The sequence below is a fragment of the Marinibacterium profundimaris genome (assembly GCF_002210095.1).
GTDB lineage: Bacteria > Pseudomonadota > Alphaproteobacteria > Rhodobacterales > Rhodobacteraceae > Marinibacterium > Marinibacterium profundimaris.
The window spans coordinates 1-54,026 of record NZ_AQQR01000026.1; the positions used below are offsets into that span (position 1 = coordinate 1).

Consider the following 54,026-nt stretch of genomic DNA (forward strand, 5'->3'; position numbering starts at 1 on the left):
CTGCCGGATATGTCTCAGGTTAAAGGTCTGAGGCTCTAGGCGCGCCGCCGACGCCCGCGCCGTTCCCGCGTGGGGCCGTTGTCGTCGCCGGTCCCGTCGCTGTCCGAGGAGAACCCGCCCAGCGTCCCAGCGATGGTCTCAAGCGAGGGCGTCTCGCCCTTCTCGGTGGTGTCCAGCGCCTCGCGCATGGCGCGCAGGTGGTCGGGCGTGGTGCCGCAGCAGCCGCCGATCACGCTGGCGCCGCAATCGCGCGCCAGCATGGCGTATTTCGCCATCAGCTCGGGCGTGCCGTCGTAATGGATGTGGCCGTCGACATATTTCGGGATCCCGGCGTTGCCCTTGGCGATCACCGGCACCGGCGGGTTCTGCGAGGTGAAGCCCAGCACCGTGCGCAACAGGTCCGAGGCACCGACGCCGCAATTGGCACCGAAGGCCTGCGGGGCGGGATCGAAATCCGAAATCAGCGCAACCATCGCCTCGGATGTCACGCCCATCATGGTGCGCCCGGCGGTGTCGAAGCTCATCGTGCCGCACCAGGGCATGCCGACCAGCGCAAAGGCCTCGGCCGCGGCGCGGAATTCCTCGGGGGCCGAGATCGTCTCGACCCAGAGCACGTCGACGCCGCCCTCCTTCAGCCCGTCGGCCTGTTCGTGGAACATCTCGACCGCCAGCTCGTGCGACAGGTCTCCGACCGGCTGCATGATGTCGCCCGTGGGGCCGACCGAGCCGGCCACGATCACCTTGCGGTCCTGCTTGTCGGCCAGGTTGCGGCCCAGCTCGGCGCCGGCGATGTTCAGCTCGCGCACGCGCTTCTGCGCGTCGTGCAGCTTCAGCCGCGAGGCGTTGCCGCCGAAGGTGTTGGTCAGGAACAGGTCGGATCCGGCATCCACGGCGCCCTTGTAGAGCGCGGTGATCTTGGCCGGTTCGTCGATGTTCCACAGTTCCGGCGCCTCGCCCGAGGAGAGCCCCATGTTGAAGAGGTTCGTGCCCGTGGCGCCATCGGCCAGCAGAACACCCTTGGAGGCGAGGAGATCGGAGAAGGTCGTGGACATGCAAAACACCCATGGAAGCCGTCGGTCGATTTGGGCATTTCACGAACCCGACATGACCGCAAATCGATAATGCTCATCTAGATGATGAGGTTCGGCTCATGTTAGTGGCCGGTCCGGCGGCCGCGTTCCGTGGAACCGGCTGAGCCATATGGGCTTTGCGAAGCCGGAAGGGGCGCGGCGGCGGGGCACCGGATGCTCTGCCTGAAGGTCCGCCTGCGCGGGGATGTCGCCGGGACAGGGCGGGCCTTGGGTGAAGGCCTGGGCAACGGAGTCAGGTCACGGGGCCTTGTGAACAGGGCAGGGGGCGCCTGTGGCGGCGCACCCGTTTGGTGAGGGCCGTGAGATCGGGTCACGGCGGGGATCCGTCAGCGCGGCCTCCAGGTCGGTTCGGATCCGGTCCGGGTCAGTCGACCTCTTTCATGATCTCGGCCTTGGCGACGGGCAGCAGCTCGGCCATCTTGGCGCGGATCGTGTCGGCATCGGCCTTGTCGCCCAGGTCGGCGGCCAGCTTGCGCACGACATCCTCGTGGCCGGCTTCCTCGAAATCGGCGATCACGACCGACTTGGCATATTCCAGCGCATCGTCGCCGGTCTTGCCCAGCAGCTCGGCCGCCCAGAGACCGGTCAGCTTGTTGCGGCGGGCCACGGCCCGGAAAATCATTTCCTCGTCATGGGCAAACTTGGCTTCGAATGCGTGTTCGCGATCATCGAAGGTGCTCATTTGGCGCTCCTCTGGCAGGGCATTAGGTTAACGGTGGTATGCCGGTCCGCCTTTCGGGGATCAAGCCTTTCCGGTTCGCTTGCGACCATCGGGCCCTTCGCGTATGAGAGCGCATGATTGCGCGGGGCCTGCCCCGCTTCCCTCGTTTCCCGAAAGGCCGGACATGGCGCGTCGCAAGAAGATTTACGAAGGCAAGGCGAAGATTCTCTATGAAGGCCCCGAACCGGGGACGCTTGTCCAGTATTTCAAGGATGACGCCACCGCGTTCAACGCCCAGAAGAAGGACGTGATCGAAGGCAAGGGGGTCCTGAACAACCGCCTGAGCGAATTCTTCATGACCGGCCTGAATCAGATCGGCGTGCCGACCCACTTCCTGAAGCGGCTGAACATGCGCGAACAGCTGGTGCGCTCGTGCGAGATCATCCCGCTGGAGATCATCGTGCGCAACTATGCCGCCGGTTCGATGACGCAACGCCTTGGCATCGCCGAGGGGACGCAGCTGCCGCGCCCGATCGTCGAATATTGCTACAAGGACGATGCGCTTGGCGATCCGCTGGTCACCGAGGAACATATCGCCGCCTTCGGCTGGGCCACCCAGCAGGACATGGACGACGTGCTGAGCCTGGCGCTGCGGGTCAACGATTTCATGTCCGGCGTGATGCTGGCGGTGGGCATCCGGCTGGTGGATTTCAAGATCGAGGTCGGGCGCGTCTATGACGGCGATTTCCAGCGCCTGGTGGTCGCCGACGAGATCTCGCCCGACAGCTGCCGGCTGTGGGACATCGAGACCGGGCAGAAGCTGGACAAGGACGTGTTCCGCCGCGACCTGGGCAACCTGAGCGATGCCTATTCCGAAGTCGCCCGGCGCCTTGGCGTGATGCCGAAGAATTCGGGCACGACGAAGCCCACGCTTATCAACTGAGCTTGCAAGAAGAGGATCGGCCGATGAAGGCGCGTGTCACCGTGATGCTGAAGGAAGGTGTCCTGGATCCGCAGGGCGAGGCGATCCGCCAGGCGCTGGGTTCTCTTGGCTTCGACGGGGTCACCGGGGCCCGGCAGGGCAAGGTGATCGAACTGGATGTCGCGCCCGGCACGGACGAGGCGCAGATCGGCGAGATGTGCGAAAAGCTGCTCGCCAACACGGTCATCGAAAGCTACCGGATCGAGGTTCTGTGATGAAGGCCGCGGTTGTCGTCTTTCCCGGATCGAACTGTGACCGCGACCTGGCCGTGGCGTTCCGCGACGCGGGCGCCGAGGTCGAGATGGTCTGGCACAAGGACACCGCGCTGCCCGAGGGTGTGGACGTCGTCGGCGTGCCCGGCGGGTTCTCGTTCGGGGATTACCTGCGCTGCGGCGCCATCGCGGCCAATTCGCCGATCTGCAAGGCCGTCGCCGGCCACGCGGAACGCGGCGGCTACGTGCTGGGCATCTGCAACGGCTTCCAGGTCCTGGCCGAGACGAAGCTGCTGCCCGGCGCCCTGCTGCGCAACGTGAACCAGCATTACATCTGCCGGAACGTGGGGCTTGAGGTCGTGACCTCGAACTCGGCCTATACCGAGGGCTACAATGCGGGGCAGGAGATCACGATCCCGATCGCGCATCACGACGGCAACTACTTTGCCGATGCCGACACGCTCGACCGGCTGGAGGGCGAGGACCTGGTGGCCTTCCGCTACACCGACAACCCGAACGGGTCGCAGCGCGACATCGCCGGGATCCTGTCGCCCAACCGCCGGGTTCTGGGCATGATGCCGCACCCCGAGCGCGCGGCCGACGCGGCGCTGGGTGGCGCGGACGGGGCGGCGCTCTTCCGCGCATTGACCGGGATGCTGGAAAGCGCCTGACTTGAGCCCGGGACAGCGCCCGCGTACCTTGTTCGCATGACGAACGAGGCCGATCCCGACCGCAATGGCAACCGCTGGGCGCGTCCGGGCCACATCACGTGGCGCGTGCGCGCGGTGCTGCTGGGCCTGTTCGCGCTGGCCGTTGTGACCGTCTGGGTCACCAATTCCCTTCTGACGGAACGCTTCACCTCGGCCACGCGCAACCGGGCCGAGCTGCGGCTGGCCCTGTATTCGGGCAACCTGCTGTCAGAGCTGCGGCGCAACGCGATCGTGCCGCAGCTTCTGTCGCGTGATCCGGCGCTGATCGGGGCGCTGAATTCGTCGGATTACACCAATTCCTCGCAGCGCCTGATCTCGTTCAAGGACGAGATCGGCGTCGCCTCGCTGCAGCTGCTGGACCGCGACGGGCGGATCGTTGCCGCCACCGACCGCGAGCAGCTGGGCACGCAGCTGCGCAATGCCTCGTATTTCGTGGACGCGATGCGGGCGGATGCGACGATCTTCTCCACCATCCCGCGCGAGGCGGGGGGCTACCGGTTCCTGTACTCCCGCAGGGTCGAGAGCGGCACCAACGTCATGGGCGTGATCCTTGTCGAGGTCGACCTGCGCAAGTTCGAACGCGCTTGGGCCGGGATCTCGGACGCGGTGATCGTGACCGACAGCGCGGGCACCATCGTGCTGGCCACCGAAAGCCGCTGGTGGGGCCTGTCGGAAGAAGAGGCGATGTCGCGCGAGCCGCCACAGAGCGCGATCGAGCGCGCGATCCGGGCCACGGCCGACTGGATCCCGATGGCGCCCGAGACCTACGTGCTGGGCGAGGGGGTGATGCGGATGGAAACCCGCATCCCGTTCCGCGGGTGGCGTATGGCGTCGTTTACCACCTATGCCTCGGTCCGCGAGAAGGTGAACGGGGTGCTGGCGCTTGAGATCATGGGCTTTGCGATCCTGCTGTCGCTGGTCTTCTACGCGCTGAGCCGGCGCACCGCCTTCCGGATGATGCTGTTCCAGAGGGAATCGGTGGAGCTTCGCGCGCTGAACACGCGGCTGCAGCGCGAGATCGCCGAGAGGGAACGCGTGCAGGAAACGCTTGCGGTGACCGAGCAGACGCTGGCGCAAAGTTCGAAACTGGCCGCCCTGGGCGAGATGTCGGCGGCGGTGAGCCACGAGCTGAACCAGCCTCTGGCGGCGATGAAGACCTATCTGGCGGGCGCGCGGCTGCTGCTGAACCGCAACCGGCCCGAGGAGGCGCTGGCCGCCTTCAAGCGGATCGACGGGCTGATCGAGCGCATGGGCGCCATCACCCGGCAGCTGAAATCCTATGCCCGCAAGGGGGGCGACGCGCTGTCGCCGGTGAACCTGATCGAGGCGCTGGCCTCGTCCCTGTCGATGATGGAACCGCAGCTGCGCCAGCGCCAGGTGCGCATCACCCAGGTGCTGCCCGGAGAGCCGGTCATCGTGCTGGCCGACCGCGTGCGGATCGAGCAGGTGATGATCAACCTCTTGCGCAATGCCATCGACGCCACCAAATCCGTGGATGATCCGGAGATCGAGATCCTGCTGGCCAAGGGCGAGACCGCGCGCCTGTCGGTGCGCGACAATGGCCACGGGATCGCCGACCCGGACCAGCTGTTCGAGCCCTTCTACACCACCAAGCAGCCGGGCGACGGGGTGGGGCTGGGCCTTGCGATCTCGTCCGGGATCGTGGGCGACCTGGGCGGACGCCTGACGGCACGGAACGGACAATCCGGCGGGGCCGTCTTCGACGTGCAACTGCCGATATACGAACCGACGCGCGACGCCGCGGAATGAGCTGAACAAGAACAAGAAAGGGATCCCGCTATGGCACAGGCCATGAAGATCGCGATCATCGACGACGAACAGGACATGCGCCAGTCGATCAGCCAGTGGCTGGCGCTGTCGGGCTATGACACCGAAACCTTTTCCAGCGCCGAGGACGCGCTGAAAAGCCTGAACCCGGATTACCCGGGGATCGTGATTTCGGACATCAAGATGCCGGGCATGGACGGGATGCAGTTCCTGAAAAAGCTGATGGGCACCGACAGCACGCTGCCGGTCATCATGATCACCGGCCATGGCGATGTGCCCATGGCGGTCGAGGCGATGCGGGTCGGCGCCTTCGACTTTCTCGAAAAGCCCTTCAACCCCGACCGCATGTCGGAGCTGGCCAAGCGCGCCACCCGGGCCCGTCGGCTGACGCTGGACAACCGCGCCCTGCGGCGCGAGCTGTCGGATGGCACGCAGCTGATGTCGAAGCTGATCGGCAATTCGCCGGTGATGGAGCGGCTGCGCGAGGATATCCTGGATCTCGGCCAGTCCGACGGTCACGTGCTGATCGAGGGCGAGACCGGGACCGGCAAGACGCTGATCGCCCACGCGCTGCATGCGGTGGCGAGCCGCGCGGCGAAGAAATTCGTGCTGGTCAGCTGTGCCGCCTACGAGGACGAGGCGCTGGCCAAGCGGCTTTTCGGGCCGATGCAGCCCGAGGACGAACACCTGCCGGCGATCGAACAGGCGCGCGGCGGGACGCTGGTGCTGGAAGGGATCGAAAGCATCGGCCCCACGGTGCAGGGCAAGCTGCTGGCGACGATCAACCAGCAGGGCGAACCGGCCGAGACGCGGATCATCGCGATCTCCAACATGCAGGAGGCCGGGCGCACCTGCGAGGATGCGCTGCGCCCCGACCTGTTCTTCCGGCTGGCCGCGCTGCGCATCATCGTGCCGCCGCTGCGCCAGCGGGGCGAGGACATCCTGCAGCTTTTCACCCATTTCACCGAGGGCTTCGCCGACGAATACGGCTGCGACGCGCCCAAGGTCTCGGCCCAGGAGGCGGCGCAGTTCCTGCAGGCGCCCTGGCCGGGCAACGTGCGCCAGCTGATCAACGTGGCGGAACGCGCCGTGCTGCAATCGCGGCGGGGAACGGGGACGATCTCGTCGCTGCTGATGTCGGACCACGAGGAGATGCAGCCGGTGGTGACGACCGAGGGCAAGCCTCTGAAGGAATATGTCGAGGCGTTCGAGCGGATGCTGATCGACAACACGATGCGGCGTCACAAGGGCTCGATTTCCGCGGTGATGGACGAGCTTTGCCTGCCGCGGCGGACGCTGAACGAGAAGATGGCGAAATACGGGTTGCAGCGGGCCGATTACCTCGGCTGAACCCCGGGCGCGGGGGAGGGACCCGGGCAGCCCGCGATCGTCTCCCGCCCACCCACCCCGACAATCGCGGGCTGCCCTTTGCGAGGGGCGGCGACCGATGCGCTCTTTTCCGGCGCCGCAAACCCCGGTTTTCGCGGTATTCGCCCCCGATTTACGGCGAATTCTGCGTAAATGTCGCGGTCCGATGCGTGATTTCCTTGAAGGGAGCACGTTTTCTGCATTGTCATTGCGGCCGTCCGGGTCGTAAGATGACCTGACGGATTGTGCCCTGCTGGGCGGTGGCGCATCCGCACCATTGAGATTCGCTGCCCGAGCCCTGCCGCGCGCCCACGCCGGCAGGAGGACCGGGCAGGCCGATACCGGCTCTCCAGAGAGCCAGCGAACCGTCCGAAACCGGGCACTCCCCGGCACTCGGGCAAAGAATGGGCAGGCGGCCGATGGGCCGACCTGTCGGAGAAGAACCGCGATGACGCGCGCGCGACAGCCGAGAGGACAGGCCACTGGGCATCCCACTGGGACACCTGCCCGGCGCCGCGCCGTGTACACCATCGCCCTGACAAGACAGACCGATCCGCGCGCCGTTCCACCGAGAACTGCGCGCCTTTCGGTGTGCACCAAGGATATATGGCAAAGAAGATGCTCATCGACGCCACCCACGCGGAGGAAACCCGCGTCGTGGTGGTGGAAGGAAACAAGGTCGAGGAATTCGATTTTGAATCCGAAAACAAGCGCCAGCTCGCTGGAAACATCTATCTCGCAAAGGTAACGCGGGTCGAACCGTCGCTTCAGGCGGCCTTCGTCGATTACGGCGGAAACCGGCATGGCTTCCTCGCCTTTGCCGAGATCCATCCGGATTACTACCAGATCCCGGTCGCCGACCGCGAGGCGCTGATGGAAGAAGAGCGCGCCTACGCCGAGTCGATGCGCGCCCGTGACGAAGAGGAGGACAAGAAGAAGTCCTCCCGCTCGCGCAGCTCGAGCTCGCGGTCGAAATCCAGCTCTTCGACCAGGGCGGCCCGGACCAAGTCCAATGACCCGGTAGAGACCAAGGAGGTCGAAACCGGCGAAATCAGCGGCATGGAGACGATCGATCTCGGCACGGACGAGGAAACCACGGAAACCGAGGCCAGCACGCTGGTCGAGGATACCGGGACCGAAACGACCGCGACCGAAGGCACCGAGGCCGACTCGCAAGAGACGGACGAGGGGGCAGACGCACCCGTCGCGACGGCCGAGGCCGCGCAGGACGAGACCGCCGACAACAGCTCGGACGAGGGTGACGCCGAGGTCGACAGCGCCGAGGACGACAGCGCGGACGACGACGGCGACCAGGACGGCGACGACGAGTCCGACAAGGACGATGACACGGATACCCGTGACGACGCCTCCGCGCGCGACGACACCATCGAATCCGTCGCCGAGGAAGACGACAGCGAGGACATCCGTCCGCCGCGCAAGCCGCGTCCGCGCCGCTACAAGATCCAGGAAGTCATCAAGGTCCGCCAGATCCTTCTGGTGCAGGTCGTCAAGGAAGAGCGCGGCAACAAGGGCGCCGCGCTGACCACTTATCTGTCGCTCGCCGGTCGCTACTGCGTGCTGATGCCCAACACCGCCCGTGGCGGCGGCATCTCGCGCAAGATCACCAGCGCCGCCGACCGCAAGAAGCTCAAGGAAATCGCGACCGAGATCGATGTGCCCACCGGCGCGGGCCTGATCATCCGGACCGCCGGCGCCAAGCGCACCAAGACCGAGATCAAGCGCGATTACGAATACCTGCAGCGGCTCTGGGAACAGATCCGCGAGCTGACGCTGAAATCCATCGCGCCGGCCAAGATCTACGAAGAGGGCGACCTGATCAAACGCTCGATCCGCGACCTGTATTCTCGCGAGATCGACGAGGTCCTGGTCGAGGGCGAGCGCGGCTACCGCGTGGCCAAGGACTTCATGAAGATGATCATGCCGTCCCACGCCAAGAACGTGAAACGCTACGACGAGACCATGCCGCTCTTCGCCCGCTACCAGGTCGAAAGCTACCTGGGCGGCATGTTCAACCCGACGGTGCAGCTGAAATCCGGCGGCTACATCGTGATCGGCGTGACCGAGGCGCTCGTGGCCATCGACGTCAACTCCGGCCGGGCCACCAAGGAAGGTTCGATCGAGGAAACCGCGCTGAAGACCAACCTGGAGGCCGCCGACGAGGTGGCCCGCCAGCTGCGCCTGCGTGACCTGGCCGGGCTGATCGTCATCGACTTCATCGACATGGACGAGCGCAAGAACAACGCCGCCGTCGAGAAGCGGATGAAGGACCGGCTCAAGACCGACCGCGCGCGCATCCAGGTGGGGCGCATCTCGGGCTTCGGCCTGATGGAGATGTCGCGCCAGCGCCTGCGCCCGGGCATGATCGAGGCGACGACACAGCCGTGCCCGGCCTGCCACGGCACCGGCCTGATCCGGTCGGACGACAACATGGCGCTGTCGATCCTGCGCCAGGTCGAAGAGGAAGGCGTGCGCCGCCGCTCGCGCGAGGTGCTGGTGAAATGCCCGGTGGGCATCGCCAACTTCCTGATGAACCAGAAGCGCGAACATGTCGCCCAGATCGAACAGCGCTACGGCCTGTCCGTGCGCCTGGAAGGCGATCCGCATCTGGTAAGCCCGGATTTCTCGCTCGAACGCTTCAAGACCGCGACGCGTGCCGTCCCCGTGGCGACCGCCCCGGTGGTTTCGGCCGACAGTTCGATCATGGACATGATCGACGCGGACGCCGAGGACGAGACGGAAGAGGACAGCGTCGAGACCCCGGTCGAGGACGAAGCGCCCGCGCCCGTTGAGAAATCCGAAACGCCCGAGAGCGACGAGGACACGCCGAAGCCGAAGAAGCGGCGCCGGCGGCGTCGGCGGAAGTCGAGCAAGTCCTCGGGCAGCGGCTCGGGCGAGAACGGGTCCGAGAACGGTTCGGACAATGGCTCGGACAACGGCTCCGACACCGGGTCGGACGAAGGCGGCGACAAGGCCAAGAGCAGCCCCGGGACAAGCGGATCGGATGCGGCCACCGCGTCCGAAGCCGACAGCTCGGGCGAGACCCCGGCCGAGGCGCCTGTGACAGCGGCCGAGACCCCCGTGGCGGACACGCCCGAGGAAGCGCCGGCAGCCGAGCTTGCAACCGCCGACGGCACCGCCGAAGAGGCCGCTCCGGCCGAACTGGACCTGCCTGTCGCGCCGGATGACGAAGTTGCGCCGCAGCCGGCCTTTGCCCCCGAGGGCGAGGCCGAGCCGATGGCCGCCGCGCCCGTTGAGGAGCCCGTCGCGCCCGAACTGGACGCGGTGAGCGAGCTTGAGGCGCCGGTGCCGGCAGACGAAGCCCCGGTCCTGGAAGCCGTGGCCGAGGCCCCGGCAGAGGCGGTCGTCAGCGAGGACGCGCCGGTCGAAGGGACCGCCACCGAGGAGGCCCCGACCGAGACGGCCGCCACCGAGCAGGCTCCGTCCGCGACGGTATCGGACGACACGCGCGAAGAGCCCGCCGAAAAGGAACCGGAATCCGTCGCGGCCGAGGCCACGGCAGAGCCCGATCCTGAACAACCGCCGAAGCCCAAGCGGCGCGGCTGGTGGTCCATGGGATCGTGATAAAGACAGCGTGAATGAAACAGGGCGCGGCTTCGGCCGCGCCTTTTTCGTTTGGGAGACCTTTCTGGGGTCCTTTCGGCGGAGCGTTCGGCCGGCCCCGAGCCGGGCGCGCGGCCTAGCCGCCCTTGCGCACCAGGTAGATCTGCATCTCGTCCCGGTCTTCCTGCCCCAGCAGGCCATGCCCGGCCTCCCGGCAGAAATGCGGCACGTCGATCACCGCCGCCGGATCATCGGCCCAGATCTGCAGCACCGCGCCCTCGGGCAGCGCCTGCAGCCGCTTGCGGGCCTTGAGGACGGGCAGGGGGCACAGCAGGCCCCGGGCGTCGAGCGTTTCGCTGATCTCGGTCATGTCCCTTCAGATAGGCCCGGGCAGCGCCGCTGTCCACGGGGATGTGACCTCTCGGCGCGTGACTGCCTGCGCGGAATGCCCTAAGCGAAAGTCATGTTCGGACTGGATATCATCGACGCGGCCCTTCTGCCGGCCATGGCCATCGCCCTTTTCGCGGGGCTTATCAGCTTTCTGTCGCCCTGCGTGCTGCCCATCGTGCCGCCGTACCTCGCCTATATGAGCGGGGTTTCGGTGAATGAGCTGAGCTCGGACCAGCGCGAGCGGAACCCGGCGCTGCTGCCGGCGGTGTTTTTTGTTCTGGGCCTGTCGACGGTGTTCCTGTTCCTGGGCTTCGCGGCCTCGGCCATCGGGTCGGTCTTTCTGGCCTACCAGGGCTGGTTCAACACCATCGCGGGCCTTCTGGTGATGGGGTTCGGCGCGCATTTCGTCGGCGTCTACCGGATCGGCTTTCTTGACCGCGAGGCGCGGATCGACGTCGGCGACCGGGGCGGGTCGTCCTTCGGGGCCTATGTGCTGGGCCTGGCCTTCGCCTTCGGCTGGACCCCCTGCATCGGTCCGCAGCTGGGCGCGATCCTGTCGCTGGCGGCGTCCGAGGCCTCTGTCACGCGGGGCACCGCGCTGCTGGCGGTCTATGCCATGGGCCTTGGCGTGCCCTTCCTGCTGGTCGCGGCCTACCTGCCGCGCCTTGGCGGGCTGATGGGCTGGATGAAGCGCCACATGGAACAGATCGAGCGTGTCATGGGCCTGTTGCTCTGGACCGTCGGCCTGCTGATGCTGACGGGCGGCTTCTCGCGCTTCTCCTACTGGCTGCTGGAGACCTTCCCGGGCCTTGCGATGCTGGGCTGACACGGCTGACTGGTCGGCCTTAATCCGACCATGATCCCACCACGATAGGCTGCTAGGGTAGGGTCAAAGAGGTCCCAGATGAGCAGTCCCCCTACCCATGCGGTCAGGCGCCGCCGGGTGTTCTATATTCCGGGCTACGATCCGATCCCTCCGCGCAAGTACCGCGAAATCTATCGGCGGGAGGGCGCGGAGCAGGCGGCTGTGTCCGGCTATGAGCTGTCGATCGCGCCGCGCAGCGCAGGCGAGGGGCGCTATGGCTGGAGCGTTACGGGCCGGATGGACGGCGCCGAGGTGCAGGCGGAGATCGACGTGCTGGTCTGGTCCGATATCGTCAGGGCCTCGATGTCGAGGTCGATCCCGGCGACCTACGGCCAGCTGGCGCGGACCGCCTGGAGCTATATCGGCAGCGGCGCCTTCTTCCGACTGATGCGCCTGCGCAAGGGGCCGATGATCGCCGCGCTTTATCCGGTGGGGATGTTGATGCTTTACCTCGCGGTGGCGGGGCTGGCGGGCTGGGCCGTGGGCGCGACCCTGGCCGGGCTGGCCGGTGGCTGGGGCGTGGCTTTGGGCTGGCTGCCGGGGCTGGCCGTGGCGGCGCTGGTGCTGCGGGGGGCGCGGGCGCTGGATGGCCGGACCTTCGTCTTCTACCTGATGCACGATTTCGCCTATTCCGCGCAGCGTGACGGGGCGATCCCCGGGCCGCTGTCGGACCGGCTGGCCGCGTTCGGGGACCTGGTGGCCGGGGCGCTGGCAGAGGAGGTGGACGAGGTTTTGGTGGTCGGCCATTCCTCGGGCGCGCATCTGGCGGTGACGATGCTGGCCGACCTGATCCGCGAGGGGCGCGTGCCCGCGGAGGGACCGGCGCTGGCGCTGCTGTCGCTGGGGCAGGTGGTGCCGATGGTCTCCTTCCTGCCCCGGGCGGACCGGCTGAGGGGCGATCTGCGCTATCTCAGCCAGCGGGAGGAACTCACATGGGTCGATGTGACGGCGCCAGGCGATGGCTGCGCCTTTGCGCTTTGCGACCCGGTGGCGGTCAGCGGCGTGGCGCCCGGGCGCAAGCGCTGGCCTTTGGTGGTGTCGGCCGCCTTCACGCAGACCCTGTCGCCGGCCCAATGGGCGGCGCTGCGCTGGCGCTTTCACCGGCTGCATTTCCAGTACCTGCATTCCTTCGACCGGCCCGGCGATTACGATTACTTCCGGATTACCGCCGGTCCGCTGACCCTCGCCGACCGCTACGCGGGACGTGCGCCCTCGGCCTCGCGGATCGAAACGCCGATCTCGCGCTATACCTCGGTGGCGCCATGATCCCGCCCAAGCCCGCCGCGCGGCCCGACCGGGTGTCGCTCTTGCGGTATGCGCGGCTGTTCCGGCGCGATATCCTTTCGGCCCAGCCCGAGCGGCTTTACCGCGCCTGGATGGCGGAGTTCCGGACGCCCTTCTTCCGGTCGTTCCTGGTCAACCAGCCGGAGCTTGTGGCCGAGATCCTCAAGGCGCGGCCGATGGATTTCCCGAAATCGAACCGCGTGGGCGAGGGGCTGCGGCCGCTGCTGGGCAACTCGGTCTTCCTGACCAACGGCGCGACATGGGAGCGGCAGAGACGCATCATCGACCCGGCCTTCGAAGGCGGGCGGCTGAAGGATACCTTTCCCGCGATGCTTGCGGCGGCGGAGCGGGCCGAGGCGGCGCTGGCGGACAAGGCGGACGGCAGCCCGGTCGAGATCGAGGAGATCACCAGCCATGCCGCGGCCGACGTGATCTTCCGCACGCTCTTCTCGATCCCGATCGATCACGCGGTGGCGGCGCAGGTCTTCGAGGAATTCCGCGCCTACCAGCGCAGCCAGCCGATCCTGAACCTTGCGGCTTTCGTGCCCGTCCCGCGCTGGGTGCCGCGCTTCTTCTCGCGTCAGTCGCGGGCCACGGCGCGGTCGATCCGGGCTCTGATCACCGGGCTGACCGAGGCGCGGCAGGCCGAGATCGCGGCGGGCCGCGCGCCGGACGACCTCGCGACCAAGATCATGACGACGGTGGATCCCGAGACCGGCGAGGGGTTCGATACGGCCGAAATGGTGGACCAGGTGGCGATCTTCTTCCTCGCGGGGCACGAAACCAGTGCCTCGGCCCTGGGCTGGGCGCTCTATCTGCTGGCGCTCTTCCCCGACTGGCAGGAAAAGGTGGCACAGGAGGCGCGGGGCATCGAGACCTGGGAGTTCGCCGCGGTGTCGCGGTCGCGGGTGACGCGGGACGTGTTCCGCGAGGCGCTGCGTCTGTATCCGCCGGTGCCGATGATGGTGCGCGAGGCGACGGGCTGTGAGCGGTTCAGGGACCGGGAGGTGCCGAAAGGGGCGCAGCTGGTGCTGAGCCCCTGGCATCTGCACCGGCACAATCGGCTCTGGGAGGATCCCGATGGGTTCGATCCGGCGCGCTGGCGGACGGAGAACGGACGGCAATGCGGGCGCGAAGCCTTCATCCCGTTTTCCGCCGGCGCGCGGGTCTGTACCGGGGCAGGGTTCGCGATGATCGAGGGTGTGCTGATCCTCGCCCGCTTGATGGCGCGGTTCGAGGTCAGGCCGGTGGCGGACAAGGTTCCGGTGCCGGTGGCGCATCTGACGGTGCGGTCGCGGGACGGGATCTGGCTGGAGGTCAGGGAGCGGGGAGAGTAAAACTTTCCCTGAAAGTTTTGGCAAAAGTTTCAGAGAAACTTTTGGTGTGCCCGGCCTGGTCAGAGCCAGATTCGGACCGGGTCGTTGTTGCAGAAGATGACAACCTGGTCTCCGTTGAGCACGGCGTGATAGCCCCGGCGGCGCAGTTCCTGTTCAAAGGCGGCCCGGCCGACAACCCTTTCCAGGTCCCGAAGCGAACGGCGCACGACCTGGCCCTGGCGCGCGGCCTTGGCATCGAAGATCCGTTGCATCCAGAGATCGGGCGGAAGGTGATGCGGCATGGTGTTCATGCCGGCAGAGTGCAAGATCGAGGTTAACGGGCCCTTAACCGCCGCAGCACGAACAGCCGGATCGCCGAGGCGAGGCCGGTGTCCAGGTCGCGCTCGGCGTCGATCTCGGCTGCCAGCGCGTTGAGCGGGCGGCCCTCCTCGGCGGCGATCTCGCGGAAGGCGGCCCAGAACTCGTCTTCGAGCGAGACGCTGGTGCGGTGCCCGCGCAATGTCAGCGACCGCTTCTTCGGCGGGCTCATTCGTCGGACTTGTGGCCGTCGAGGCGCCGGCTGGCGCGCTCGGCTTCGGCCTTTGCGCGGTCCTTCTCGGCCCTGGTCCGGCCGAATTTCACCGCGTTCTGGTCGGCGCGGGCCTTTGCATCGGCCCGCGCCTTGTCTTTCCGGACCCTGTTCAGGTTGACCGGCTTGCTCACGCCTTGGGCCCGATCATGTCCTCCGGGCGCACGACGCGGTCGAAGGTTTCCTCGTCGACGAAGCCGAGTGCGATCGCTTCTTCCTTCAGCGTGGTGCCGTTCTTGTGCGCCGTCTTGGCCACCTTGGTCGCGTTGTCGTAGCCGATGGTGGGGGCCAGCGCCGTCACCAGCATCAGGCTTTCCTTCATCAGCTTCTCGATCCGCGCCTCGTTGGCCTGGATCCCCGACACCATGTTGTCGGTGAAGGCCGAGGCACTGTCGCCCAGCAGCTGCATGGATTGCAGCACGTTGTAGCTCATCATCGGGTTGTAGACGTTCAGCTCGAAATGGCCCTGGCTTCCGGCAAAGCCCACGGCGGCGTCGTTGCCCATCACATGGGCGCAGACCATGGTCAGCGCCTCGGCCTGTGTCGGGTTCACCTTGCCGGGCATGATCGAGGAGCCGGGTTCGTTTTCCGGCAGGATCAGCTCGCCCAGTCCCGAGCGGGGGCCGGAGCCCAGCAGGCGGATGTCGTTGGCGATCTTGAAGAGCGAGGCGGCCACCGTCTTCAGCGCGCCGGAGAACATCACCATCGCGTCATGGGCGGCCAGCGCCTCGAACTTGTTGGGGGCGGTGACGAAGGGCAGGTCGGTGATCTCGGCCATGTTCCTGGCGACCATCTCGGCCCAGCCGGGTTTCGTGTTCAGCCCGGTGCCGACGGCGGTGCCGCCCTGCGCCAGCTCGTAGATATCGCCGAGGCAGGCTTCGACCCGTTCGATCCCCTTGGCGACCTGGTGGGCGTAGCCGCCGAATTCCTGGCCCAGCGTCAGCGGCGTCGCATCCTGGGTGTGAGTGCGGCCGATCTTGATGATGTCCTTGAATTCATCCGACTTGGCGGCCAGCGCGGCATGCAGTTTCTTCAGTCCCGGCAGCAGCACGTCGCGCGCCTGCATGGCGATACCCACGTGCATCGCCGTGGGGAAGGTGTCGTTCGACGACTGCCCCATGTTGCAATGGTCGTTGGGGTGCACCGGGCTTTTCGAGCCCATCTCGCCGCCCAGCATCTCGATCGCGCGGTTCGAGATCACCTCGTTCGCGTTCATGTTCGACTGGGTGCCGGAGCCGGTCTGCCAGACGACAAGCGGGAAGTTGTCGTCGAACTTCCCGTCGATCACCTCTCCGGCGGCGGCGACGATGGCCTCGCCGACTTGCCTGTCGATCGTTCCCAGCTCCAGGTTGGCCTGGGCACAGGCCTTCTTGACCACGCCGAGGGCGCGGATGATCGGCACCGGCTGCTTCTCCCATCCGATCGGGAAGTTCATGATCGACCGCTGGGTCTGTGCGCCCCAGTACTTGTCGGTCGGAACTTCCAGCGGGCCAAAGCTATCGGTTTCGGTGCGGGTCTCGGACATCGGGCGCTCCCTTCGCGTGAACACGTTACTGGCGGTTTAGCGGCGCATCGGCCCATAGGCAATCTGACACTTCCGCCGCAGCGGGCCACCGGCGGCCGGGACGGCGGGGCCGGCAAGCGGATGGGTGTCCGAAGAAACCCCTTGAGTTCGCCCCGGGGAGAACAGACACTTATATAAGTGGAGACCCCGCCACGCGACCTGAGAGGAGAAACACGGATGCAGCTTTGGATCGCCCCCCTGGCGTCGGCCCGGCGCCTGGCCGCAGCCATGGCCCTGGCGGCCTGCGGCGCATCGGCTGCGATGGCGGCCGAGGTTTCGGATTTCGTGGGCTCCTACACCGGAGAGGCCGAGATTGCCGCGGGCGAGGATATTCACCAGCGCGACCTGTCGGTCGAGATCACGGAGACCAAGGAAGGCTTCCGGGTGGACTGGACCACGATCACCTACCGCGCCGACGGCCGGGTGAAGGAAGCGGCCTATTCGATCAATTTCGTGCCCAGCGACCGCGACGACGTCTTTGCCGCGGCGATGCGCAAGAACATGTTCGGCCATGACGTGCAGATGGACCCGATGAAGGGCGAGCCCTACGTCTGGGCCCGCATCATCGACGACACGATGACGGTCTTCTCGCTTTTCGTGGATGACGAAGGCGGCTACGAGATCCAGGAATTCAACCGGACGCTGGCCGATAGCGGGCTGGAGCTCGATTTCCTCAGCGTCCGCAACGGCGCGGTCAAGCGCCGGGTGGATACGTTTCTGGAGCGCCAGTAGTCGCGTACTGATCCGGTGGGTGCCCCGGCCGGCGGGTTCTGCCGGGCCGGCCCTGTGTCGGCTGACGCTAGGGTTGCAAGCCGTTCCGCGACATTCCCGGCGACGGACCCGCAGATCCAGCCGCAGGTTACTTGCGGAACTTGTCCAGCGAGACGACCTCGGCATCCGATCCGCGCGTCGGTTGGGGATCGGGCGTGTCGTCGGGATCGGCGGGTCGCGGCGGATCGGTCTCTTCATCCTCGGTGGATTCAAAGCGCAGGCCGAATTCGACAGACGGATCCACGAAGGTCTTAATCGCGTCGTAGGGAATGTACAGCGGCTCGGGCTGGTCGCCGAAGTTCAGCGTCACGGCAAAGCCGTCCTCGGCCACGTCGAGATTCTCGAACCAATGCTGCATCACCACCGTCATTTCGGACGGGTAGCGATCCGAAAGCCAGTCCGCCAGCAGGGCGTCGGGGTGGGTCGTGTCGAAGGTGATGAAGAAATGATGCGCGCCCGGAAGCCCGTTTTCCTGCACGTCGAGCAGCACGGCCTTGATCAGCCCGCGCATCGCCGTATGCATCAGATTTCCGTAGTCGATCTTGCGTGACATGGCACAATTCCTTGGGGCCTTGGCAACAGAATAGGGGATTCGGACGGAAACGAAAGACGCCCCGTGCGTTTATCGTTCACACCAGATTCAACGTCAGCGCAAGCGCCGCGCAAAGCGCCAGTGTCTGCACCATCCCCCAGCGCAGCCCGAACATCAGCCCCGCGGCACAGGCCGTAAGCGCCAGGGCAACGGGATCGAGGCTGCCTGTGTCGGGCCAGGGCAGGTCCACGGGGCCAAGCGGGATGCTGCCGACGCGGGCAAAGAGCACGTGAAGGGCGAACCAGATCGACAGGTTCAGGATCACGCCCACCACGGCCGCGGTCACGCCCGACAGCGCCCCGGTCAGTCGCGGCCGGGTTCCGAGACGGTCCAGAAAGGGACCGGCGAGGAAGATCCAGAGGAAACAGGGCACGAAGGTTGCCCAGAGCGACACGATCCCGGCGGCAATCGCCAGCCCGGCGCCGCCCGACAGATAGCCCGCCAGCATCGCCACGAACTCGGTCACCAGGATCAGCGGCCCGGGTGTCGTCTCGGCCAGGCCGAGGGCGTCGATCATCTGGGTCGTGGTGATCCAGCCGTATTGCTCCACCACCGTCTGGGTCATGTAGGCCAGCACGGCGTAAGCCCCGCCAAAGGTGACCACGGCAAGCCAGGCGAAGAACCAGCTGACCTCGGCCAGCAGCGGCGGGCCGAAGAGGCTCAGCGCCGCCAGCGGCGCCAGCCAGAGCGTGCCCCAGAGCGCCGCGGTGCGGACCGGGCGGGCCAGGGGCGCCGGCGTGGCGGGGGCGGGCCCGGGGGCGGCATCGCGCGCCTTCAGGTAGCCCCAGAGCCCGGCGGCGGCGATGATGACCGGATAGGGCAGTTTCAGCGCGAAGATCGCCAGGAAGGCCAGCCCGGCCACCACCCAGGCTCCTCGCGATTTCAGCGCGCGCATCGCCACGCCCCGCAGCGCCTGCAGCACGATGACGATCACCGCCGCCTTCACCCCGGTAAAGGCCGCCTGCACCGGCCCCAGCTGCCCGTAGGCGGCATAAAGCGCCACCAGAACGCCGATCACGATCGCCCCGGGGATCACGAAAAGCCCGCCCGCGATCAGCCCGCCCGGCACGCCCCGCAATCGCCAGCCCGCATAGGTCGCCAGCTGCATCGCCTCTGGCCCCGGCAGCAGCATGCACAGCGACAGGGCGCGCAGGTAGCTGTCCTCGTCGAGCCAGGGCCGGTCCTCGACCAGCTCCTTGTGCATCAGCGCGATCTGCGCCGCGGGCCCGCCGAAGGACAGGATCCCGATGCGCCCGAAGACGCGGAACAGCTCGGCATGGGAGGGCGGCGCGCGGTGGGCCGCGGGAGAGGACGGGGTGGTCTCGGGCATGATGTCTCCGCTCGAGGCCCCGGGCTGGTGGAGAAAGGGGATGGCTGGGGCAGTCGGGCGGAGATGAGCCCGGCGGCGGAGCGCCTGTCAAGGCTTGCCCGGCCGGGTGCGGTTGCCGTGTCGCAGCAGGCGCGCCGTGGGAGAGGGGTGAAGCAGCGTGAGGGGCACATGGCCCTCGCAGAGGCCGTTCCCGCGCGATCGATGCATCGGCCCCTGCACGGGCCTGCCGACCGCTGCGCACATTGTGCAGCCAGCGCGAACCACGTGGCCGATGGCGCTTAAATCATGGGAAGGAGGAAATGCAGGCTTCTGCGTGATCCACCAGATGTTCCGCAATATCAGAGCGATAGAGTTTCCAGTGTGAGCGAGAACATTCGCGAACAGGTCGGAAACAAACCAGCACCTTGTAAAGCGCGTTGTGGGGAGAGGAGGCAAAAAGGAAGCCCCGGCGCGCTGGGGAACGCGACCGGGGCCATCGAGGTAGTAGATGAGGTACATCTGTACACCAAGAATACCGGATCCGAGGTGGCGCGTCACCCCATTTTGACCAGGCATTGGGGGATCTCGGCATGAGCAACCGTCTGCCCGCCATCGCGGCCGATCTGGCTGACCTGCACAGCGAGATCCAGACCCACAACGTGGCAGCTGCCGAGAAAGCCATTGCGGCCGGCAGGTTGCTGACCGAGGCCAAGGCGCTTGCGGGTCATGGCACTTGGCTGCCGTTCCTCGCCGAAGCGGGGATCCCTGATCGGACCGCGCAGAACTACATGCGTCTGTGGAGGTCGGGACTAAATGCGCCACTGGTGGCGGATTTGGGAGGGATACGGGCTGCCCTGTCCTTCCTCGCCAAATGGCGGATGCCGGGTCTAGAGGAAGCGCTCTACATCAGTATCGGCGACAAGCGGCCGGTGGACTGTGCTACGGTGAACTTCGCGTTCGTCTGGCGGGATGTTCACCTGCCCGATCTCGTGTCGATCGCGGCTGTCATTGGCAACGATGCCTTGGTGACCCAGCGGCCGATGCCTCCGGGGGTCGATATCGAGGGCCATCAACCGGTTGATGCCGTGCTTACATGGTTGGAGGCGCACGGCTTCTTACCGATCGGCGATTGGCACATCGAGATCGAGGACATCCGAATGTCCATGCCGGTGATCGCTTCGATCCTTCGCGACATCTACGCCCATCCGGGGCAAATCGGGCGCGAGCCTGTCATTGCGAGGGACTGGCACTCGAAGCTCCTCTACGTCCGCGACGAGCGAGACAGCAAGGGCGGGGGCGCCTGATGGGACGCGACAAGAAGAACGAACAGCGCAAGGAGGCCGTCACCGTCCTGCGGCTGGACGTGATGCGCACCCCGGCATGGCGGGCTCTGTCACTACCGGCACAAGCCCTCTACCCGTGGATCAAGCTGGAATGGCGCGGGGCCAAGTTCAACAACAACGGCAAACTGCGCCTGTCCGTCCGTCAAGCTGCGGACTGTATGGGCTGCAACATCAAGACCGCCATGCGGGCTTTCCAAGACCTGCAGGCCAAGGGCTTCATCATCCAGACCGAAGGGGCCAGCCTAGGCATGGAAGGCATGGGCAAAGCCCCTGCGTACGAGCTGACAGAGATTGTGTCTGCCGGTGGCCGAGGCCCTGGCAAGCAGTTGTTCTTGAATTGGTCCGAGGGACATGACTTTCCGGTCAAGATGACGCCGACGCGCGCCCGTCCAAAAACAAAACCCTGTTCCGCGAAAGGGAACACTGTTGTTCCATTTAAGGGAACGAACCGATGATGGCCTGTTCCGTTAAAGGGAACGCCCTGTTCCCCGAGAAGGAACGAAATGGCCGGTTTTGCCCCTCACCCTGTTCCGCGAAAGGGAACATCCTAGTAAGCCATGGGGTGGTGGTCGGGGACGCGGCGGCACTTGGTCAGAGATACACCCGTGCCCTGCTGAGTGCTGAGCAGTCTGGCCGACCGGGAGCCATCCCACAGCGGGAGGGCGGACAGACTGCGTGCCTGCCGCCCGTGACCTGCGCTGAAGCATGGGTCCTTCCCAGCCCCTGCCCATTGCGGGGACGGAAGCCCCCGATATTTCGCTCGCTTTCAAATTTTGCAAGGGGATGAGGCAGCATGAGGATTTTGCAGCGAATGCCGGACGACGAGGACGGCACCCCGGTCCACATGATCGGCAGCGCCGACCTGCGCGAGCTCCTGGACATCTCGTCGGGCAAGCTGACCGACCTGGTGCAGCGCGATATCGCGATCCGGCACGCCCGCGATAGCTACGATCTGGTTCAGTCCACGCGGAATTACGTCCAGCACCTGCGCGGCGTGGCGAGCGGCCGGGGAGGCGAGGAAGCGACCCTGAACCTGACCGAGGAGCGGGCACGGCTGGCCCGTGAACAGGCGGACGGCGTGGCGCTGAAGAACGCCAAGGCGCGCGGCGAGCTGGTCGAGGCGGCCGAGGTCGAGCGGGCGTGGGCGGACACCTTGCGCCATGTCCGGTCCCGGATCTTGGCAGTGCCATCGCGCATCCGGGAAAAGCTCGGGCACCTGCCGGCCGAGGATATCGCCGCCATCGATCGCGAGCTGCGCGACACGCTGGCCGAGCTGGGGGGCGAGCATGGAGATTGAGGAGATTCGCCGCGCCGCCCTGCGAGCCCTGGTGCCGCCGCCGCGGCTTCAGCTGTCCGACTGGATCGAAGCTGAGATCAGCCTGCCGGACGGGGTGAGCGCCCAGCCTGGACCGGTGCGCCTGTGGCCCTTCCAACGAGAAATTGCCGACGCGATTGGCGATCCGCTGATCGAGCGTGTGACCCTTATCAAGCCGGTGCGCGTGGGCTTCACGACCATGCTGACCTCGGCTGTGGCGAGCTTCGTGGCCAACGACCCGTCCCAAATTCTCTGCCTGTTGCCGACCGAGGCTGACGCGCGGGATTACGTGGTGTCCGATGTCGAGCCCATCTTCGCAGCGTCCGACGCTGTCTCGGCCGCCATGTCCGAGGATGGAGAGGACGCCGGCCGCAACACGTTGCTGTCCCGGCGCTTCCCTGGTGGCTCGCTGAAGGTGGTCGCGGCAAAGGCGCCGCGCAACCTGCGCCGCCACAATGTCCGGGTCCTGTTCATCGACGAGGCCGACGGCATGGAGACCACGGCGGAAGGTTCGCCGATCGTCCTGGCCGAGCGCCGCACATTTTCGTTTCCAGATCGCAAGATCGTCATGGGAAGCACGCCAGTCTTCGAAGAGACGAGCCACGTCCTGCGGGCCTACGCCAAGTCTGACGCGCGGGTTTTCGAGGTGCCGTGCCCGAGCTGCGGGGCCTTTACCGAAATCGAGTGGGGCCACATCGTCTGGGACGAGGGCCAGCCCGGCACCGCCCGCTTCCGGTGCCCGCACTGCGAAGACGAGATCGAGGAGCGGCACAAAGCGGCGATGGTGGCGCAAGGCGCATGGCGCGCAACCCGGCCGGAGGTGGAAGGGCACGCCGGCTTCCGGCTGAATGCCCTGGTCAGCCTTCACGCCAACGCGGCCTGGGGCAAGCTGGCGGCCGAGTTCATCGAATCCAAGGATGATCCGACCACGCTGCAGACCTTCGTGAACACGATCCTGGGGCAAGGTTGGCGCGGGGAGGGCGACGAGCTGGACGATTCCGAGCTCGCGAGCCGAGCCGAACCCTTCGCGCTCGACAACCTGCCCGAGGAGGTGCTGGCCATCTCCGCCGGCGCAGACGTTCAGCACGACCGGATCGAAGTCACCTTGGTTGGCTGGTCACGCGAGGACGTGGCGTTCGTGCTGGGGCATGTCGTGGTCTGGGGGCAATGGGACGACGCGGAGACCTGGCAGGAGCTCGACGAGGTGCTGCGGATGCGCTGGAAGCATCCCCTGGGCGGCACGCTTGGGATCGACGCCACGGTGATCGACGCCGGTGACGGCAGCACCATGGGTGCCGTCATGGACTTCTGCGGACCACGGGGGCGGCGAAAGGTGCTCGCTGGGAAAGGGGTGGCTGGGACGCGACCGATGATCGAACCGTCGAAGAGCAAGAGAAAGGGCCATGCGCGGCTATGGCTGGTCGGCGTGGATGGGATCAAGACGACGCTGTTCAACCGGATCGCCCGCGTCGGTTCCGTGCGCTTCTCCGAAAGCCTGCCGCCGTCCTGGTATGAACAGCTTGCCTCGGAGCGCCTCGTCGTGCGCTACGTCCGTGGCCAGCCGGTGCGGCGCTTCGAGCGCATCCCGGGGCGCCGGGCCGAAACGCTGGATTGCACCGTCTATGCTTGGGCCGCGCGCCAGGTGGTGCACGTGAACTGGGACGAGCGCGCCGGGCAGCTCCGCAGCGGGGCGGCTGACCGGCCAAAGGCGAAGAACGTCATCCGGTCAGCTTGGATGGCCAGATGAACTCCGACGCTCACCAAGTCAGGAAAGAGGAACGACCATGAATCTGATCGAATTCGCCAAGACGGCAAAAGACGACGTTTCGCCGGAAGACTTCGTCGCCAAAATGAAGGAAATTCTTCCCCTCGATGAGGTCAAGAATCTGACCGAGGAAGAGGGGCTGATGTTCTTCAGCGCGGTTTCGTGGCTCCACGACCTCGGCTTGTTGCTGATTGAGTTCAACGAGCAAGACGGGGAGATGCCGTCGCCGGATGGCCAGCGCATGGCCCCCTGTATCCCCGGGACCCACGGGCCTTTCATCGACACTGTGCTGACGCGCGGACGGGACGAACCGGACTTCTCGCCCCTGGTCAATTTCGGGCTCGAATAGGCTTGGGTCACCAGTATGCGTTTCAATTGACGATGCTGGTAGACGGGCGCGCGAAATCATCGTTATCGTCGGCATACTGACGATATGAATTTGCTAGTGGGAAACGAAGTATGAGCGAAATTAAAGAGGGCGATGTGGTGGTGCTGAAATCCGGCGGAAAGTTGATGACCTTGGGAGACACTCCATTCAATAAGGGGCAGCATCGCACATGCTATTGGTTTGACGGTGCGGAATTGAAAACCGCGGAGATTCATATCTCGGCGCTCAAACTGGCCTCTGAGTAACTCCTGACAGGTCAATCCCCCTCTTGGGGGATTGACCGCTTCAAGCTCGCGACGCCAAGGCGTTGCGTAGCGGGCCCAAGTACGGGCTATTTTTTCAACCTCACCCCGGCGCCGCCGCCGTTCTCCGGGATGAACTCGACCCCGGCGGCCTCGAGGGCGGCGCGGATCGCGGCCTGCGCAGTACCAGGGCCGTTTGCGTCAGTTTCTGCGCGCGTCACGGTGTTTCGATGAACCCCAGCCTTTTCGGCGAGATCTCGAACTGTCCAGTTTAGCAGGCCCCGGGCGGCTCTGATTTGTGCACTTGTCACCATGGCGCCTTTCTGTTTATGGTGCATTTGTCACCATACCACACCAGGAGACCCTTACAATGACCAAAGACCCCGCCTGCGGGAACAGCCCCGCTTTGCCTTCGATCAAGGACTGTCAGCACGCCGCCGTGACTCTGGCAGGGACGCTCGACGCAATCGAACTGATGCTTATGGAGGAAGGAGCCGGACACAGCCAGTGGAGCAACCCAGCCCTGTCGGTGGTTCATATGGCCAGGCAGCATGCGCAAGAACTGGCGGACAACCTTGATCGGGTGTCGTCATGAACCGGCCTGATACCGCGATCCTGCGGCTTTTCCACGAGCGCCAAGCACTCATCGATGCCGCCGGGGAGCACATTTGCGCCCGAACCGGTAGGGACGAAGACGATGAGTTCGATAGCCTGTTCTACCGCCGGTCCGATGAACTGGAAGCCCAGATGATGGCACTGCCATGCACCTGCGCCGCAGACTTCGCCGCCAAGATGATCGTGGGAACCTGCCAAGGGGGGGTGTTCTCCGATTGGAAGGATGGCGAGATCTGGCGCGAAGCTCGGGATCTGGTCGGCATGGATGGGCCCGACCATCAGCCGGCGTGAGGTTCCGGCGGGCGCACTGGGAGTAGGGAGGATACTTTGCCCGTGCGTTGCGCGAACAACTTGACAGCTGCGGTTTGTCTGTGCATTGTGCAAAGAAATGCCGAAAACTGCCCTGCTCAAGGATATGAAAATGCGCCCAGTCGGTTACCTGGAAAATTTCGCTTCGCGCTTGGATGAAGAGCCCAAAACAATGGTCGTGATCGATCGAGCTCTGGCCGAGCGTGGACATCGCCGCAAAGGGCAGGGGCGGGTCATTCCCGCCCCGACACTGCGCGAAGACCTCATGCTCATGCTCACCGTGATGGTTCGCAAGGCCCGAGGTTCGGGAAGTGGGATCCAAGCCGCGATCGAGGATGCGGAGAAATTTGCTACGCTGCCGGTGATGCAGATGAGCGGGGATTTCTTCAATAGCCTCAAATCCGCCACCTTCATCGAAGCGCTCGAAGAGTTCTGCACTCGCCTTCGTCAACGCGACGATGATTGCCTTCAGGCAGTGGGATCTCACTTCGTGTTGGAGCTGAATTTGACGAAAGAAGAAGCGCACATCGATGGGAGCGATGCCAGCAAGAATCACGTGATTTTTGGCTGCAATGCATCGCGTGTCGGCCGCGACCTCACGCGGATCAGCCGTCTTCGTGACGGCTTTCTCGTGATGCTCGCTCACACTCCGCGAGATGACTGATGGTGGCGGCGGCCTTCGGCACCATCGGTCGCGTCGTCCGTGACCTTTTAACTCCCCCGCCCTGGTCGGCAGGTGGGAAGGTCACGGGCGGCGCACATACACGGTCTCTGGACGCCGCTGGTGGCGGGCGCCGGGGAGCCGGTCTCGGCACATTTGGACAACTCAATTCGGAGATCGCCGCCGGGCAGCACATGGTCGGGTCCCGAGCGGCGTACCTAGCAGCGAACAACGCCTGGATGAGCAACGCGCGAGGCAACCTCGTGGCTTACCTGGTCGGCACCGGAGCGCGGCCCACGGCCCGCAACGTGTCCCGCCAGGAGCGCCGGCAGGTGCAGCGCAGATTCGAGACCTGGGCCGCGCGGGCTGACTTCCTCGGGCGCACGGATTTCTTCGGCCTGCAACAGCAGGTGGCAAATGACCTGGTGGTCTATGGCGAAAGCCTGGTGCTGATGCACGATGAGCCCGAGGGGCTGCAGCTGCAGGTCATCGCGCCGGATCACCTGGACGCGTCCAAGACGGCGCAGCTGGGCGACGGGCGGATGATCGTCAACGGCGTGGAATTCGACGCACGGGGGCGGCGCTTGGGATACTGGGTCCTGCCGGATAGGCCGCATTCGACCTTCGCGGAGTTCGCCCCGGCCGTCCGCGTGGATGCCCGCGACGTGTGCCACATCTTCCACCCGATCGGATCGGGGCAGGTTCGCGGCCTCAGCTGGTTCGCCCCGGCGATCCTCCCGGCCAATGAACTGGATCAGCTGACCGACGCGCTGCTGGTCGCGGCGAAACTGGCGGCGATGCACGCGGCCTTCGTCACCGACGTGAACGACACCGCAACCGACGAACACCCGCTGGAAGACCCGGTTTGGGAACCTGGCGCGATCACCCGGCTGCCATTCGGGACTGACGTGAAGTTTTCCAGCCCGGATCAGGTCAAGGAAGCGCCCGCGCTTGTGCGAATGAACCTGCAAGCACTGGCTGCCGCTCTGGGACTACCCGAGCACCTTGTTTCAGGGGATCTCAGCAACGCCAACTACAGCAGCCTGCGAGCTGGCCTGATGCCCTTCCGGGCACGGATGGAGCAGGTTCAGTATGCGACCTTGGCGCCGCAGTTCCTTCGCCCCGTCTGGGAGCGGTGGCTCACGCGGGAGGTGCTGCTGGGCGAGCTGGATATCCCGGCTGACACGCCGGCCGACTGGATCATGCCTCGGCCGCAGCAGGTCGATCCGCTGAAGGACATGGAGGCCACTGAAAAGGCGCTGGCCCTGGGCCTTACCAGCCGGAGGCAAGCTGTCAATGAGGCCGGCTGGCTGATCGATGATCTCGACGAGGAGATCCTGGCCGATCGCGAGCGCGAGGCCGAGCTGGGCCTGAGCTTCACCACCAGCAGAGGGGAACCGGATGCCGCTTGATGTATCCATGCAGCCCGCCACCTTCGACCCGGCCGAGCGCACCGTCGAAGCGGTGATTGCGACCAGCTCGCCCGTCATGCGGCGGGATGAGCGCGGCGCCTACGCCGAGGTCCTGAACTTCGACACGCTGGACATGGCCCGCACCTCGGGCCTGCCCGTCCTGGACAGCCACAGCACCGCCAGCGTCCGCGACACGATCGGCAGGGTGGAATCCGTCCGGGTCGAGAACGGCCAGCTGATCGCCAAGCTACGGTTCAGCAGCGCCGACGACGTGCGGCCCGTCCTGCAGAGGATCGAGGACGGCACGCTGGCCGGCGTGTCGATCGGCTACCGGGTGCCGCGCTGGACCGAAACCACTGCCGGCGGGAGGCGAACCCGCACCCCGGCGGCCTGGTCGCTGACCGAGGTCACGATGACCAGCAACCCGGCGGATCCTTCCGCCCGCCTGAGGCACGAGCAAGGAGCACCAACGATGCCGCAAGAAGAACTCGAAACCATCTCGGAAGACGACGCCGAGAAGACCCGCCGATCGGAGATCCGCGGCCTGGTCCGCGCTGCGGGTCTGGGACCGGAGATCGCCGACGACCTTATCGACGCCGGGGCCGACATGACCCGCTCGAAGGCCGAGGTCTTTGACCACCTCGAAGCGAACCGCCGCGCGGCGCCGATCATCCGCAGCCACACCCCGGCGAACGATGACCCCGCCGTCATCACCCGGCGTCAGACGGAGGCCGTGGCCTTCCGCATGGCGGGGGGCGAACTGCAAGACGATGCTCGGGCATTCGTGAACATGTCCATGCGGGACATCGCGGCGGACAGCCTGCAGCGGGCCGGGGTTTCGACCCGGGGCATGAGCGCAGACGAGATCTTTCAGCGCGCGGCGCAGACGACCTCGGACTTCCCCCTGGTGGTCTCGAACGCGGCGAACAAGGTCGCGCTGGACACCTACAAAGCGGCGGAAAGCCCGCTGAAGACACTCTGCCGGCAGACCACGCTGGCCAACTTCAAGAAGTCGACGAGCATCCGCCTGGGCGAGATGGGCCGGCTGGAACAGATCGCCGAGGACGGCGAAATCAAGCACACCAGTCGCGCGGAAGCCGGCGAGGAGATGCAGCTCGCCACCTACGCCCGAGGGCTGACGGTATCCCGGCAACTTCTGATCGACGATGATCTGAACCTTCTCGGCGATATGACGGCGGCCCTGGGCGAGGCTGCGGCGCAGACCGAAGCCGACCTGCTGGTCAGTCTGCTGCTGGACAACCCGAACATGTCGGACGGCACGCCGGTCTTCGACGACAGCCGGGGCAACATCTATTCCACTGCAAGCCCAGACCACTACCCCAGCACCGTGAGCCTCTCGGGAGCCCGCAGGGCTATGCGGGGCCGGACGGGCCTGGACGGCAAAACCCTGATCTCGGTGACCCCCCGTTATGTCGTGGTCGGGCCCGAACTGGAAACCGTGGCCGAGCAGGTGCTGGCGGAGATCCAGCCGACGACTACCGACGATGTGAACCCGTTCAGCAGGCTGTCGCTCCTGGTGGAGCCCCGCATCGAGGATGACACCTGGTTTGTCTTCGCCGACCCGGCCCGTCTTCCGACCATGCGCTACGCCTACCTTGCTGGAGCGCAGGGGGTGCAGATCCAGCGAACAGAGACCTGGGACACCTTGGGCATGAAGTTTCGGGCATACCTAGACTTCGGAGCCGGGTGGCTGGACTGGCGCGGTGCGCACCGGATCGAGGAAGACGCGTCCTGATGGCGACCATCCCAACCATGGCTGACCCCTGCGGCCGCGCTGCTGCCCTGCGCGCGCTGCGGGACGAGGTCATCACCGGCGGCGGGGTGGTCGAGATCGAATCCGAGAGCGGCAACGGTCTGAAGCGCCGGGTGCGATACAGCACGGCCGACCTCGCCGGTCTCGATCGAGAGATCGCCGCAGCCGACGCAGCATGCGGTGGCGCAAGACCGCGCCGCCGGACCTTCTACCCTCAGACCTCGAAAGGACTGTGACCATGAAAAACTACATCCAGCGTGGCGACTCGATCACCGTGGCGGCGCCTGCTGCTGTCACCTCGGGGGCCGGCGTCCTGATCGGATCGCTGTTCGGTGTCGCGGCGACCGACGCGGAGACCGGGGCCGACGTGGCGATCTCGACGGTTGGCGTCTTCGACCTGCCGAAGGAACCCACGACCGACACCTTCGCGGTGGGCGCGCCGGTCGAGTGGGACGCAGCTAACGACCGCGTCACGGCTCTCGATGAAGGCGTGCAGATCGGTGTCGCGGTCGCCGCCGCCGGCGCCACGGCCGCCACAGTGGCAGTGCGGCTGGGCTGATCACGATGGCCCGCAGTCGCGTTATCCTTGGCGATCGCCCACCGTCCTATGTCAGTCGAGCGACATTGGCGGCCGAGCTCGACATGAGCGAGTCGACGGTCGATGCCTACGTGCAGCGTGGGCTTCTGCCGAAGCCGTTCAAATGGGGTGGCTCGGTGCGCTGGTCATGGGCTGACGTGCAAGCCTGTCTCGATGCCCAGGTCGCGGGCGGAGACGATCCCTTCATGAACGGAGTGGACAATGTCTAAGGTGTCGCTGCCGCGCCACGTCCATCGCGTGATATCGCGCGGCCGAGAGTACTACTACTATCAGGAGGGCAGGGGCACCGCTCACGCGGGCGAACGCGTCCGTCTTCCTGACGATCCCCAGACCCCGGAATTCTGGAACGCCGTGCGCCAAGCGCAAGGCATCTCCGGGCCGACGCCGACCGACACGATCGGCGCGCTGATCGACGCCTTCGAGGTCTCCTGGAAGACCCGGCAGCGCAAGATCAGCACCGGCACTCAGGACCAATACCGGCGCAATCTGAAGCCTGCCCGAAAGGCGTGGGGCGATCTGCCCGCCCGGGAGCTTCGACCCCGCCACGTCGACGCGCTCATTCGCAAGATCGGCGCGACCAAGCCCGGAACGGCAAACAATGTCCTGGCCGCGCTCAAGGCGATGGTCGCCTGGGCGAATGGCCCGGTCGAGCTGCTGGCCCACGATCCGACGCAAGGCGTCGAGCACTTCGCGAAGGGCGAGGGGCACCGCCCGTGGACGCCCGAACAGCTCGCCCTCGCGGAAGAGCACTTCACCGGCATGGTGCGCCGCTTCTACTTTCTGAGCCGCTACACCGGCCAGCGCATCAGCGACGTGGTGAGGCTCAACCCAAACGATATCGACGAGGGCGGATTTTCCCTGCCGCAGAAGAAGACAGGCGTCACGCCCTGGTGTCCGATCTTCCCGGAGCTCGAGGCCGAGATGTCGACCTGGGAGCGGCGGCCGGGCCCGTATCTCCTGCAGGAGGACGGCAAGAGCAAGGGACAGGCGTTCAGTACGAATCAGATGTGGAAGGCCTTCGACCGCGAGCGCGCGAAGCATCCGATTCTTGCCGGCGCGGTTCCGCACGGATTGCGGGCCAACGCGGTGATCCGGCTCCGTGGCGGAGGTTACACCGCGCTGCAAATCTCCGACATGGTCGGGATGTCCGTCGAGATGGTCGAGCACTATTGCCGACACGCGGACCGGAAGGCGAGCGGCCAAGCTGTTCTGAAGGAGTTACGAGAACGAACCGACGACACGACTGTAAAACATTGGAAAAATGGAAAGCAGAAATGACAGAACTACAGGCACTTACATCTCGGAAAATAGAATGCAGGCTTCTGTTGCCAGGTGCCTGCGAACCCCGCCTTACACTGCTAGGTGCAAGGGCTTAGATTTCGGTCTTGTTACTGCTTACGCAGCAACTGCAACCGGAGCACGATTGTCGTTGGCAATTGTACTATGTTCGCCGGTAACGGTGGCAGACAGCCGGGACAAAGCTAACCCCTTTAGACGTTCGTCGATCCTGTTTCGGCCCCATGATCCCCCAACGCGGGATGTTTGGTGGAGCCGCCGGGTACCGCCCCCGGGTCCGATCCGCTTATTACGAGCGCGTTTATGTCCATAGCTCCGAAGAGCAACCCTAAGGTAGTTGGGCCCGGCAGTGAGTTCAAGGTCCAAGACTTGCATCCTGTCCCCGACAGGGTACTTTTGGAAGGTGACGGCAACGAGGCGGGGTTCATGGCGAACATCCTCGTAATGGAAGACGATATCGCGTTTGCGACAGAGCTCCGCTTCGCGCGTGAGGACAGCGGCCACGCGGTGGTGACCTGCGACACCGGCAGCCGGGCCTATTCCCTGCTGGATGTGGCGGATCCGCCGTTCGATCTGTTGATCACGGACATATATGTCTACAGGGACGGTAGCGTCGATCCCGACGACGGAGCGCATCTGCTAGGGCTCCTGCAGGTGGAACGCGCGCGGGGACTTGGGCTGCCGCTGTCGAGTATGCCGATAATCGTCATATCCGGGGCCGTGCGGGGGCCCGGGCAATCGCGCCTTTTGACCATGGCCACCAAGTTCGGTGCGACGGACACCCTGCAGAAACCTTTTCACATGACGCAGCTTCTGGCGAAGGTGCAGGCCCTGATCGGGCAGCCCCAAGCGCATGTCGCCCGGGGCGATGCCGCGCGGCCTAACCTTTCACAAGGTTCAGGTTCGCGACGATGAGCCAGGCCGCCAGGGCCACCTCGATCCCGCCGAAGGCCAGCGCCTTGCCCAGGGGCGGGTGATCCACCAGGATCGACACGGCCCGGCCCGCCGCAGCCCCGGCATAGATGAACCCCAGCATCGCCCAGCTCAGCGGCTGGTTCAGCCAGATCGCCGCCGCGGCCGTCACCACGAAGAGTCCGCCGGCAGAGGCGCGCAGCTCGGACAGGCCCATGGTGGAGCCGTCGGTCTTCAGGTCCAGCGCTCCGGCCGCCCAGGTGGGCGACAGAAACGCGATCAGCCCCATGCCGATGGTCAGAACGCCCGCCACGATGTTCAGGATCTGGATCATCCCGTTCTCTCCTTGTTCACCGTCCCGGACATAGCGCCGGGCGTCAGGCAGGCAAGCGGGGCGGACGTGGCGGGCCGGCCGCTGGCCGGTCAGACGATCCTGGCAACGCACGGGGGAAGGGCATCGGAGTGACATGATTCTGCTGCAATGCGGAAGACTGTGCGCGACCTGGCGCGGCGTTGAGATGCGTGCTTAAGGAAAAGGTCATTTTTTGGCCGCAATTGTCGAGCAGGACAGTACAATTCTTCGTTATTCCGGTGCATTGGCGCCCGGGCGTGTCACGCGGGCGATCCGGGGCGGCAAAAACTGCGACTTGATCGGACCGCTCTGGTACGGATTGCTGGGAAATCCGACCGAATGCCGCCGCGTGACGTCAAAGTGTCGCCACGGGCCTGCCGGACCGGAAATGCGTGTGACCGTAACCAGGGGGAAGCCAGATGGCAGAAGACGTTCAGACCGTAACCAACGTGCCGGTCGATCCGGACTCGAACAATCCCTATGACTTCGACCAGACCTCGACCCTGTTCTTGTTGGACGACGGCGGCGCGGATGACGAGGGCTTCCGGTTCTCGGTCAACCTGCAGGGGTCGGAGACGCACGAGGACCGGATGGACGTCGCGCTGGTCATCGATACCTCGGGCTCGACCGGCGATTCCTCGGGCAGCGACTTCAACGGCGACGGCACCGACGAGACGGTGCTTGAGGCGCAGCTGATCGCCGCGCTGAACGTCTTCGACGCCTATTCCGCGGCCGGCTACGAGGGCGACGAGGTCGTGGTGTCGCTGGTGACCTTCTCGGGCGACGCGGATGACCGGGGCTTCTATACGCTCGACCAGCGCGACGAGCTGGTCGCGCAACTGGCCAAGATCCGGCACGAGGGGCCGGATGGCCAGACCGACTATGACGAGGCGCTTGACTCCACCATCGACGCCTTTGATGCCGCGGGCGCCAATCCCGACGGCACCAATCTGGTGCTCTTCATGTCCGACGGGTACCCGACCCGAAGCTCGGATTCCGATATCATCAAGGCGGCCGGCGACCTGGGCGATGCCTATAACGCGGTGATCCGCGGCATCGGCATCGGCGAGAATTCCGATCTCGACAAGCTCAACCTGCTCGACAACACGCCCGGCGGCGCGGTGCAGGTGGACGACGGCGAGGAACTGGTCGACATCGTGGTCCAGCCCCTGACCGAGGCTGATTTCCTGCGCTTCGAGGTGGATATCGAGGGAGTGGACGCCAATGGCGACCCGATGACCCAGAAGATCATCCTGGAAGAAGGCGACCCCGCCGTGGTGCAGACGCCCGCCGGATGGTCGGTGAACCAGTACGAGATCGATCCGGATTTCCCGGCGCCGCAGGATCTGACCATGACGGTCAACGGCGTCTTCGCCGAGGATCCGGGCAACCCCGGCAGCGGTGAGCAATACGTGACCACGATGCACAACGTGCCGCTGGTGATCTGCTTTACCCCGGGCGTCATGATCCGGACCCCCCGTGGCGAGGTGGCGATCGAAGCGCTTCGCGCCGGAGACCAGGTGATCACCCGCGATCACGGCGTGCAGGAGGTCCGCTGGATCGGTGCGACGACGCTGCCGGCGGATTACGTGAACCGGACCTCGTCGATGCGGCCGATCCTGATCCGCAAGGATGCGCTGGGCCCCGATCAGCCGGCGCGCGACATGCGGGTGTCGCGGCAGCACCGGATCCTGGTGCGCGACTGGCGGGCCGAGCTTCTGTTCGGCGAACCCGACGGGGTTCTGGTGCCGGCGGTGGCACTGCTGAACGACAGCACCATCCTCGAGGACCATCCGACAGAGGCGGTGACCTACATCCATATGGTCTTCGACAGCCACGAGGTGGTCTATGCCGACGGGCTGGAAGCCGAAAGCTTCCATCCCTCCGACCGCACCGTGCGCGGACTGAACCCGGTGCAGCGGGCCGAGCTCCTGGCGCTGTTCCCCGAACTCGACGGGGCCGAAACCCGGGCGCATGCCTTCGATGCCGCGCGCCCGAACCTGCGCCGGCACGAGGGCCGGTTGCTCGCGGCCGGCCTGGGCTGACCCTGTCCGCTGGTCCCGCCGATGGACGGGGGGCTGCGTGCGACGGGCGGGGCGCCCTTGTCCGGCGTGACCCGTGCCCACGGGGCCGCTGGCGGCCTGCTCATCTGCGCTGATCCCGGCCCAAAGCGCGGGCGCTGTGCGCCCTTGTGGGCTGTCGGGGCGCCGAGGCGATTGTCCGGCGCCTCGCAATCTGACATTTCTCTGTCATCCCTCCCCGCAGGGCCGCGCCGTCCGTGCCGGCCCCGACCGGATCAGCGAAAGGACCGAGCGATGATCGACCCCGGCTATTGTCGCCTCATGGCCCGCTACAACGCGTGGCAGAACAGGCAGATGATGGAGTGTCTTCAGCCGATGCCCGCGGCCGAGCTGACCCGCGACAGGGGCGCCTTCTTCGGCTCGATCCTGGGCACGCTGAACCATCTGCTCTGGGGCGACCGCATGTGGATGTCGCGCTTCGACGGTTGGGCCCGGCCCGAAAGCGGCATCACCGGGAGCACCGCGCTTTGCCCCACGCTGGCCGCCTGGAGCGCCGAGCGTTTCCGGGCCGACGGGCACATCACGCTCTGGGCCGAGGGGGTGAAGGCCGTGCAGCTTGCGGGCAACCTGACGTGGTTGTCGGGCGCGACCGGGCGCGAGGTGACAAAGCCCATGGCGCAATGCGTGATCCACATGTTCAATCACCAGACCCATCATCGCGGCCAGATCCACGCCATGATCACCGCCGCGGGCGCACAAGCGCCGGTCAGCGACCTGGCCTTCATGCCCGACGACGCCTGAGGCGGCAGGGGCGCCCGGTGCCGGAGGACCCGTAACGCCCCGTTACAGGGCCGATCCGGCGCCCCGGCTTGTGCGACGCATGGCGGGCCGTTACCCCTTGGTCAGGGTCGACAGGATCGACAAACGCCGCCGCCTCGTCACGGGCGCGCGCGGCCAAGGGGAAGGGAGCGCACATATGTTCAAGGCACTGGTCGTCGAAAAGGACGAGGACAGCGGCAAGACCTCGGCCGGCGTGAAACAGCTGGATCTGGCGGATCTGCCGGACGGAGATGTCACGGTGGCGGTGGAGTATTCCACGGTTAACTACAAGGACGGGCTTTGCATCGGGCCCGGCGGCGGGCTGGTGCGCAGCTATCCCCACGTGCCGGGTATCGACTTTGCCGGCACGGTGGAGGCCTCGGACGACGAGCGCTACAGCCCCGGCGACAAGGTCGTGCTGACCGGTTGGCGCGTGGGCGAGGCGCATTGGGGCGGCTATTCCCAGAAGGCGCGGGTCAAGGCCGACTGGCTGGTGCCGCTGCCGCGCGGGCTGGATACGCGGCAGGCGATGGCGGTGGGCACCGCCGGGTTCACCGCGATGCTGGCGGTGATGGCTCTGGAAGATCACGGGATGGAGCCGGGGCACGGCCCGGTGCTGGTGACCGGTGCGGCCGGCGGCGTGGGATCGGTGGCGACGGCGATCCTGGCCAGCCTCGGCTACGAGGTGGCCGGGGTCACGGGACGGCCCGAGACGGCAGAATATCTCAAGGGGCTCGGCGCCACGCAGATCGTCCCGCGCGAGGAGATCAACGAGTTGGTCAAGCGCCCGCTGGAAAGCGAGACCTGGGCCGGCTGCGTCGACGCGGTGGGCGGGCCGATGCTGGCCCGGGTGCTGGGGCAGATGAAATACGGCGCCTCGGTTGCCGCCGTGGGCCTGGCAGGCGGACCGCAGCTGCCGGCGACGGTGATCCCCTTCCTGCTGCGCGGGGTGAACCTGCTGGGCATCGACAGCGTCATGCAACCCTTCGACAACCGCCTGCGCGCCTGGCAGCGCATCGCCCGCGACCTGCCGATGGACAAGCTCGAGGCGATGATCCGGCCTGCCACGCTTGAAGACCTGTCGGCGCTTGGGGCCGACATCCTCAAGGGGCAGGTGCAGGGTCGTGTGGTGGTGGATCTTTCGGCCTGACAGCCGCAGATCCGGGCCCGGTCAGCGTGCAGGACCCGCCCTGTGCGCCGGGTGTTCATTAGTAAAATTGTCCCGCGTTGGGTAACCCCGCTGCGATCAAGGCGCCCTTGAACCAGGGGCAACTTGCGCGGGGTTTGCGCTTTGTGTTCGGCCCCCGAATGTCGGTTTCGGCTCAAAAACTGCCTCGCCCGGGTGGGTTCTTGGGCCGGCTTGCGTTACGCTTGGTTAATCCGGCCCTGCTGTCCCGGAGGCAACAGGGCCAAAATCGAGCGCGGCCGGCCCTGCCGGACCGTCGTGACAGGAAGGAGTGCCCGTGTTCAGCAAAATCATGTGTCCGGTGGACCTCGCGCATGCGGACAAGCTGCAGAAAGCGCTGCAGTGTGCTGCCGATCAGGCGCGGCTCTACAAGGCCGAGATCGTCTATGTCGGCGCCACGACCCCGAGCCCGAGCTCGGTGGCGCACAATCCCGAGGAATACGCCGAGAAGCTGTCTGCCTTCGCGGCCAAGCAGGCCGAAGCGCATGGTGTCACGACCAGCGCCCACACGGTGATCAGCCATGACCCCGCGATCGACCTCGAGCACAAGCTTTTCGAGGCCGTGAGCGAGACCGGGGCCGATCTTGTGGTGATGGCCAGCCATGTGCCCAACGTGCTCGACCACATCTGGCCGTCGAATGGCGGCAAGCTGGCCGAGCATGTCAAATGCTCGATCCTGGTGGTGCGCGGCTGAGGCCGAGGGCATCGCCCAACCCGACATTTCAGAACAGGGAGACCATATATGGTCGACGAAACAAGCCAGGGGATACCGGAACCCGAGGGGCATTCGGACCTCATTGATACCGAGTACGAGATCGGTCAGGACAATATCGAAACGCAGATCGGGCCCTTCGGGCTTGATATCCATAACCCCGTCTTCCTGATTTCGGGGCTCTCCATCGTCATCTTCGTGTTCTACGCGCTGGCCCTGCCGGAACAGGCCGGCAACGTCTTCAGCTGGCTTTTCAGCACGGTGACCAAAAGCTTCGACTGGTTCTTCCTGTCGGCGGCCAACTTCTTCGTCATCTTCTGCCTGCTGCTGGTCGTCCTGCCGGTGGGCTCCGTCCGGCTGGGCGGCACGGATGCGACGCCGGATTATTCCTATGTCGGCTGGTTCGCGATGCTCTTCGCGGCGGGCATGGGCATCGGCCTTATGTTCTACGGCGTGTCCGAGCCGATGAGCCATTTCGCGTCGTCCATCGGCGGGACGGCCGTGGGCGAGGACGGGATCCGCACCGACTGGGCGCCGCTGGGCGCTGCGGGGGGCAACGAACAGGAGGCCGTGCGGCTCGCCTTTGCCGCGACGATCTTCCACTGGGGTCTGCACCCCTGGGCGATCTACGCGGTGGTGGCACTGGCGCTGGCGCTGTTTTCCTACAACAAGGGTCTGCCGCTGACGATCCGCTCGGCCTTCTACCCGATCCTGGGTGAACGCGTCTGGGGCTGGTGGGGCCACGTGATCGACACGCTGGCGGTCTTTGCCACGCTCTTCGGCCTGGCGACGTCGCTTGGCTTCGGCGCGACCCAGGCCAATGCCGGCCTCAACGAGCTTTTCGGCATCCCGATCGGATCCGCGACCGAGGTCATCCTGATTTCGGCCATCACCGCCGTGGCGCTGGTGTCGGTCCTGCGCGGTCTCGACGGCGGCGTGAAGATCCTGTCCGAGATCAACATGGGGCTGGCGCTGCTGCTGCTGGTCTTCGTGCTGCTCGCGGGCTCGACCGTCGCGGTGCTCAGCGGCTTCCTCGACTACCTGGTGGCCTATATCGAGTATCTGCCGGCGCTGTCGAACCCCGTGGGACGTGAAGACGTGAACTTCATGCAGGGCTGGACCTCGTTCTACTGGGCGTGGTGGATCTCCTGGTCGCCCTTCGTGGGCATGTTCATCGCCCGCGTCAGCCGGGGCCGCACGGTGCGTGAATTCGTGATCTGCGTTCTGCTGATCCCCTCGCTGGTCTGCGTGCTGTGGATGTCGGTCTTTGGCGGCGTGGCCGTGCAGCAGGTGATCCAGGACGGCTATACCGCCGCCCAGGAGGCCGACCTGCCGCTGAAGCTGTTCAAGATGCTGGACCAGCTGCCGCTGACGGGCATCACCAGCCTGATCGGCATCGTCCTGGTCATCGTCTTCTTCGTGACCTCGTCGGACTCCGGCTCGCTGGTGATCGACACGATCACGGCAGGCGGCAAGGTCGACGCGCCGGTGCCGCAGCGGGTCTTCTGGTGCATCTTCGAGGGCGCCGTGGCCATCGTGCTGCTGCTCTCGGTCGGCGGGCTTGCCTCGCTGCAGTCCATGGTGATCTCCACCGGGCTTCCCTTCACCATCGTGCTGCTGATCATGTGCTGGGCGATCTTCAAGGGCCTGCTGTCGGAACGCCGCTGACAGGATTGCGAGAGAGAAGGCCGCGCGGTATGCGTGGCCGACCGGCCCCGGTGCGTGCGTCGCGCCGGGGCCGTCTACTTTTGAGGGGAGACCAGACCATGTCGCTGGACATCGATTTCGTGCGCGCGCAATTCCCGGCGTTCGAGCAGCCCGCGCTGGCGGGGCAGGCGTTTTTCGAGAATGCCGGCGGCTCCTATCCCTGCCGCCAGGTGGTCGAGCGGCTGCACCGCTTCTACCTGGAACGCAAGGTCCAGCCCTACGGTCCCTACGCCGCCAGCCGCCTGGGCGGCGAGGAGATGGACGAGGCGCGCCGCCGCCTGGCGGCGCTGATGGGGGTGGAGACGCAGGAGCTGTCCTTCGGCCCCTCGACCACGCAGAACACCTATGTGCTGGCCCAGGCCTTCCGCCAGTGGATGAAGCCGGGCGAGGCGATCATCGTCACCAACCAGGACCACGAGGCGAACTCCGGCCCCTGGCGCCGCCTGGCCGAGGCGGGGATCGAGGTCCGCGAGTGGAAGATCGATCCGCGCAGCGGCCGGCTGGATCCGCTGGATCTGGATGAGCTGCTGGACGAGAACGTGCGGCTGGTCTGCTTCCCGCATTGCTCCAACGTGGTCGGAGAGATCAACCCGGTGATCGAGATCACCGCCATGGCCCATGCGGCCGGGGCCTTCGTCTGTGTCGACGGCGTGTCCTATGCACCGCACGGGATCCCCAACGTGGGCCAGATGGGACCCGATATCTACCTGTTCTCGGCCTACAAGACCTATGGCCCCCACCAGGGGCTGATGGTGATCCGCAAGGCTCTGACCGGGCTGCTGCCGAACCAGGCGCACGAGTTCAACGGCGGATGGCTGGAAAAGAGGTTCGTCCCGGCGGGGCCGGACCACGCGCAGGTCGCCGCCTGTGCCGGCATGGCCGATTACGTCGAGACCCTGCGCGCCCATCACGGCGGGCCGGATGGCCGGCCGGCCGATGCGGGGCAGTTCGTCCACGACCTGATGCGCGACCACGAGGTGAAGCTGCTGCAGCCGCTGCTGGACGCGCTGGCAGAGCGCAACGATGTGCGGCTGCTGGGACCGACCCGGGCGGAAGACCGCGCGCCGACCGTGGCGCTGGACCTTGGCCGTCCTGCCGCGCCGGTGGCGGCCGAGCTTGCCGAACTTGGCATCAACTGCGGCGGCGGCGATTTCTACGCGGTGCGCCCGCTGCGCGCGCTGGGCATCGACCCGGACCAGGGCGTGCTGCGGCTGAGCTTCGTGCATTACAGCCACCCGGACGAGATCGACCGCCTGATCGGGGCGCTGGACAAGGTGCTCTGACCCCAGGCGGGGCAGGTGGTCCGCAGGGGGCTGTGCGCAAGGGCGGCTCGCGCTTGCCGGCGGCAGGGATCGGCCTAACTCAGGCCGACGTTTCACTGCACCGGAGGCACCCATGGCCGCCACACTCGTCTGGTTCCGCCGCGATCTGCGTCTGAGCGACCACGCCGCGCTGACCGACGCCTGCAAGGGCGGCGGGCCGGTGATCCCGGTGTTCATCCATGACGAAACCATAGGCAATATGGGCGCCGCGCCGAAGTTCCGACTGGGCTACGCGATCGAGGCTCTGGCGAAGGACCTGGAGGCCAAGGGCAGCCGTCTGATCCTGCGGCGCGGCAAGGCGCTGGAGGTGCTGCGAGACCTCGTGAAGGAAACCGGCGCAAAGGCCGTTTGCTGGACCCGGCTCTACGATCCGGAGGCCATCGCAAGGGACAAGTCCGTCAAGGCGGGGCTGAAGGAGGACGGTATCGAGGCGCAGTCCTTCCCGGGCCATGTCCTGTTCGAGCCCTGGACGGTCGAGACGGGGCAGGGCGGGTTCTACAAGGTCTATTCACCCTTCTGGAAAAACGTGAAATCCCGGGATGTGGCCGAACTTCTGGCGCCGCCGACGCCGGGCGCGCCGGAGGACTGGCCGGCAAGCGACGATCTGGAGGACTGGGCGCTGGGGGCGGCGATGCGGCGTGGGGCGGCCGTCGTGGCGCCCCATGTGACCGCCGGGGAACATGCCGCGCAGAACCGGCTGGACGAATTCATCGAGGAGAAGCTGCCGGATTACGCGAAATGCCGCGATATCCCCTCGTCCGACCGCTGTTCGCACCTGTCCGAGAACCTGACCTGGGGCGAGATCAGCCCGGCGCGGTTGTGGCATGCCGGCATGCGCGCGCGGCAGGAGGGCGAGAGTGCGGCCGAGAAATTCGTCAAGGAGGTCGTCTGGCGCGACTTCGCCTATCACCTCGTCTACCACACGCCGCGGATCACCTCCGGCAACTGGCGCGAGGAATGGGACGCCTTTCCGTGGAAGACCGACGAGCGGCTGAGCGAGGTCTTGGCGTGGAAGAAGGGGCGCACCGGGATCCCCTTTGTCGATGCGGCCATGCGCGAGATGTACGTGACCGGCCACATGCACAACCGCGCGCGGATGATCGTGGCGAGCTACCTGACCAAGCACCTCATGGTGCACTGGAAGGTGGGCATGGACTGGTTCGCCGATTGCCTGATCGACTGGGACCCGGCCTCGAACGCGATGGGCTGGCAATGGACGGCGGGCTGCGGGCCGGATGCCGCGCCCTATTTCAGGGTGTTCAACCCGGTCACCCAGCGCGAGAAGTTCGACCCGAACCGCGCCTATCTCGATGCCTGGATCGCCGAGGGGCGCAAACACCCCTCCGACACGGCGCTGAGCTATTTCGAGGCGGTGCCGGAGCACTGGCGGATGTCGCCCGACGGTCCCTATCCCGATCCGGTCGTCACCGCCGACGAGGGGCGCAAGGCGGCGCTGGAGGCCTATGAGGGGCGGTCCTTCTGAGCGTGCCGCTGGCGGCTGGCCGAGAAAATTCGTCGAATTTTCTGGGCCCTGCGGCGGAGCGGGTGGCGCGGGATGTGGCTGTCGGGCCGCGCAGGGGCGCGAATGCAGGTGCCTTCGGCCGCTGACATCTTGCCGCTTCGGGTGGCGCGGCCTAGCCTTGTCACAAGTTACAAGCCGGGGGAGCCCATGATCCTGACAAGTACCGATGACCAGACGGACCTGCCCCGGTACTTTCCGCAGGTCTTCCAGCAGCTTCAGCAGACGAATTACGGTCGGCTGGACATGGTCCTGTCCGACGGGCGCGTCTTCCGTGCCGAGGGGCGCAATCCCGGCCATGTCGCCGAGGTTCATATCCACAATCCCGATTGCTTCGCCCGCCTGATCCGAGAGGGCGATCTTGGCTTCTGCGATGCCTATCTCGACGGCTGGTGGTCGACTCCGGACCTGCAGGCCTTCATGGATTTCGTTCATGCCGAGAACGACGAGATCTACGACGGCTTCCCTGGCATGGGGCTGGTGCGCGCCTATGAAAAGCTCCGCTTCTGGCTGCAGCGCAACCACAAGGCGCAGGCGCGCAAGAACATCTCGTACCATTACGACCTGGGCAACGATTTCTACAAGCTCTGGCTCGACGACACGATGACCTATTCCTCGGCGCTGTTCGCCACGGGCCAGGAAAGCACCGAAAGCGCCCAGACCGCCAAGTACAAGAGCCTCGTCGACCAGATGGGCGCGCAGCCAGGCGATCATGTGCTGGAGATCGGCTGCGGCTGGGGTGGCTTCGCGGAATATGCCGCAAGGGAACGGGGGCTGAAGGTCACCGGGCTGACCATCTCGAAGGAACAGCTGACCTATGCCCAGCAGCGGATCCAGAAGGCCGGGCTGAACGACCTGGTGGAGTTCAAGCTGCAGGATTACCGCGACGAACGCGGGAATTACGACGGCATCGCCTCGATCGAGATGTTCGAGGCGGTGGGCGAGAAATACTGGCCGGTCTATTTCGAGACCGTGCGCGAGCGGCTGAAGCCCGGCGCCAATGCCACGCTGCAGATCATCACCGTCGCCGACAGGCGGTGGGAGGTCTACAAGCGCGGGGTCGACTTCATCCAGAAGTACATCTTCCCCGGCGGCATGCTGCCCTCGCCCTCTGCGCTGCGGGCGCAGATCGACGCGGCCGGGCTGGCCTTTGTCCGGTCGGTCGAGTTCGGACCGAGCTACGACATCACGCTGCGCCGCTGGCACGAGACCTTCAACGACCGCTGGGAGGCCGTGGCCGCCCATGGTTTCGACGAAAGGTTCCGCCGGATGTGGAACTTCTACCTGACCTCCTGCGCCGCGACCTTCGACAGCGGCAATTGCGACGTCACCCAGATCACCGTGTCGCGGCCGGGCTGACGGACGCGCATGCCGACGGCCGCCCGCCTTGTCGCCGCGCTGAGCCTGGCCCTGGTGGCCTTTGTCGTCTCGGGCCAGGTCATGCCGCTGCTGCCCGAGGGCACCGGCGTCGGGCCCTGGTTCACGCCGGTCAACATGGCGGTGGCTCTGGTGACTGGCTGGATGGTCATGGGGCCGCGCGCGGGGCGGGGCCAGGTCTCGGCCATCAACAACGGCGTGACCGGGGTCGTGGCGATGATGTTCTGGGCGCTTTTCGTGCACAGCACCGACGAGATGGTGCGCCTGGCCATGCGCAACCGCTATGATGGCCCCTTCGAGGCGATCCTCGCGATCCTCTATATTGCCATCGATTACGCCACGATGATCGCGAGCGTCATGATCATCGTGACCCTGCTGGCCGGGGGGGTGGCGGCCGGGCTCGCGACCGAATATGCCCACAGGAGATGGCGCTGAGGCGCCGACAGCAGCAGGGCGGCGCGATTTGGCTGAGATCTTTCTGTTCGGACGGCTGCGGCATGCGCCGCTGCTGGAGATTGTCCTTGGCCGACCCGTGGCTGCCTTGGTGCGGCCCGCGCGCCTTCCGGGGCACAAGCCGGTGCTGGCCGGGCCACGAGGGCCGGTGACGCTGATCCCCGATCCCGGCGGGGCGGGGGCCCCCGGCCTGCTTCTGGGCGGGCTCACGGATGTCGAGATCGAGCGGCTGCATTTCTATTGCGCCGTGCATGGCGCGGCCCCGCTGGACGTGACGACCGATGGCGGCGAAGCGACGGCCTTTGTGACGCAGGCACCCGAGGCACCGAAGGACGGGGCAGGGGACTTCGATCCCGACACCTGGCAGGCCGAGGGCGCCCCGCATGCGATGCTGGTGGCGGTAGAGGTCATGGCGCAATACGGCCGCTGGCCGGCCAAGGATTTCGGCGCGCACCGGCTCAAGGCGATCGAGACCCGCGCCGCCGCCCGCCTGCGCGCCCCGCAGCGCGCCCGGCCCTCGCGCTTCGACCTGGACCGCGACGTGGAGCTGCAGGCGCGGACGCTGCCCTATCTCAACTTCTTCTCGGTGACCGAAGTCAACCTGCGCCACCGTCAGTTCGATGGCTCCATGGGCCCGGTCATCAACCGCGCCGCCATCGGGGTGGGCGATGCGGCCATCGTGCTGCCCTATGATCCGGTGCGGGACGAGGTGCTGCTGGTCCAGCAGTTCCGCGCCGCGCCCTATATCGCCGGCGATACCGCGCCCTGGACCTGGGAGGCGCCCGCGGGCCTGGTGGATCCGGGCGAATCCCCGGAAACGGCGGCCTACCGCGAGGCCGAAGAGGAGGCAAAGGTCCGCCTGTCCCGCCTGGAACGGGTGGCCGGGGCCTATTCCTCGACCGGATCCTCGACCGAATTCTCGCACATCTTCGTGGGGATCGCGGACCTTGACGGTGCCGGCGAACTGGGCGGGCTGGAGGCCGAGGGCGAGGATATTCACGGCGAAGTCATGGCCTTCGACGCCTTCTTCGACGATCTGCAGGCCGGCCGCTTCGTCAACCTGCAACTGGTGACCGCCGGCTTGTGGCTGGCACTGAACCGCGAGAGGCTGCGCAGCGGGGGCTGACCGCTTGTTGTCCCGGGATGCGGGCGCTACACCTTCTGACCAAACGACAAGACTGGGGGCGCCCATGCGCATTGCACGAGACCTGGCCGACGCCGTCGGCAACACGCCACTGATCCGGCTGCGGAAAGCCAGTGAAGAAACCGGCTGCGAGATCCTGGGCAAGGCCGAATTCCTCAACCCCGGACAATCGGTCAAGGACCGGGCGGCGCTTTACATCATCCGCGACGCGGTGAAGCGCGGGGTATTGCAGCCCGGTGGCACCATCGTCGAGGGCACGGCCGGCAATACTGGCATCGGGCTCGCGCTTGTCGGGGCGTCGATGGGGTTCAAGACGGTCATCGTCATCCCCGAGACGCAGAGCCAGGAAAAGAAGGACATGCTGCGGCTGGCCGGCGCCGAGCTGGTCCAGGTGCCCGCCGCCCCTTACAAGAACCCCAACAACTACGTGCGCTATTCCCAGCGCCTGGCCGAGAAGCTGGCCGGGACGGAACCGCATGGCGCGATCTGGGCGAACCAGTTCGACAACGTCGCCAACCGGCAGGCCCATATCGAAACGACGGGCCCCGAGATCTGGGAACAGACCGGCGGCAAGGTCGACGGCTTCGTCGCCTCCGTGGGGTCCGGCGGGACGCTGGCCGGCGTGGCCGCGGCGCTGCAGCCCAAGGGTGTGAAGATCGCCATTGCCGATCCGAAAGGCTCGGCGCTGTTCGAATATTACGCCCATGGCGAACTGGGCACCGACGGGTCCTCGATTACCGAGGGGATCGGACAGGGGCGCATCACCGCCAATCTCGAAGGCTTCACGCCCGATTTCGCCTACCAGGTCCCCGATGAGGAGGCGCTGCCGATCATCTTCGACCTGCTGCGCGAAGAGGGGCTGGTGATGGGCGGATCGACGGGCATCAACATCGCCGGCGCCATCCGCCTCGCACGCGAATTGGGGCCGGGCCACACGATCGTGACCGTGCTGTGCGATTACGGCACGCGCTACCAGTCCAAGCTCTTCAATCCGAGCTTCCTGAAGGACAAGGGCCTGCCGATCCCCGACTGGATGGGCCGCGGCCCGGCCAGCATCCCGGGCGTTTTCGAGGACGATTGACCTCATGTTGATATTCAAGCGCCTTCTCGCGGTCCTCAGCCTTCTGCTTTGGGCCACCCTGTCTGTCGCCCAGTCGGCAAGCGACGCCACGATCGACCCCGACGCCTGGCAGGCTCTGGTGTCGCGCGCCGAGACGGTGCTGGATGCCGACCGGGCCTCGGACGACGCGCTGGAGTCCATGCGCGCCGAGATCGCGTCCTACCGGGAGCGGTTCGCCGATGCCCGCGACGAGAACGCCACGCGGATCCGAACGCTGCAATCGCAGCTCGACGCGCTGGGACCGGCACCCGAGGACGGCGAGGAGGCTCCGGCCATCGCCGAGACCCGGGCACAGCTGCAGGACAGGCTGGAAGAACTGCGCGCGCCATCGGTGGTGGCGGAGGCCGCTTATAACGAGGCCAACGGCCTGATCGCCGAGATCGACGCGCGGCTGCGGTCGCGTCAGACCGAAGAGCTCTTCACCCGCGATCCGATCCCGATCAACCCCGCGCTCTGGCCCGATGCCTGGCGCGCGGTCGTGGGCTTTGTCGAGGACACGATCGAGGAGACCCAGCGCGCGCTGAACAACGAAGTCACGCGCCAGCAGGCCGTCAGCTCGGCCCCGATCATCACCTTCCTGCTGGTGCTGGGCGCTTTCGCCATCCTGCGCGGACGGGCGCTGGCCGGGCGGCTGGGGGATTACCTGCGCAGCTTCGGCGGGGCCGGCAGCGGGGTCTGGACCTTCGTTGTCTCGCTGGGCCGGATCATCATCCCCGCGCTTGGTGTGCTGCTGATCCTGACCGCCCTGAAGGTGACCGGGCTGACCGGTATGCGCGGCAACGCGATCCTCAACGCCATGTTCCACTGGTCGCTGATCCTTCTGGCCTTCGCCTGGCTCGGAGAGCGTCTGTACGACACCCGGGACGGCGAGGGATTGATCCCCTACGCCAGCCACACCAAGGCCGAAATCCGGGCCACGATCTGGACCATGGCGCTTGTGCTGGTGTTCAAGGATGCAGCGGACCTGATGATCGGGCTCGAGAACATGGATGCCGCCGTGGCGTCCGTGATCCGGCTGCCGATCGTGGTGGTGGGCGGCATGGTTCTGTTCCGGCTGATTACGATCAGCCGCCCTGACCGGTCCGAAGCCGAGGCCGCGACGGACAGCGCCTCGGTCGAGGACGACGACGATCCCGATGCGGTGTCCAGCGTGCGGAGCAGCCTGTTCCGCATCATGCCGCCGATCCGCACCGCGGCGCAGATCATCGCCGTGGCCGCGCCGCTGGCGGCGGCCGCCGGCTACATGAACGCCGCCGAGGCGGCGCTCTACCCGATGATGTGGACCCTGGCGATCCTGGCCCTGGCCGCGGTGCTGCAGCGGTTCATCGCGGGAATATACGGCTATGCCACGGGGCAGGGCGACGGGGCGATGGATTCGCTCTTTGCCGTGCTCACGGGCTTTATCCTGGCCGCCGTCTGCCTGCCCTTCATCGCCCTGATCTGGGGCGTGCGCGACAGCGACCTGGGCGAGCTCTGGACCCGCTTCCTGCAGGGGATGACGATCGGCGGCGCGCAGATTTCGCCCGTCGACTTCCTGACCTTCCTGCTGGTCTTCGTCCTGGGCTACGGCCTGACCCGGCTGTTCCAGGGGGCGATGAAATCCTCGCTTCTGCCGAAAACCAAGATCGACCCGGGCGGGCAGAATGCCATCGTGTCGGGCATCGGCTACCTGGGGATCTTCCTGGCGGGCCTGATCGCGGTGACGAGCGCGGGCATCGACCTGTCGTCGCTGGCGATCATCGCCTCGGCGCTGACCGTCGGCATCGGTTTCGGCCTGCAGACCATCGTGTCGAACTTCGTCTCGGGCATCATCCTGCTGATCGAACGCCCGGTGGCCGAGGGCGACTGGATCGAGGTCGCCGGCACCATGGGCATCGTCAAGGACATCTCGGTCCGGGCGACGCGGATCGAGACCTTCGACCGCACCGATGTGATCGTGCCGAACTCCGACCTGATCTCGGGCTCGGTGACGAACTACACGCGGACGCCGACGGGGCGGGTGATCATCGCGGTGGGCGTGGCCTATGGCAGCGACACCAAGAAGGTCGAGAAGATCCTGCTGGAGATCGCCGAAGATCACCCGATGGTGGTTGCCCGCCCGGCGCCCTTCATCGTGTTCCAGGGCTTCGGCGCGGATGCGCTGGATTTCGAGATCCGCGTGATCATCCGCGACGTGGGATGGGGCCTGCAGGTGCGGACAGAGATCAACCACGCCATTGCCGAACGTTTCGCCGAGGAAGGGATCGAGATCCCCTTCGCACAGCGCGACATCTGGCTGCGCAACCCCGAGGCGCTGGCCAAGGACCACGCGCGCCCCGATCCTGGGCCTGCGCCTTCGGCGGGCTCTTCCAGCGCGGGCTCGAAGCCCGAACCGCAATGGGAGCTTGACGCGGCACCCGACGCGGACTCTGGGGGCCCTGACGACGGACCCGGGGAAGCGCGGTGACCTGACGCCATGGTGGCGTGTGGTACACCATCCTGGAATGAGAGCCGGCCGGCGCCTTTGCGTTCGGCCGGTTTTCTTGTCGGGAGCTGCCGGGCAACTGCCGCCCGGACGCCCGGTCAGGTATTCGATCCTACGGTTTGCTGGTGCGATCTTTTCTCGGTCCTGGAAGGACGCAACATGGGACAAGGTCGTCACGGAGATGAACCGAACGATCAAGGAGGCGACCGGGAAACGGTACGATTGCGACAGCCACGATCAGCTGCTCTCGCACCACGGCGACCTAACGGAAGCATACAACCTCACACCCAGGCCGATGCGCTACGCATACACCTGCAATACTTGGCCTCCAGGGCCAGTCGCTTCATCCCGAGTCCAAGCCACTAAAGGCCGGATTGAACACTTGGGCCTATGCAGGAGGTGAGTGAGAGCCGGCGCAGCTGAAAACAGCCTGACCGCGGGTGGCGACAACTGCGACGGGGGAGAGGTGCTCGTTCACCGGGCGCCTTCCGTCGGTCCGCGGACCAGCAGCCGACGCCGTGCCAAGGCTATTTCCGGGCCGCAGTCGAACTAGTTTTACAAGTCGTCGCGCACCGTCTTGCAGTCGCCATGGAATCTTTGCTAAGGGGGCCGGACGGAGAGGTGGCCGAGTGGTCGAAGGCGCACGCCTGGAAAGTGTGTAGGCGGGAAACCGTCTCCAGGGTTCGAATCCCTGTCTCTCCGCCATTTTGCAATCCGGCATGGATTCCCCCCTTAACACTTTGAACAGAAACGAAACCTCCGGGGTTCGAAACCCCTCATTCCGGCAGTAGGCCAGACGGTCCTTGAAAGCCAGTCTCAGGACGAGTCGTTGCAGGTCGAAACGACCAGTTTCCCAGACTTTCCAAAGGTTTGCGGGAAATCTGATCGCGAGTTCGAACATTTGCTCGAAGGTTGCTTTCGGCTTGCCCGCAGTTTCGGCTTTTTCAGCGAGCAGCAGCTTTTCCTGTTCGATCTGCCCGATTTTCTTTTCATACGCCTTGATGACCGTGCTGGTGTCCGCCTCCATGAGACGGGAGAGCAAGGCTTCGACCTGCGCATCCAGTTCCTTGATCTTGCTGGTATAGAGCGCGGCATTCTCACGGGCGCGGTCCTGGCGCTCATTCCACGCAGCACTGAACATGCGCTTGGCAATCGAGAGCTTCGCAGGTGACGGGGTAATGTCATTGAGCAGCACGGCAAACTCCCCTTCAATCACATCGCGGCGGATGGATTTACGGTAGGAGGAACAGCCCTTGTGGAAGCACATATAGTAGGGATGTTTCTTGCCCGTCTTGCTCTTCGACCAGCAGGAGGTCAGCGGGTGTTCACAGTCACCGCACAGGGCAAAGCCGCGCAGCGGGAAGTCTTCGTTGATGTCCGCCCGTGCGGCGACACGCGCCCCTTCACGGATACGGTCCTGCACACGGGTGTAGGTATCGAGCGAGATCAGCCCGTCATGCTGGCCTTTGCGAAGCGTGATGCCCCAGGCAGGCACTTCGATATATCCGGCATAGTGCGGACGGCTCAGCAGGCGGATGACCTCCTCATAGCGCACGAAGCCGTTCGGGAAGCGGGAGGCGAATGCAGGTTCGGATTCCAGATAGGTCTTCACCTCGGACTGAGAGGCAAAGCGCCCGCAGGCAAAGCCTTCAAGGGCTTCGGCAATGATCGTGGCGAGCGGTTCGTCCCGGACCAGCAACTTGCCATGTCCGGCCACACGTTCATAGCGAAAGCCCGGCGGTGCGGGGAAACACCAGTAACCGTTCATGGTACGGGCGCGCATGCGGTTGGTGGTCTGTTCGCGGTTCTTCTGGCGCTGGTGTTGTGAGACGGACGCGAGCAGGTTCTCAATCAGGACGGAATCGGAATCCTCGCCGAAAGTGATAGAAGGGCTTTCGAGCTTGCCGCCAAGGTCTTTCAAGGTCCGGCGCAGCGTCCAGTGGCTTTCAATGTCACGGGCAAAGCGACTGATATCGTCAATAATAACGATGATGCCTTCGCGCCGCATGGCCTTGATGAAGGCGATCAGTTCGTTGAAAGACGGGCGATCCATCAGCCCACCGGAAACACCGCGCTCATGGAACACCCTGATCACCTCATAGCCTTTGCGTTCGGCATATTCGCGGCAGCGCGTGGCCTGTGAGTCAAGGCCGTGGCCTTCCTCTACCTGTCGGGCGGAAGACACGCGGCAATAGATCAGGGCTTTTGGGGTATCGGTATCTGGAATCTTGAAGTGTTCTGCGCTCATGGTCGCTCCTCTTGTTTTTGATTGTCAGGGGATGCGACTGTTTCGCGCGGCAGGTCTTCAAGGCAGATGTAGCTTAGCACATCATCGAAGCCCACGTCACTTTCGGGGAAGAGTTTATCCCCAGGCTTGACGCTGAAGCCGAGATCGACAAACGCCACCATCACCTGCCACAGAGCAAGCAGACATTCCTTCTGCTGATCTTCGCTCAGACCTTCGCCTTCCAGTTCAGACCCGTAGTCGTCCAACAGGCGATCACCGAGTGATCCTGGCGGCCCGAGCGTGCTGGTGTCCTTCAGTTCGGTTCTTGTTTTCCCTCTATCTTTCATGGTGCGTCCTTTCTGTTTTTCTTGTTGATGGCAGGACGGGCGCGGCCCCACACAGCCAAGCGCCCGTCCGTTGTTCGGTTAGTCACCTGCGGAAGCGTGCCGGACGCTCAGACCGGGAACGGTTGCTTCCCTGTTCGGCCTGTTGGTCGGTGTTCCGCTCCAGACTACGTTCGCGCTTCAGATCGCGGACAACGCCGTGGGCTTCACGGGCGAGTTCGGCCACGCGCAGCAACTCGCTTGCCGAGAACGATTGCGTCTCCTGGAGATGTCCGTCCTTGTCCTCGTAAATCTTGGCCAGAGAGACCGTGTAGTACGGGCCTTTCTCGGATGCGTTCTCCCAGATACTCGCCTTCAGGCGGCTGTCGCGCAGGGTTTCAATCGGTTTGTTGGATACAGTTGTACTGTCCATGGAAATGCTCCTTTCCTTGGTTGGTGGTTTAGTTTTCGGGATTTGTCGTTTCGTTCTTATGGTCCGCGAGGCGATGCCGTCAGCGAATAAGAACAAACATAGAACATATCACATTGGCTTTCTCCTTTTCAACGCAAAATTGAACAAGATCAGCACATTAGAACTTGCTGATATTCATCGGTCGCGTGCCCGTCTGAAGAAACGGCTGGCCATGTTGAGGCGTCGTTCCTCGAACTTCGCACGGGACAAGCGGCGCATCTCTTCCCAGTCGGCATTGAAGCGGGCGCGGTTGGGAGGGGCGAAGTCCGGTCGTGGTTCGGGGAGATCGAAGCGGTTGAGCTTCACATGCCACTGGTCGCGCTCGGACGGATCGCGCGTAATGCAGGGGTCAGGCATTTTGCCCGTCCGCAAGGCTTCAAACGCATCGCGCGAGAGTCCGGCATCACGGGTGAAGCCCGCGTCATAGGACGGGAGTTCACCCCGGTGCTGAAAGCTGTAGGAACTGGGGAGGCTGTCACGCATCTCTCTGTCCCCCGATATGAGACCAGGTGCCGCCCCGGTATTGCGGCAGGTGGGCGAAGCGGTCGGGGACGGCCTGCCTGATGACAGGGCGCATTTCTTTGCGGCCTGTATTCGTCGTCACGCTCACGCGGTCATAGGGCGGATGGTACGGGTTCGGGTGATAGCGCCCGGCCATGAACGGCTGGTCGAAGTACGGGGCGCGTTCCGCCAGCACCGCCCCCGGCAGGCCATCAGCAAAGATGAACTGGCGGTTCTCGGGCAGGTTCAGCACTTCATCCGTGGTCCGCAGCGGACGCCGCTGCCGTGTCTGCCACTGGCTTTCCAGCCGCTTCTGCATAAGTTGCGGGATCAGATCAAACGGATCGGCCCCGCTGAAGAGATTGCCAAGCAGTCTGGCCTGATCTAGGCGCGCACGTCCTTGCCGCACGGGATCAGTCCATTGAAAGGTCTGCACGCCGAGCATTTCGGAGATGGTGCGCGAGGACAGGACATCGCGCAGGCTGAAGTAACTCTGGCAGCCCGCACTGGAGGTAACGATATCCCGCGCCCCCGGTGCCAGGTCATCCATCTGTTTGAGAGACTGGAACACCGCCCAGGGTCGGATACCCATGCCAGCGCCATAGGTGAACATGCGCGGCACAAGGGAAAAGCCTTTCAGTTGCGCGCATTCATCCAGTATCCAGGTCTGGGCAGGCGCGTCGGGTTTGCGGGCCTTGTAGATCATCGCGCCCGTGAAGATTGCCTTGATGACGGGGGCATACGCCCCGACCAACTCTGCCGGACACATCATGTAAAACTGGCTGAACTGATCGGAGCGGCACAAATCTTCGAGCGAGAAATCGAACGGCGGCGACACGGATTCCCGCAGGACCGGATCACTGAGACAGGCAACCGCATTGAACAGCTCGCCCATGATCCCGCGATAGCCGCCCGAGGAATCTTCTCTTGAGGTGGCAATCTCTTCTTCCACACGGGCGACCAGCGGAATGCCTGAGCGGTACATCTCATAGGCAAAGTCACGCCATGCAGGCGTATTGCCGGGGATCAGGTTGATGGTCTCGTAAAGGGAAGGCAGATCAAGCTGACCGTTCAGCATGACCAGCGTTAGCGAGATCGCCTCTATATATTCCCGTGCCCTTTGTTCGAAGAAAGCCGATTGCGGGGCACCGGAACTGGGCACCAGCCCTTCGGCGAACAACTTCACATCCGCGAAGAGCGAGGGCGAGGATTTACGAAGATAATCGACCGGGTTCACGCGGTCCTGAGCGATGCCGTGCAGGCCAAGCGGGTTCCAGTAGTGGCAATGCTTGTTATCAGGCGTCTGGTCCTGCGAGATCGCGGCCAGTTCGCCCTTCAGATCGAGCGCCAGCATCGAGCCGCGCGTGAATATCCCGCTGCACAGGTTATAGGCCAGCACATCCCGCAGCTTGCCGGAGCGTGCCCCGCCGATCAGGAGCAGACCGCCGGGACGGTCATACCAGAGCGGCTGGCCCGCATGATATCCGAGAAAGAGCGACGTTCCCGTCTGCTGCAGCATTCCCGTAGCATGAAGATCAGCATGACTGGCAAAGTTGGCCGAGCCGAACGGATGGCGGTCATTCCACGAGAGGGTCATGACAACCCCCACTGGATCAGGCCGACAACGACGATCAGACCGAGGAACACCATTCTGCGGCGTGACTTGCGCTGACGACGCAGGCTCGAAGGGTCTTCGATGACCTCACTGTCCTGCTGCATCACCTTCAGGGCGAGGTGCAGGCCGTAGGCAGACAGGGCAGCGTTGATCGTGGCGCTGACCGTGAAATAGACGACCAGCGCGAGCACCCCCTTCAGACCAAGCAGCACAAGCTGCGTGTCCATGCCCTGGTAATGTTCAAGCGTGTAACGCCAGACACTTGGGGCCGTGCGCTCATAGAGCTTCGGCATGAAGGTGAAGGCGGCAGCGACGCCAACAAAAAACGACAGGCCGCGCAGTGACCTGACAAACGGCGATCCGATATGTCCTTGTCCGCTCATGAAAACACCTCCGGGAACGGGGCGCACCTCTCCCGCACGCGGAAACAGGACGCCCGCGCCGGAAGCGGCAACGCTGTGATGGATTGGGGTGTCCCGCCGCACGCGGCGGGACTGAGGGGCAAACGCCCTGTTACTTCTTGCCGGAGCCGTACCCGGTCTTCAGGTCCTGGCGCACGCTATAGGGCAGCGTGCTCAGGTTCGGCAGCGGCTTGCCGGACTGGGCAAGCGTCTGTCCCAGCTTCACGGTCGAGGTCATGGACATGGTGGTTCTCCTCTTGGTTGGTCTGCGCCGCAACATTATGTTTGCGGGCATGAGTGAGGATGACGGAAACCAGAGTGTTGGGCGCGGGAAGAAATTTCCCGCAACACCTGCAGATGCTTCGCGCAACAAAGTTGTGTCAATTTCCGATCTAAGAAGGCTTAGCCACAAGGAAGCGAATGATTTTGTATCCCGCTCCGTTATAAACCACTGGCCGCAATACAGAATCGACTACTATAAAGAGGTTTTGCTGCGGTACTCGGAAAGAAACTCAGTATCTCCACAGACGCTATACGATCAGATGGTAATCCCCCCGTTTTTACGGGGACTTGGTCGTAGAGTTCAC

General features: G+C 65.4%; 57 protein-coding genes, 1 tRNA gene, 1 other RNA gene and 1 pseudogene. 41 read left to right on the plus strand and 19 right to left on the minus strand.

Annotated elements, in window-relative coordinates; translation table 11 throughout:
- Positions 1-35 precede the first annotated feature (35 nt).
- Both bmt and ATO3_RS25530 read right to left on the minus strand, forming a co-directional pair.
- A complete protein-coding gene (gene bmt / locus ATO3_RS25525; RefSeq protein WP_088652703.1) occupies positions 36-1,052 on the minus strand; it encodes a betaine--homocysteine S-methyltransferase in 1,017 nt (338 codons plus the stop codon).
- A 403-nt stretch (positions 1,053-1,455) separates the two neighbouring features.
- The gene (locus ATO3_RS25530; protein WP_088652704.1) at positions 1,456-1,773 is read right to left on the minus strand and encodes a DUF1476 domain-containing protein; all 318 of its coding nucleotides are present in this window, start codon (positions 1,771-1,773) and stop codon (positions 1,456-1,458) included.
- A gap of 163 nt (positions 1,774-1,936) precedes the next feature.
- On the opposite strand from ATO3_RS25530, the gene purC reads away from it, so the two are divergent.
- The 6 genes from purC (at position 1,937) to ATO3_RS25560 (ending at position 10,415) form a co-directional block, all read left to right on the plus strand.
- Entirely contained in the window at positions 1,937-2,695 is a 759-nt protein-coding gene (gene purC / locus ATO3_RS25535; RefSeq protein ID WP_088652705.1) for a phosphoribosylaminoimidazolesuccinocarboxamide synthase, read from the plus strand.
- A 23-nt stretch (positions 2,696-2,718) separates the two neighbouring features.
- A complete protein-coding gene (gene purS / locus ATO3_RS25540) occupies positions 2,719-2,949 on the plus strand; it encodes a phosphoribosylformylglycinamidine synthase subunit PurS (RefSeq protein ID WP_088652706.1) in 231 nt (76 codons plus the stop codon).
- Positions 2,949-3,617 carry a phosphoribosylformylglycinamidine synthase subunit PurQ gene (purQ, locus tag ATO3_RS25545; RefSeq protein ID WP_088652707.1) on the plus strand — a complete coding sequence of 223 codons (669 nt, stop codon included), beginning with the start codon at positions 2,949-2,951 and terminating at the stop codon, positions 3,615-3,617. The genes purS and purQ overlap by 1 nt, the downstream gene beginning before the upstream one ends.
- Positions 3,618-3,653: 36 nt before the next feature.
- The gene (locus tag ATO3_RS25550) at positions 3,654-5,426 is read left to right on the plus strand and encodes a sensor histidine kinase (protein WP_088652708.1); all 1,773 of its coding nucleotides are present in this window, start codon (positions 3,654-3,656) and stop codon (positions 5,424-5,426) included.
- 30 nt (positions 5,427-5,456) lie between these two features.
- Positions 5,457-6,794, plus strand: coding sequence for a sigma-54-dependent transcriptional regulator (locus ATO3_RS25555; RefSeq protein WP_088652709.1), 1,338 nt, complete (start codon positions 5,457-5,459; stop codon positions 6,792-6,794).
- Positions 6,795-7,418: 624 nt separating this feature from the next.
- Positions 7,419-10,415 carry a ribonuclease E/G gene (locus ATO3_RS25560; protein ID WP_088652710.1) on the plus strand — a complete coding sequence of 999 codons (2,997 nt, stop codon included), beginning with the start codon at positions 7,419-7,421 and terminating at the stop codon, positions 10,413-10,415.
- Positions 10,416-10,530: 115 nt separating this feature from the next.
- Here the strand turns inward: ATO3_RS25560 and ATO3_RS25565 are convergent, their stop codons facing one another.
- Entirely contained in the window at positions 10,531-10,764 is a 234-nt protein-coding gene (locus ATO3_RS25565; RefSeq protein ID WP_088652711.1) for a sulfurtransferase TusA family protein, read from the minus strand.
- A 93-nt stretch (positions 10,765-10,857) separates the two neighbouring features.
- Here ATO3_RS25565 and ATO3_RS25570 point away from each other — a divergent pair, with 93 nt between their 5' ends.
- The 3 genes from ATO3_RS25570 (at position 10,858) to ATO3_RS25580 (ending at position 14,270) form a co-directional block, all read left to right on the plus strand.
- Positions 10,858-11,610: a cytochrome c biogenesis CcdA family protein gene (locus tag ATO3_RS25570; RefSeq protein ID WP_088652712.1), complete on the plus strand. Its 753-nt coding sequence runs from the start codon at positions 10,858-10,860 to the stop codon at positions 11,608-11,610.
- A 78-nt stretch (positions 11,611-11,688) separates the two neighbouring features.
- Positions 11,689-12,915 (plus strand): hypothetical protein, encoded by a 1,227-nt coding sequence (locus ATO3_RS25575; RefSeq protein WP_088652713.1) that lies wholly within the window; start codon positions 11,689-11,691, stop codon positions 12,913-12,915.
- A complete protein-coding gene (locus ATO3_RS25580) occupies positions 12,912-14,270 on the plus strand; it encodes a cytochrome P450 (RefSeq protein ID WP_088652714.1) in 1,359 nt (452 codons plus the stop codon). The genes ATO3_RS25575 and ATO3_RS25580 overlap by 4 nt, the downstream gene beginning before the upstream one ends.
- 59 nt (positions 14,271-14,329) lie before the next feature.
- Here the strand turns inward: ATO3_RS25580 and ATO3_RS25585 are convergent, their stop codons facing one another.
- From ATO3_RS25585 to fumC, 4 genes are read right to left on the minus strand one after another with little or no spacing between them, the layout of a single operon-like run.
- Entirely contained in the window at positions 14,330-14,551 is a 222-nt protein-coding gene (locus ATO3_RS25585) for an N-(5'-phosphoribosyl)anthranilate isomerase (RefSeq protein WP_233152317.1), read from the minus strand.
- A 32-nt stretch (positions 14,552-14,583) separates the two neighbouring features.
- Positions 14,584-14,799, minus strand: a complete 216-nt coding sequence (locus ATO3_RS25590) for a ribbon-helix-helix domain-containing protein (protein WP_088652716.1) — start codon at positions 14,797-14,799, stop codon at positions 14,584-14,586.
- Complete coding sequence (locus ATO3_RS25595) at positions 14,796-14,972, minus strand: DUF4169 family protein (protein WP_088652717.1); 177 nt, start codon at positions 14,970-14,972, stop codon at positions 14,796-14,798. Before ATO3_RS25595 ends, ATO3_RS25590 begins: the two co-directional genes overlap by 4 nt.
- The gene (gene fumC, locus ATO3_RS25600) at positions 14,969-16,363 is read right to left on the minus strand and encodes a class II fumarate hydratase (RefSeq protein ID WP_088652718.1); all 1,395 of its coding nucleotides are present in this window, start codon (positions 16,361-16,363) and stop codon (positions 14,969-14,971) included. Before fumC ends, ATO3_RS25595 begins: the two co-directional genes overlap by 4 nt.
- A gap of 216 nt (positions 16,364-16,579) precedes the next feature.
- Between fumC and ATO3_RS25605 the strand changes: the two genes are divergently transcribed.
- On the plus strand, positions 16,580-17,134 hold the full coding sequence (locus tag ATO3_RS25605; RefSeq protein WP_233152318.1) for a hypothetical protein: 555 nt from the start codon (positions 16,580-16,582) through the stop codon (positions 17,132-17,134).
- A 127-nt stretch (positions 17,135-17,261) separates the two neighbouring features.
- On the opposite strand, the gene ATO3_RS25610 is transcribed toward ATO3_RS25605, so the two are convergent.
- Together ATO3_RS25610 and chrA are read right to left on the minus strand one after the other, a co-directional pair.
- Positions 17,262-17,726, minus strand: a complete 465-nt coding sequence (locus ATO3_RS25610; protein ID WP_088652719.1) for an SspB family protein — start codon at positions 17,724-17,726, stop codon at positions 17,262-17,264.
- Between the two features lie 76 nt (positions 17,727-17,802).
- Positions 17,803-19,095 (minus strand): chromate efflux transporter, encoded by a 1,293-nt coding sequence (chrA, locus tag ATO3_RS25615; protein WP_088652720.1) that lies wholly within the window; start codon positions 19,093-19,095, stop codon positions 17,803-17,805.
- Between the two features lie 569 nt (positions 19,096-19,664).
- On the opposite strand from chrA, the gene ATO3_RS25620 reads away from it, so the two are divergent.
- From ATO3_RS25620 to ATO3_RS25645, 6 genes are all read left to right on the plus strand, one after another.
- Positions 19,665-20,378 carry a DUF3102 domain-containing protein gene (locus ATO3_RS25620; protein ID WP_088652721.1) on the plus strand — a complete coding sequence of 238 codons (714 nt, stop codon included), beginning with the start codon at positions 19,665-19,667 and terminating at the stop codon, positions 20,376-20,378.
- Entirely contained in the window at positions 20,378-20,872 is a 495-nt protein-coding gene (locus ATO3_RS25625) for a GntR family transcriptional regulator (RefSeq protein WP_088652722.1), read from the plus strand. Before ATO3_RS25620 ends, ATO3_RS25625 begins: the two co-directional genes overlap by 1 nt.
- A gap of 338 nt (positions 20,873-21,210) precedes the next feature.
- Positions 21,211-21,714 (plus strand): DNA packaging protein, encoded by a 504-nt coding sequence (locus ATO3_RS25630; protein ID WP_088652723.1) that lies wholly within the window; start codon positions 21,211-21,213, stop codon positions 21,712-21,714.
- Complete coding sequence (locus ATO3_RS25635) at positions 21,704-23,479, plus strand: phage terminase large subunit family protein (protein ID WP_088652724.1); 1,776 nt, start codon at positions 21,704-21,706, stop codon at positions 23,477-23,479. Before ATO3_RS25630 ends, ATO3_RS25635 begins: the two co-directional genes overlap by 11 nt.
- Positions 23,480-23,516: 37 nt before the next feature.
- A complete protein-coding gene (locus tag ATO3_RS25640; protein ID WP_088652725.1) occupies positions 23,517-23,846 on the plus strand; it encodes a hypothetical protein in 330 nt (109 codons plus the stop codon).
- Between the two features lie 110 nt (positions 23,847-23,956).
- Positions 23,957-24,130, plus strand: coding sequence for a DUF2158 domain-containing protein (locus tag ATO3_RS25645; RefSeq protein ID WP_088652726.1), 174 nt, complete (start codon positions 23,957-23,959; stop codon positions 24,128-24,130).
- Between the two features lie 86 nt (positions 24,131-24,216).
- On the opposite strand, the gene ATO3_RS25650 is transcribed toward ATO3_RS25645, so the two are convergent.
- Entirely contained in the window at positions 24,217-24,465 is a 249-nt protein-coding gene (locus ATO3_RS25650) for a helix-turn-helix domain-containing protein (RefSeq protein WP_332888723.1), read from the minus strand.
- 32 nt (positions 24,466-24,497) lie between these two features.
- On the opposite strand from ATO3_RS25650, the gene ATO3_RS25655 reads away from it, so the two are divergent.
- From ATO3_RS25655 to ATO3_RS25695, 9 genes are all read left to right on the plus strand, one after another.
- Entirely contained in the window at positions 24,498-24,722 is a 225-nt protein-coding gene (locus ATO3_RS25655) for a hypothetical protein (protein ID WP_088652728.1), read from the plus strand.
- The gene (locus ATO3_RS25660; protein WP_088652729.1) at positions 24,719-25,033 is read left to right on the plus strand and encodes a hypothetical protein; all 315 of its coding nucleotides are present in this window, start codon (positions 24,719-24,721) and stop codon (positions 25,031-25,033) included. Before ATO3_RS25655 ends, ATO3_RS25660 begins: the two co-directional genes overlap by 4 nt.
- A 130-nt stretch (positions 25,034-25,163) precedes the next feature.
- Positions 25,164-25,715, plus strand: coding sequence for a hypothetical protein (locus tag ATO3_RS25665; protein ID WP_143747388.1), 552 nt, complete (start codon positions 25,164-25,166; stop codon positions 25,713-25,715).
- A complete protein-coding gene (locus ATO3_RS25670; protein ID WP_088652731.1) occupies positions 25,715-27,124 on the plus strand; it encodes a phage portal protein in 1,410 nt (469 codons plus the stop codon). Before ATO3_RS25665 ends, ATO3_RS25670 begins: the two co-directional genes overlap by 1 nt.
- 7 nt (positions 27,125-27,131) lie before the next feature.
- Positions 27,132-28,880, plus strand: coding sequence for a prohead protease/major capsid protein fusion protein (locus ATO3_RS25675; protein ID WP_158218077.1), 1,749 nt, complete (start codon positions 27,132-27,134; stop codon positions 28,878-28,880).
- Positions 28,880-29,134: a hypothetical protein gene (locus ATO3_RS25680; RefSeq protein ID WP_088652733.1), complete on the plus strand. Its 255-nt coding sequence runs from the start codon at positions 28,880-28,882 to the stop codon at positions 29,132-29,134. The genes ATO3_RS25675 and ATO3_RS25680 overlap by 1 nt, the downstream gene beginning before the upstream one ends.
- A gap of 2 nt (positions 29,135-29,136) precedes the next feature.
- Positions 29,137-29,457, plus strand: coding sequence for a DUF2190 family protein (locus tag ATO3_RS25685; RefSeq protein ID WP_088652734.1), 321 nt, complete (start codon positions 29,137-29,139; stop codon positions 29,455-29,457).
- 83 nt (positions 29,458-29,540) lie between these two features.
- Positions 29,541-29,705 (plus strand): helix-turn-helix transcriptional regulator, encoded by a 165-nt coding sequence (locus tag ATO3_RS25690; protein ID WP_233152319.1) that lies wholly within the window; start codon positions 29,541-29,543, stop codon positions 29,703-29,705.
- On the plus strand, positions 29,698-30,774 hold the full coding sequence (locus ATO3_RS25695; RefSeq protein WP_233152320.1) for a tyrosine-type recombinase/integrase: 1,077 nt from the start codon (positions 29,698-29,700) through the stop codon (positions 30,772-30,774). The genes ATO3_RS25690 and ATO3_RS25695 overlap by 8 nt, the downstream gene beginning before the upstream one ends.
- 33 nt (positions 30,775-30,807) lie before the next feature.
- Here the strand turns inward: ATO3_RS25695 and ssrA are convergent.
- Positions 30,808-31,155: a transfer-messenger RNA gene (ssrA, locus tag ATO3_RS25700) on the minus strand.
- A 63-nt stretch (positions 31,156-31,218) separates the two neighbouring features.
- Here ssrA and ATO3_RS25705 point away from each other — a divergent pair.
- A complete protein-coding gene (locus tag ATO3_RS25705; RefSeq protein ID WP_143747390.1) occupies positions 31,219-31,707 on the plus strand; it encodes a response regulator transcription factor in 489 nt (162 codons plus the stop codon).
- Here ATO3_RS25705 and ATO3_RS25710 read toward each other — a convergent pair.
- Positions 31,673-32,038, minus strand: coding sequence for a DUF4345 family protein (locus ATO3_RS25710; protein WP_088652737.1), 366 nt, complete (start codon positions 32,036-32,038; stop codon positions 31,673-31,675). The two genes, ATO3_RS25705 and ATO3_RS25710, sit on opposite strands and share 35 nt — an antisense overlap.
- 437 nt (positions 32,039-32,475) lie before the next feature.
- Between ATO3_RS25710 and ATO3_RS25715 the strand changes: the two genes are divergently transcribed.
- The 14 genes from ATO3_RS25715 to ATO3_RS29360 all read left to right on the plus strand — a co-directional run bounded on the left by ATO3_RS25715 (position 32,476) and on the right by ATO3_RS29360 (position 49,071).
- Positions 32,476-34,101: a Hint domain-containing protein gene (locus ATO3_RS25715; protein ID WP_088652738.1), complete on the plus strand. Its 1,626-nt coding sequence runs from the start codon at positions 32,476-32,478 to the stop codon at positions 34,099-34,101.
- Positions 34,102-34,371: 270 nt separating this feature from the next.
- Positions 34,372-34,878 carry a DinB family protein gene (locus ATO3_RS25720; protein ID WP_088652739.1) on the plus strand — a complete coding sequence of 169 codons (507 nt, stop codon included), beginning with the start codon at positions 34,372-34,374 and terminating at the stop codon, positions 34,876-34,878.
- Between the two features lie 175 nt (positions 34,879-35,053).
- Positions 35,054-36,046, plus strand: a complete 993-nt coding sequence (gene acuI / locus ATO3_RS25725) for an acryloyl-CoA reductase (protein WP_088652740.1) — start codon at positions 35,054-35,056, stop codon at positions 36,044-36,046.
- A 313-nt stretch (positions 36,047-36,359) separates the two neighbouring features.
- The gene (locus ATO3_RS25730) at positions 36,360-36,776 is read left to right on the plus strand and encodes a universal stress protein (protein WP_088652741.1); all 417 of its coding nucleotides are present in this window, start codon (positions 36,360-36,362) and stop codon (positions 36,774-36,776) included.
- Positions 36,777-36,824: 48 nt separating this feature from the next.
- Positions 36,825-38,462, plus strand: a complete 1,638-nt coding sequence (locus tag ATO3_RS25735) for a BCCT family transporter (RefSeq protein ID WP_088652742.1) — start codon at positions 36,825-36,827, stop codon at positions 38,460-38,462.
- 98 nt (positions 38,463-38,560) lie between these two features.
- On the plus strand, positions 38,561-39,784 hold the full coding sequence (locus ATO3_RS25740; RefSeq protein ID WP_088652743.1) for an aminotransferase class V-fold PLP-dependent enzyme: 1,224 nt from the start codon (positions 38,561-38,563) through the stop codon (positions 39,782-39,784).
- Positions 39,785-39,896: 112 nt separating this feature from the next.
- The gene (locus ATO3_RS25745; protein ID WP_088652744.1) at positions 39,897-41,306 is read left to right on the plus strand and encodes a cryptochrome/photolyase family protein; all 1,410 of its coding nucleotides are present in this window, start codon (positions 39,897-39,899) and stop codon (positions 41,304-41,306) included.
- Between the two features lie 186 nt (positions 41,307-41,492).
- Entirely contained in the window at positions 41,493-42,701 is a 1,209-nt protein-coding gene (locus tag ATO3_RS25750) for an SAM-dependent methyltransferase (RefSeq protein ID WP_088652745.1), read from the plus strand.
- Between the two features lie 9 nt (positions 42,702-42,710).
- Positions 42,711-43,154, plus strand: coding sequence for a TrgA family protein (locus ATO3_RS25755; RefSeq protein ID WP_088652746.1), 444 nt, complete (start codon positions 42,711-42,713; stop codon positions 43,152-43,154).
- Positions 43,155-43,182: 28 nt separating this feature from the next.
- The gene (locus ATO3_RS25760) at positions 43,183-44,298 is read left to right on the plus strand and encodes an NUDIX domain-containing protein (protein ID WP_158218078.1); all 1,116 of its coding nucleotides are present in this window, start codon (positions 43,183-43,185) and stop codon (positions 44,296-44,298) included.
- A gap of 64 nt (positions 44,299-44,362) precedes the next feature.
- Positions 44,363-45,397: a cysteine synthase A gene (locus tag ATO3_RS25765; RefSeq protein ID WP_088652748.1), complete on the plus strand. Its 1,035-nt coding sequence runs from the start codon at positions 44,363-44,365 to the stop codon at positions 45,395-45,397.
- A gap of 4 nt (positions 45,398-45,401) precedes the next feature.
- Complete coding sequence (locus ATO3_RS25770) at positions 45,402-47,882, plus strand: DUF3772 domain-containing protein (RefSeq protein WP_088652749.1); 2,481 nt, start codon at positions 45,402-45,404, stop codon at positions 47,880-47,882.
- 633 nt (positions 47,883-48,515) lie between these two features.
- A tRNA-Ser gene (locus ATO3_RS25775) sits at positions 48,516-48,605 on the plus strand.
- A gap of 124 nt (positions 48,606-48,729) precedes the next feature.
- Positions 48,730-49,071 carry a hypothetical protein gene (locus ATO3_RS29360; RefSeq protein WP_233152321.1) on the plus strand — a complete coding sequence of 114 codons (342 nt, stop codon included), beginning with the start codon at positions 48,730-48,732 and terminating at the stop codon, positions 49,069-49,071.
- An 87-nt stretch (positions 49,072-49,158) separates the two neighbouring features.
- Here ATO3_RS29360 and ATO3_RS25780 read toward each other — a convergent pair.
- The 7 genes and pseudogenes from ATO3_RS25780 to ATO3_RS29505 all read right to left on the minus strand — a co-directional run.
- A pseudogene (locus ATO3_RS25780) lies at positions 49,159-50,148 on the minus strand (recombinase family protein); the annotation flags it as partial.
- Entirely contained in the window at positions 50,145-50,474 is a 330-nt protein-coding gene (locus ATO3_RS25785; protein WP_088652750.1) for a hypothetical protein, read from the minus strand. The pseudogene ATO3_RS25780 and the gene ATO3_RS25785, both read right to left, overlap by 4 nt.
- An 82-nt stretch (positions 50,475-50,556) precedes the next feature.
- Positions 50,557-50,883 carry a hypothetical protein gene (locus ATO3_RS25790; protein WP_088652751.1) on the minus strand — a complete coding sequence of 109 codons (327 nt, stop codon included), beginning with the start codon at positions 50,881-50,883 and terminating at the stop codon, positions 50,557-50,559.
- Between the two features lie 174 nt (positions 50,884-51,057).
- A complete protein-coding gene (locus ATO3_RS25795) occupies positions 51,058-51,405 on the minus strand; it encodes a hypothetical protein (protein WP_088652752.1) in 348 nt (115 codons plus the stop codon).
- Positions 51,398-53,020, minus strand: coding sequence for a type IV secretory system conjugative DNA transfer family protein (locus tag ATO3_RS25800; protein WP_088652753.1), 1,623 nt, complete (start codon positions 53,018-53,020; stop codon positions 51,398-51,400). The genes ATO3_RS25795 and ATO3_RS25800 overlap by 8 nt, the downstream gene beginning before the upstream one ends.
- Positions 53,017-53,421: a hypothetical protein gene (locus ATO3_RS25805; protein WP_088652754.1), complete on the minus strand. Its 405-nt coding sequence runs from the start codon at positions 53,419-53,421 to the stop codon at positions 53,017-53,019. The genes ATO3_RS25800 and ATO3_RS25805 overlap by 4 nt, the downstream gene beginning before the upstream one ends.
- A gap of 130 nt (positions 53,422-53,551) precedes the next feature.
- Positions 53,552-53,683 carry a hypothetical protein gene (locus ATO3_RS29505; RefSeq protein ID WP_269845440.1) on the minus strand — a complete coding sequence of 44 codons (132 nt, stop codon included), beginning with the start codon at positions 53,681-53,683 and terminating at the stop codon, positions 53,552-53,554.
- On the opposite strand from ATO3_RS29505, the gene ATO3_RS29365 reads away from it, so the two are divergent.
- A partial coding sequence (locus ATO3_RS29365; RefSeq protein ID WP_233152322.1) for a hypothetical protein occupies positions 53,682-54,026 on the plus strand: 345 nt, incomplete at its 3' end. The two genes, ATO3_RS29505 and ATO3_RS29365, sit on opposite strands and share 2 nt — an antisense overlap.

What these genes read in the sequence shown, in the direction of transcription:
- ATO3_RS25580 (WP_088652714.1), top strand. Translation starts at nt 12,912, where the DNA reads ATGATCCCGCCCAAGCCCGCCGCGCGGCCCGACCGGGTGTCGCTCTTG.
- fumC (WP_088652718.1), bottom strand. Translation starts at nt 16,363, where the DNA reads ATGTCCGAGACCCGCACCGAAACCGATAGCTTTGGCCCGCTGGAAGTT.
- ATO3_RS25715 (WP_088652738.1), top strand. Translation starts at nt 32,476, where the DNA reads ATGGCAGAAGACGTTCAGACCGTAACCAACGTGCCGGTCGATCCGGAC.
- ATO3_RS25805 (WP_088652754.1), bottom strand. Translation starts at nt 53,421, where the DNA reads ATGAGCGGACAAGGACATATCGGATCGCCGTTTGTCAGGTCACTGCGC.
- ATO3_RS25750 (WP_088652745.1), top strand. Translation starts at nt 41,493, where the DNA reads ATGATCCTGACAAGTACCGATGACCAGACGGACCTGCCCCGGTACTTT.
- ATO3_RS25705 (WP_143747390.1), top strand. Translation starts at nt 31,219, where the DNA reads ATGGCGAACATCCTCGTAATGGAAGACGATATCGCGTTTGCGACAGAG.
- ATO3_RS25735 (WP_088652742.1), top strand. Translation starts at nt 36,825, where the DNA reads ATGGTCGACGAAACAAGCCAGGGGATACCGGAACCCGAGGGGCATTCG.
- ATO3_RS25590 (WP_088652716.1), bottom strand. Translation starts at nt 14,799, where the DNA reads ATGAGCCCGCCGAAGAAGCGGTCGCTGACATTGCGCGGGCACCGCACC.
- ATO3_RS25745 (WP_088652744.1), top strand. Translation starts at nt 39,897, where the DNA reads ATGGCCGCCACACTCGTCTGGTTCCGCCGCGATCTGCGTCTGAGCGAC.
- ATO3_RS25720 (WP_088652739.1), top strand. Translation starts at nt 34,372, where the DNA reads ATGATCGACCCCGGCTATTGTCGCCTCATGGCCCGCTACAACGCGTGG.
- ATO3_RS25630 (WP_088652723.1), top strand. Translation starts at nt 21,211, where the DNA reads ATGAGGATTTTGCAGCGAATGCCGGACGACGAGGACGGCACCCCGGTC.
- ATO3_RS25795 (WP_088652752.1), bottom strand. Translation starts at nt 51,405, where the DNA reads ATGCGTGACAGCCTCCCCAGTTCCTACAGCTTTCAGCACCGGGGTGAA.
- ATO3_RS25800 (WP_088652753.1), bottom strand. Translation starts at nt 53,020, where the DNA reads ATGACCCTCTCGTGGAATGACCGCCATCCGTTCGGCTCGGCCAACTTT.
- ATO3_RS25755 (WP_088652746.1), top strand. Translation starts at nt 42,711, where the DNA reads ATGCCGACGGCCGCCCGCCTTGTCGCCGCGCTGAGCCTGGCCCTGGTG.
- ATO3_RS25785 (WP_088652750.1), bottom strand. Translation starts at nt 50,474, where the DNA reads ATGAAAGATAGAGGGAAAACAAGAACCGAACTGAAGGACACCAGCACG.
- bmt (WP_088652703.1), bottom strand. Translation starts at nt 1,052, where the DNA reads ATGTCCACGACCTTCTCCGATCTCCTCGCCTCCAAGGGTGTTCTGCTG.
- ATO3_RS25635 (WP_088652724.1), top strand. Translation starts at nt 21,704, where the DNA reads ATGGAGATTGAGGAGATTCGCCGCGCCGCCCTGCGAGCCCTGGTGCCG.
- ATO3_RS25665 (WP_143747388.1), top strand. Translation starts at nt 25,164, where the DNA reads ATGCGCCCAGTCGGTTACCTGGAAAATTTCGCTTCGCGCTTGGATGAA.
- ATO3_RS25570 (WP_088652712.1), top strand. Translation starts at nt 10,858, where the DNA reads ATGTTCGGACTGGATATCATCGACGCGGCCCTTCTGCCGGCCATGGCC.
- ATO3_RS25790 (WP_088652751.1), bottom strand. Translation starts at nt 50,883, where the DNA reads ATGGACAGTACAACTGTATCCAACAAACCGATTGAAACCCTGCGCGAC.
- ATO3_RS25605 (WP_233152318.1), top strand. Translation starts at nt 16,580, where the DNA reads ATGCAGCTTTGGATCGCCCCCCTGGCGTCGGCCCGGCGCCTGGCCGCA.
- ATO3_RS25650 (WP_332888723.1), bottom strand. Translation starts at nt 24,465, where the DNA reads ATGCACCATAAACAGAAAGGCGCCATGGTGACAAGTGCACAAATCAGA.
- ATO3_RS25655 (WP_088652728.1), top strand. Translation starts at nt 24,498, where the DNA reads ATGACCAAAGACCCCGCCTGCGGGAACAGCCCCGCTTTGCCTTCGATC.
- ATO3_RS25575 (WP_088652713.1), top strand. Translation starts at nt 11,689, where the DNA reads ATGAGCAGTCCCCCTACCCATGCGGTCAGGCGCCGCCGGGTGTTCTAT.
- ATO3_RS25670 (WP_088652731.1), top strand. Translation starts at nt 25,715, where the DNA reads ATGGTGGCGGCGGCCTTCGGCACCATCGGTCGCGTCGTCCGTGACCTT.
- ATO3_RS25685 (WP_088652734.1), top strand. Translation starts at nt 29,137, where the DNA reads ATGAAAAACTACATCCAGCGTGGCGACTCGATCACCGTGGCGGCGCCT.
- purQ (WP_088652707.1), top strand. Translation starts at nt 2,949, where the DNA reads ATGAAGGCCGCGGTTGTCGTCTTTCCCGGATCGAACTGTGACCGCGAC.
- ATO3_RS25765 (WP_088652748.1), top strand. Translation starts at nt 44,363, where the DNA reads ATGCGCATTGCACGAGACCTGGCCGACGCCGTCGGCAACACGCCACTG.
- ATO3_RS29505 (WP_269845440.1), bottom strand. Translation starts at nt 53,683, where the DNA reads ATGTCCATGACCTCGACCGTGAAGCTGGGACAGACGCTTGCCCAGTCC.
- ATO3_RS25645 (WP_088652726.1), top strand. Translation starts at nt 23,957, where the DNA reads ATGAGCGAAATTAAAGAGGGCGATGTGGTGGTGCTGAAATCCGGCGGA.
- purS (WP_088652706.1), top strand. Translation starts at nt 2,719, where the DNA reads ATGAAGGCGCGTGTCACCGTGATGCTGAAGGAAGGTGTCCTGGATCCG.
- ATO3_RS25620 (WP_088652721.1), top strand. Translation starts at nt 19,665, where the DNA reads ATGAGCAACCGTCTGCCCGCCATCGCGGCCGATCTGGCTGACCTGCAC.
- ATO3_RS25585 (WP_233152317.1), bottom strand. Translation starts at nt 14,551, where the DNA reads ATGCCGCATCACCTTCCGCCCGATCTCTGGATGCAACGGATCTTCGAT.
- ATO3_RS25680 (WP_088652733.1), top strand. Translation starts at nt 28,880, where the DNA reads ATGGCGACCATCCCAACCATGGCTGACCCCTGCGGCCGCGCTGCTGCC.
- ATO3_RS25740 (WP_088652743.1), top strand. Translation starts at nt 38,561, where the DNA reads ATGTCGCTGGACATCGATTTCGTGCGCGCGCAATTCCCGGCGTTCGAG.
- ATO3_RS25640 (WP_088652725.1), top strand. Translation starts at nt 23,517, where the DNA reads ATGAATCTGATCGAATTCGCCAAGACGGCAAAAGACGACGTTTCGCCG.
- ATO3_RS25675 (WP_158218077.1), top strand. Translation starts at nt 27,132, where the DNA reads ATGCAGCCCGCCACCTTCGACCCGGCCGAGCGCACCGTCGAAGCGGTG.
- ATO3_RS25660 (WP_088652729.1), top strand. Translation starts at nt 24,719, where the DNA reads ATGAACCGGCCTGATACCGCGATCCTGCGGCTTTTCCACGAGCGCCAA.
- ATO3_RS25530 (WP_088652704.1), bottom strand. Translation starts at nt 1,773, where the DNA reads ATGAGCACCTTCGATGATCGCGAACACGCATTCGAAGCCAAGTTTGCC.
- ATO3_RS25565 (WP_088652711.1), bottom strand. Translation starts at nt 10,764, where the DNA reads ATGACCGAGATCAGCGAAACGCTCGACGCCCGGGGCCTGCTGTGCCCC.
- chrA (WP_088652720.1), bottom strand. Translation starts at nt 19,095, where the DNA reads ATGCCCGAGACCACCCCGTCCTCTCCCGCGGCCCACCGCGCGCCGCCC.
- ATO3_RS25710 (WP_088652737.1), bottom strand. Translation starts at nt 32,038, where the DNA reads ATGATCCAGATCCTGAACATCGTGGCGGGCGTTCTGACCATCGGCATG.
- ATO3_RS25550 (WP_088652708.1), top strand. Translation starts at nt 3,654, where the DNA reads ATGACGAACGAGGCCGATCCCGACCGCAATGGCAACCGCTGGGCGCGT.
- ATO3_RS25770 (WP_088652749.1), top strand. Translation starts at nt 45,402, where the DNA reads ATGTTGATATTCAAGCGCCTTCTCGCGGTCCTCAGCCTTCTGCTTTGG.
- purC (WP_088652705.1), top strand. Translation starts at nt 1,937, where the DNA reads ATGGCGCGTCGCAAGAAGATTTACGAAGGCAAGGCGAAGATTCTCTAT.
- acuI (WP_088652740.1), top strand. Translation starts at nt 35,054, where the DNA reads ATGTTCAAGGCACTGGTCGTCGAAAAGGACGAGGACAGCGGCAAGACC.
- ATO3_RS25690 (WP_233152319.1), top strand. Translation starts at nt 29,541, where the DNA reads ATGAGCGAGTCGACGGTCGATGCCTACGTGCAGCGTGGGCTTCTGCCG.
- ATO3_RS25555 (WP_088652709.1), top strand. Translation starts at nt 5,457, where the DNA reads ATGGCACAGGCCATGAAGATCGCGATCATCGACGACGAACAGGACATG.
- ATO3_RS25610 (WP_088652719.1), bottom strand. Translation starts at nt 17,726, where the DNA reads ATGTCACGCAAGATCGACTACGGAAATCTGATGCATACGGCGATGCGC.
- ATO3_RS25560 (WP_088652710.1), top strand. Translation starts at nt 7,419, where the DNA reads ATGGCAAAGAAGATGCTCATCGACGCCACCCACGCGGAGGAAACCCGC.
- ATO3_RS25695 (WP_233152320.1), top strand. Translation starts at nt 29,698, where the DNA reads ATGTCTAAGGTGTCGCTGCCGCGCCACGTCCATCGCGTGATATCGCGC.
- ATO3_RS25625 (WP_088652722.1), top strand. Translation starts at nt 20,378, where the DNA reads ATGGGACGCGACAAGAAGAACGAACAGCGCAAGGAGGCCGTCACCGTC.